Origin of the sequence: Flectobacillus rivi (assembly GCF_030056655.1) — a bacterium.
In the GTDB taxonomy this organism is placed as follows: domain Bacteria; phylum Bacteroidota; class Bacteroidia; order Cytophagales; family Spirosomataceae; genus Flectobacillus; species Flectobacillus rivi.
In genome coordinates this window covers 230,687-288,357 of record NZ_JASHIE010000008.1, presented here as the reverse complement: position 1 = coordinate 288,357, position 57,671 = coordinate 230,687, and the positions used below count along the sequence as shown (strand labels likewise).

The 57,671-nt window shown below is 37.1% G+C and carries 44 protein-coding genes and 1 tRNA gene (2 of these 45 running past the window's edge); 27 read left to right on the top strand and 18 right to left on the bottom strand.

Features of this window, described 5'->3' with window-relative positions; translation table 11 throughout:
- The 10 genes from QM481_RS12755 to QM481_RS12710 all read left to right on the top strand — a co-directional run.
- Positions 1-672 carry the 3' portion of an RluA family pseudouridine synthase gene (locus QM481_RS12755; RefSeq protein WP_095166956.1) on the top strand. 48 nt of this gene lie to the left of the window's left edge, so 672 of the gene's 720 nt are visible here — the last part of the coding sequence; its start codon lies beyond the left edge, outside the window; its stop codon occupies positions 670-672.
- A 25-nt stretch (positions 673-697) separates the two neighbouring features.
- Positions 698-769, top strand: a tRNA-Arg gene (locus QM481_RS12750).
- A gap of 216 nt (positions 770-985) precedes the next feature.
- Positions 986-1,789: a helix-turn-helix domain-containing protein gene (locus tag QM481_RS12745; protein ID WP_283382035.1), complete on the top strand. Its 804-nt coding sequence runs from the start codon at positions 986-988 to the stop codon at positions 1,787-1,789.
- A gap of 46 nt (positions 1,790-1,835) precedes the next feature.
- Complete coding sequence (locus QM481_RS12740; RefSeq protein WP_283382034.1) at positions 1,836-3,398, top strand: FAD-dependent monooxygenase; 1,563 nt, start codon at positions 1,836-1,838, stop codon at positions 3,396-3,398.
- Positions 3,399-3,582: 184 nt separating this feature from the next.
- Entirely contained in the window at positions 3,583-5,211 is a 1,629-nt protein-coding gene (locus tag QM481_RS12735) for a DNA cytosine methyltransferase (protein ID WP_283382033.1), read from the top strand.
- Complete coding sequence (locus QM481_RS12730) at positions 5,198-5,995, top strand: protein NO VEIN domain-containing protein (RefSeq protein ID WP_283382032.1); 798 nt, start codon at positions 5,198-5,200, stop codon at positions 5,993-5,995. The genes QM481_RS12735 and QM481_RS12730 overlap by 14 nt, the downstream gene beginning before the upstream one ends.
- The gene (locus tag QM481_RS12725; RefSeq protein WP_283382031.1) at positions 5,992-7,449 is read left to right on the top strand and encodes an ATP-binding protein; all 1,458 of its coding nucleotides are present in this window, start codon (positions 5,992-5,994) and stop codon (positions 7,447-7,449) included. Before QM481_RS12730 ends, QM481_RS12725 begins: the two co-directional genes overlap by 4 nt.
- Entirely contained in the window at positions 7,446-11,111 is a 3,666-nt protein-coding gene (locus QM481_RS12720) for a Z1 domain-containing protein (protein ID WP_283382030.1), read from the top strand. The genes QM481_RS12725 and QM481_RS12720 overlap by 4 nt, the downstream gene beginning before the upstream one ends.
- Positions 11,086-12,969, top strand: a complete 1,884-nt coding sequence (locus tag QM481_RS12715) for an AAA family ATPase (RefSeq protein ID WP_283382029.1) — start codon at positions 11,086-11,088, stop codon at positions 12,967-12,969. The genes QM481_RS12720 and QM481_RS12715 overlap by 26 nt, the downstream gene beginning before the upstream one ends.
- A 3-nt stretch (positions 12,970-12,972) precedes the next feature.
- The gene (locus QM481_RS12710) at positions 12,973-14,751 is read left to right on the top strand and encodes an AIPR family protein (protein ID WP_283382028.1); all 1,779 of its coding nucleotides are present in this window, start codon (positions 12,973-12,975) and stop codon (positions 14,749-14,751) included.
- 100 nt (positions 14,752-14,851) lie between these two features.
- On the opposite strand, the gene rocD is transcribed toward QM481_RS12710, so the two are convergent.
- A complete protein-coding gene (rocD, locus tag QM481_RS12705; protein WP_283382027.1) occupies positions 14,852-16,108 on the bottom strand; it encodes an ornithine--oxo-acid transaminase in 1,257 nt (418 codons plus the stop codon).
- A gap of 465 nt (positions 16,109-16,573) precedes the next feature.
- Here rocD and QM481_RS12700 point away from each other — a divergent pair, with 465 nt between their 5' ends.
- The gene (locus tag QM481_RS12700; protein WP_283382026.1) at positions 16,574-16,744 is read left to right on the top strand and encodes a C1orf53 family protein; all 171 of its coding nucleotides are present in this window, start codon (positions 16,574-16,576) and stop codon (positions 16,742-16,744) included.
- A 243-nt stretch (positions 16,745-16,987) separates the two neighbouring features.
- Here QM481_RS12700 and QM481_RS12695 read toward each other — a convergent pair whose 3' ends face one another.
- Together QM481_RS12695 and QM481_RS12690 are read right to left on the bottom strand one after the other, a co-directional pair.
- The gene (locus QM481_RS12695; RefSeq protein ID WP_283329057.1) at positions 16,988-18,163 is read right to left on the bottom strand and encodes an acetyl-CoA C-acyltransferase; all 1,176 of its coding nucleotides are present in this window, start codon (positions 18,161-18,163) and stop codon (positions 16,988-16,990) included.
- 237 nt (positions 18,164-18,400) lie between these two features.
- Entirely contained in the window at positions 18,401-20,800 is a 2,400-nt protein-coding gene (locus QM481_RS12690; protein WP_283382025.1) for a 3-hydroxyacyl-CoA dehydrogenase/enoyl-CoA hydratase family protein, read from the bottom strand.
- A 583-nt stretch (positions 20,801-21,383) separates the two neighbouring features.
- On the opposite strand from QM481_RS12690, the gene QM481_RS12685 reads away from it, so the two are divergent.
- Complete coding sequence (locus QM481_RS12685; RefSeq protein ID WP_283382024.1) at positions 21,384-22,982, top strand: glycosyltransferase family 39 protein; 1,599 nt, start codon at positions 21,384-21,386, stop codon at positions 22,980-22,982.
- A gap of 80 nt (positions 22,983-23,062) precedes the next feature.
- On the opposite strand, the gene QM481_RS12680 is transcribed toward QM481_RS12685, so the two are convergent.
- Both QM481_RS12680 and prmC read right to left on the bottom strand, forming a co-directional pair.
- The gene (locus QM481_RS12680) at positions 23,063-24,013 is read right to left on the bottom strand and encodes a glycosyltransferase family 2 protein (RefSeq protein WP_283382023.1); all 951 of its coding nucleotides are present in this window, start codon (positions 24,011-24,013) and stop codon (positions 23,063-23,065) included.
- Between the two features lie 143 nt (positions 24,014-24,156).
- On the bottom strand, positions 24,157-25,008 hold the full coding sequence (gene prmC, locus QM481_RS12675) for a peptide chain release factor N(5)-glutamine methyltransferase (protein ID WP_283382022.1): 852 nt from the start codon (positions 25,006-25,008) through the stop codon (positions 24,157-24,159).
- Positions 25,009-25,135: 127 nt separating this feature from the next.
- Here prmC and ribD point away from each other — a divergent pair, with 127 nt between their 5' ends.
- The gene (gene ribD / locus QM481_RS12670; RefSeq protein ID WP_283382021.1) at positions 25,136-26,194 is read left to right on the top strand and encodes a bifunctional diaminohydroxyphosphoribosylaminopyrimidine deaminase/5-amino-6-(5-phosphoribosylamino)uracil reductase RibD; all 1,059 of its coding nucleotides are present in this window, start codon (positions 25,136-25,138) and stop codon (positions 26,192-26,194) included.
- A 90-nt stretch (positions 26,195-26,284) separates the two neighbouring features.
- Here the strand turns inward: ribD and QM481_RS12665 are convergent, their stop codons facing one another.
- The 3 genes from QM481_RS12665 to QM481_RS12655 all read right to left on the bottom strand — a co-directional run bounded on the left by QM481_RS12665 (position 26,285) and on the right by QM481_RS12655 (position 28,741).
- Positions 26,285-27,040, bottom strand: coding sequence for a shikimate dehydrogenase family protein (locus tag QM481_RS12665; RefSeq protein ID WP_283382020.1), 756 nt, complete (start codon positions 27,038-27,040; stop codon positions 26,285-26,287).
- A gap of 108 nt (positions 27,041-27,148) precedes the next feature.
- On the bottom strand, positions 27,149-27,799 hold the full coding sequence (locus QM481_RS12660; protein ID WP_283382019.1) for a VTT domain-containing protein: 651 nt from the start codon (positions 27,797-27,799) through the stop codon (positions 27,149-27,151).
- A 177-nt stretch (positions 27,800-27,976) separates the two neighbouring features.
- Positions 27,977-28,741 carry a phosphosulfolactate synthase gene (locus QM481_RS12655; protein WP_095166936.1) on the bottom strand — a complete coding sequence of 255 codons (765 nt, stop codon included), beginning with the start codon at positions 28,739-28,741 and terminating at the stop codon, positions 27,977-27,979.
- 593 nt (positions 28,742-29,334) lie between these two features.
- Between QM481_RS12655 and QM481_RS12650 the strand changes: the two genes are divergently transcribed.
- The 9 genes from QM481_RS12650 (at position 29,335) to QM481_RS12610 (ending at position 38,583) form a co-directional block, all read left to right on the top strand.
- Positions 29,335-29,757 carry a DUF2147 domain-containing protein gene (locus QM481_RS12650; RefSeq protein WP_166549614.1) on the top strand — a complete coding sequence of 141 codons (423 nt, stop codon included), beginning with the start codon at positions 29,335-29,337 and terminating at the stop codon, positions 29,755-29,757.
- A gap of 72 nt (positions 29,758-29,829) precedes the next feature.
- Positions 29,830-30,462 carry a TetR/AcrR family transcriptional regulator gene (locus QM481_RS12645; RefSeq protein ID WP_166549615.1) on the top strand — a complete coding sequence of 211 codons (633 nt, stop codon included), beginning with the start codon at positions 29,830-29,832 and terminating at the stop codon, positions 30,460-30,462.
- Positions 30,455-30,898, top strand: coding sequence for a PaaI family thioesterase (locus QM481_RS12640; protein ID WP_166549616.1), 444 nt, complete (start codon positions 30,455-30,457; stop codon positions 30,896-30,898). The genes QM481_RS12645 and QM481_RS12640 overlap by 8 nt, the downstream gene beginning before the upstream one ends.
- A 352-nt stretch (positions 30,899-31,250) precedes the next feature.
- The gene (locus tag QM481_RS12635) at positions 31,251-32,606 is read left to right on the top strand and encodes a TolC family protein (protein ID WP_283382018.1); all 1,356 of its coding nucleotides are present in this window, start codon (positions 31,251-31,253) and stop codon (positions 32,604-32,606) included.
- 86 nt (positions 32,607-32,692) lie between these two features.
- The gene (locus QM481_RS12630; protein ID WP_283382017.1) at positions 32,693-33,742 is read left to right on the top strand and encodes an efflux RND transporter periplasmic adaptor subunit; all 1,050 of its coding nucleotides are present in this window, start codon (positions 32,693-32,695) and stop codon (positions 33,740-33,742) included.
- A gap of 83 nt (positions 33,743-33,825) precedes the next feature.
- The gene (locus QM481_RS12625; protein WP_166549619.1) at positions 33,826-36,894 is read left to right on the top strand and encodes an efflux RND transporter permease subunit; all 3,069 of its coding nucleotides are present in this window, start codon (positions 33,826-33,828) and stop codon (positions 36,892-36,894) included.
- 225 nt (positions 36,895-37,119) lie between these two features.
- Positions 37,120-37,368: an acyl carrier protein gene (locus QM481_RS12620; protein ID WP_095166922.1), complete on the top strand. Its 249-nt coding sequence runs from the start codon at positions 37,120-37,122 to the stop codon at positions 37,366-37,368.
- 128 nt (positions 37,369-37,496) lie between these two features.
- Positions 37,497-37,880, top strand: coding sequence for a RidA family protein (locus QM481_RS12615; RefSeq protein ID WP_095166920.1), 384 nt, complete (start codon positions 37,497-37,499; stop codon positions 37,878-37,880).
- 382 nt (positions 37,881-38,262) lie between these two features.
- On the top strand, positions 38,263-38,583 hold the full coding sequence (locus tag QM481_RS12610) for a hypothetical protein (RefSeq protein WP_166549620.1): 321 nt from the start codon (positions 38,263-38,265) through the stop codon (positions 38,581-38,583).
- Positions 38,584-38,854: 271 nt separating this feature from the next.
- Here the strand turns inward: QM481_RS12610 and QM481_RS12605 are convergent, their stop codons facing one another.
- A complete protein-coding gene (locus QM481_RS12605; RefSeq protein ID WP_283329040.1) occupies positions 38,855-39,835 on the bottom strand; it encodes a bifunctional heptose 7-phosphate kinase/heptose 1-phosphate adenyltransferase in 981 nt (326 codons plus the stop codon).
- Between the two features lie 94 nt (positions 39,836-39,929).
- Positions 39,930-40,913, bottom strand: a complete 984-nt coding sequence (moaA, locus tag QM481_RS12600; protein WP_283382053.1) for a GTP 3',8-cyclase MoaA — start codon at positions 40,911-40,913, stop codon at positions 39,930-39,932.
- 239 nt (positions 40,914-41,152) lie between these two features.
- Here moaA and moaD point away from each other — a divergent pair, with 239 nt between their 5' ends.
- Positions 41,153-41,395 carry a molybdopterin converting factor subunit 1 gene (gene moaD, locus QM481_RS12595; RefSeq protein ID WP_166549622.1) on the top strand — a complete coding sequence of 81 codons (243 nt, stop codon included), beginning with the start codon at positions 41,153-41,155 and terminating at the stop codon, positions 41,393-41,395.
- A gap of 167 nt (positions 41,396-41,562) precedes the next feature.
- On the opposite strand, the gene QM481_RS12590 is transcribed toward moaD, so the two are convergent.
- The 3 genes from QM481_RS12590 to QM481_RS12580 form a co-directional block, all read right to left on the bottom strand.
- Positions 41,563-42,333: an NUDIX hydrolase gene (locus tag QM481_RS12590; RefSeq protein WP_283382016.1), complete on the bottom strand. Its 771-nt coding sequence runs from the start codon at positions 42,331-42,333 to the stop codon at positions 41,563-41,565.
- A 530-nt stretch (positions 42,334-42,863) separates the two neighbouring features.
- Complete coding sequence (locus QM481_RS12585; protein WP_283382015.1) at positions 42,864-43,847, bottom strand: ribonucleoside-diphosphate reductase small subunit; 984 nt, start codon at positions 43,845-43,847, stop codon at positions 42,864-42,866.
- A 381-nt stretch (positions 43,848-44,228) separates the two neighbouring features.
- Positions 44,229-45,473: an MFS transporter gene (locus tag QM481_RS12580; protein WP_166549625.1), complete on the bottom strand. Its 1,245-nt coding sequence runs from the start codon at positions 45,471-45,473 to the stop codon at positions 44,229-44,231.
- 394 nt (positions 45,474-45,867) lie between these two features.
- On the opposite strand from QM481_RS12580, the gene QM481_RS12575 reads away from it, so the two are divergent.
- The 3 genes from QM481_RS12575 (at position 45,868) to QM481_RS12565 (ending at position 48,894) form a co-directional block, all read left to right on the top strand.
- A complete protein-coding gene (locus QM481_RS12575) occupies positions 45,868-47,376 on the top strand; it encodes a S41 family peptidase (protein WP_283382014.1) in 1,509 nt (502 codons plus the stop codon).
- Between the two features lie 310 nt (positions 47,377-47,686).
- Positions 47,687-48,250 (top strand): RNA polymerase sigma factor, encoded by a 564-nt coding sequence (locus QM481_RS12570; RefSeq protein WP_283382013.1) that lies wholly within the window; start codon positions 47,687-47,689, stop codon positions 48,248-48,250.
- Positions 48,251-48,420: 170 nt separating this feature from the next.
- A complete protein-coding gene (locus tag QM481_RS12565; RefSeq protein WP_283382012.1) occupies positions 48,421-48,894 on the top strand; it encodes a hypothetical protein in 474 nt (157 codons plus the stop codon).
- Between the two features lie 167 nt (positions 48,895-49,061).
- Here the strand turns inward: QM481_RS12565 and QM481_RS12560 are convergent, their stop codons facing one another.
- Positions 49,062-50,516, bottom strand: a complete 1,455-nt coding sequence (locus tag QM481_RS12560) for a rubredoxin (RefSeq protein ID WP_283382011.1) — start codon at positions 50,514-50,516, stop codon at positions 49,062-49,064.
- A gap of 341 nt (positions 50,517-50,857) precedes the next feature.
- Here QM481_RS12560 and QM481_RS12555 point away from each other — a divergent pair, with 341 nt between their 5' ends.
- On the top strand, positions 50,858-51,259 hold the full coding sequence (locus tag QM481_RS12555; RefSeq protein ID WP_141234883.1) for a T9SS type A sorting domain-containing protein: 402 nt from the start codon (positions 50,858-50,860) through the stop codon (positions 51,257-51,259).
- 205 nt (positions 51,260-51,464) lie between these two features.
- Here the strand turns inward: QM481_RS12555 and QM481_RS12550 are convergent, their stop codons facing one another.
- The 4 genes from QM481_RS12550 to QM481_RS12535 all read right to left on the bottom strand — a co-directional run.
- A complete protein-coding gene (locus QM481_RS12550; RefSeq protein WP_283382010.1) occupies positions 51,465-55,010 on the bottom strand; it encodes a nitrate reductase in 3,546 nt (1,181 codons plus the stop codon).
- 318 nt (positions 55,011-55,328) lie between these two features.
- Positions 55,329-56,186, bottom strand: a complete 858-nt coding sequence (locus QM481_RS12545; RefSeq protein WP_283382009.1) for an ABC transporter ATP-binding protein — start codon at positions 56,184-56,186, stop codon at positions 55,329-55,331.
- 21 nt (positions 56,187-56,207) lie between these two features.
- Positions 56,208-56,996 (bottom strand): nitrate ABC transporter permease, encoded by a 789-nt coding sequence (gene ntrB, locus QM481_RS12540; protein ID WP_166549633.1) that lies wholly within the window; start codon positions 56,994-56,996, stop codon positions 56,208-56,210.
- Between the two features lie 55 nt (positions 56,997-57,051).
- Positions 57,052-57,671: the 3' portion of a CmpA/NrtA family ABC transporter substrate-binding protein gene (locus QM481_RS12535; RefSeq protein WP_283371473.1), read on the bottom strand. Its footprint extends 592 nt past the window's final position; 620 of the gene's 1,212 nt are visible here — the last part of the coding sequence; its start codon lies off the right edge, out of view; the stop codon is at positions 57,052-57,054.

Here is a 57,671-nt window from a genome sequence, read left to right as displayed (position 1 = left end):
ATAGTTATAAATAAACCACCTTATATTTCATCTCTCGACGAGCGTCAGGCTGATAACTCACAGAGTATTTTGCGATTAGCAAAAGAATATTCTGATGATGCACAACTGGCTCACCGACTTGATAAAGAAACATCTGGTATTTTGGCTATTGCTAAAAATCCTGCGGCTTATCGTCATTTGTCAATGCAATTTGAACATCGTCAGGTTGCTAAACGCTACCATGCAGTAGCAAATGGTATTCATGATTTAGATATGATTTCGGTGTATTTGCCAATCGCTCAGAAGCGTGATGGTACACAAGTGGTGATTGACCGTCAGAAAGGTAAAGAAGCCGAGACTATTTTCAATACGATCAAAGTATATCGTAAGCATACTCTAATCGAGTGTATGCCTATTACAGGTCGTATGCACCAAATTAGGATTCACTTGGCTTGTTTGAAAGCTCCAATTGTAAGCGATCCAACGTATGGAGGCGACACGCTATATCTCTCAGATTTGAAAAGAGGTTTTAACCTTAAGAAAAATACAGACGAACTTCCTTTAATGAAACGTGTGGCATTGCATGCACATTCGTTGACTTTTAATCTGATGGATGGTGAACGTATCACTGTCGAAGCGCCATACCCTAAAGATTTCGAGGTTTTGGTGAAACAGTTAGAGAAGTTTTCTTAATTTTGCGACGCTAAAATTTTGGTAAGGCTCCGTAGTTCAATGGATAGAATGTGGGTTTCCGGTACCTAAGATGCAGGTTCGATTCCTGCCGGGGCTACAAATAAAGACGTAATCATTTGATATGAAAAGTATTGAGTGGTTACGTTTTTTTGTGAGGACGTTTGAGAAGATTAATGCTGATAACGACATCAGGAGAATGCTTTTTCGACACTCTCCCGTGCCTCCGAGTAGTGGAGCAGAACCCCTCTACACAGTAAAGTTATAAAAAGAACTTCGATATTCTACCATTTTCGAATCTTACTACTTCCGTAATATGCATCAAGAATATCTCCCTCCCGAAGAGTTACAGGATAGTATCAAATGTTTTTGGTATAACCGTAGTGAGCATGAGCTAGAGCTATCTAGTTTTGAAGTATTACCAGATGGTTATGCCGAAATCATCTTTTATTTTGGGGAGTTATATGATGCAGAGCTTAAGCCTTTACCGTCTCCTTTTATGGTTGGGCTACTCAATCAGCCTATTCGTTATGTGACCAAAAATCGGCTTGAGGTTATTGCTATTAGATGTTTCCCTTGGACTGTTTTTGATTTATTGGGCTTACACTCTAACGCCTCAAAACTAGTTGTGTTTGAGCATCCTCTTTCTACTTTACAACAGCCTTTACAAAAATGTATTCAAGAAGGTAAAATAGAGGATGCAATGGCATTGCTGAAAGCGTATTTCTTATCGATACATGCGCAAATTTCCCCTGATACGATGTTATATAAAGCAGGAATAGCCATGAGGAAAGCTAAAGGTATTATGCCTGTAGCTCAAATTGCAGAGGCCGCTCATGCAACCGTTCGTACCTTGGAGCGAAAATTTAAACACTCTTCAGGCTTTACCGTAAAAGATGTTACCAGTATCATGAGGTTTGAGCAAGTCCGAAATCAGTTGTGGCTTTACCCTGAAAGTAATATTGCGGGTTTGGCTCATGACTTAGGATATACTGACCAAGCGCATCTGATACGAGAATTTAAGCGATACAGTGGAACAACGCCTTCAGCTTTTGCCAAGAATATCAAAAAAGAAAAGCTTGCAATGAGTGATGATTTTGTCGCATTTGTACAATCCTAAGCCAATACTTTAGAGGAATTTTGTATTTCAATCATTTAATCAAACTATGAACGAAATATTTGAAATTCAGCAAAACAACTCGACATCTATACTGTACGACGTAATTATTGTAGGAGCAGGACCTGTTGGATTGTTCCTTGCTAGTGAGTTGGCTTTAGCTAATTGTTCCGTGTTGGTTTTGGAAAAAGCCGAGACCTCTTTCTCTTCCTTGAAAAAAATCCCTTTCGGAATGCGTGGACTGTCTGCTCCAAGTATTGAACTACTTTACAGAAGGGGACTATTTTCAACATTAGAATTACATAAAAAAATCAAGAATCCACATCGCTCTGCAAATACTATTCAGAATGCACCTCGTCAGGTAGGACATTTTGCGGGTCTACCTTTTTATGAAAAAGACGTTGATTCTTCACGATGGAAATATCGTTTACCTAGCTCAACAGAAACTAGCTTAATGACGGAAATGCTAGAGCTTGAAACCATTTTTACACAGCGAGCTGAAGAATTGGGCATAATAATTCAAAGAGGAGTTTCTGTAAATCATATCTCCCAAAGTTCAGATGCTGTAACGGTCTATGCCGATAATCAAGTATTTGAATCGAAATGGCTGGTGGGTTGTGATGGCGGACGGAGTATGGTAAGAAAACTAGGAGGCTTTGAGTTTGAAGGAACGGAACCCACCTTTACAGGCTATACTGCTCTTGTTGATATAGAAAATGGCAATCAACTAGGTTTTGGACGACATATTACTGATAATGGAATGTATCTACAGTCGCAACCTGGCTATATTATTTTACAAGATTTTGATGAAGGAGCTTTTCACCAATCTGGAGATTCTATTACTTTAGAGCACCTTCAAGCTGTTTTACGTCATATTTCATCAACAAATGTTACCTTGACAAAAGTACATCAGTCAACAACATGGACTGATAGAGCTCGTCAAGCAACCACCTATCGCAATAATCGACTTCTTTTAGCTGGAGATGCTGCTCATATTCATTCTCCCTTAGGAGGTCAAGGGTTAAATCTGGGATTAGGTGATGCCTTAAATTTGGGATGGAAACTTGCTGCAACTATTCAAAATAAAGCCCCAGAAGGTTTATTGGATACGTATTTTACAGAAAGATACCCTGTTGGTCAGAAGGTTTTAGATTGGTCAAGAGCACAAGTGGAAGTAATGAAACCAAGTATCCAATCTCGTGCTTTACGAACAGTTATGCAGGATTTGTTACAGACTCAAGATGGTGCGACATATATGGCTGAGCGTATCTGGGGAATTTCTTTGCACTATCCATTGGAAGGAACACACCCTTTAACAGGTTATAGCGCACCCAATTTTGCTTTTGAAGATGGCAGTACTTTGGTAGATTGGACGCATGAGGGGAAAGGATTATTACTGGATTTTGAAAATAATACCTCCTTAAAAAAGCTAGGAGCTCAATATCCATATCAATTGCGTTATATCTCTATACGAGCTACTGAGCATTTAGGATTAAAAGCCTTATTGATTCGCCCAGATGGTATAGTGGCTTGGGCAACTGAAGATGATTTTGAAGAAGAGGAAGTGAAAGGGATAATCGAGAAATGGTTTGTAAAGGGAGTTACTTTATAGAAAATAGATGCAATCACTCAGATTACTAACCAAGAGAGGTATTAAATAATATCTTTGTAATGTTATACTAAGGGTATATAACGTTAAATTTGATGAATGACGGAACCTCTGATATAATATTATCTATTCTATTATAAAATATTACTTTTTTGCATATTATACGTTTTAGAAAAAATAAATAAAATTGATACCAATAATTGACATATTTGCAGGGCCTGGGGGGCTAGGAGAGGGTTTTTCTTCACTTCTGCATGAAAATAAAGAAAGAGTATTTAAAATTAAATTATCTATAGAAAAGGATTCTCATGCTCATCAAACATTAAAACTAAGAAGCTTTTTTAGAGCTTTTAGAGTTGGTTGTGTTCCGGAAGAGTATTACAAATTCGTAAGAGGAGAAATGACTTTGGAAGATTTATATAAAACTTACCCTGAAGAAGCTGCTTCTGCAGATAAAGAAGCTTGGTGTGGTACATTAGGAAAGCCTGATAAGGAAGATAAAAATTGGCTTTCAAATGATATGATTGACTCCAAAATAAAAGAGGTTCTTAGCGGATATTCAAACTGGGTCTTGATTGGTGGGCCACCATGTCAAGCGTATTCATTAGTTGGTCGTTCCAGAAGAAAGGAAAAGATTCTTGACGAAAGGAAAGATAATCGAGTAGGATTATACAAGGAATATTTAAGAATTATAGCAGTTCATAAGCCTAGCATATTCGTAATGGAAAATGTAAAAGGTTTATTGTCCGCTCAAACAGCAGATGATAACTTATTTACTAAAATTCTAAATGACTTAACAAACCCAGTAGAGGCTTCTCTTTCAGAGGGAGATATTACAGATGGAAATATACCACGAATAAAGTATAAAATTTATTCACTTGTTACTAAAGTAAATAAATTTGATATTTTTCAAAATCCGATATTCAAACCTAGTGATTTTGTGATTCGTACTGAGGAATATGGTGTTCCGCAAAGAAGGCATAGAGTAATTTTGCTGGGAGTTAGAGAAGATATAAAAGGAACTATAGGAACACTAGAAAAGAAAAGTGAATTGTCACTTGAATCAGTTATAGGAGGTTTGCCATGTATTAGAAGTGGTATATCAAAATCTATTTCTCACACTTCAACCATTGGAGCTCAAACAGGTACGGTAAAAAAAAGAAGATTTTATGAAAAAGTAAAAGATAGCTATGAAACATGGTATTCTCATATTCAAAACTTTAACAATCAAGTAACAACGATTTTAGGTTATAGTTCAAATAATGAAAATATAGGACCTTTGTCTATAGGAAGAGAGTTTATATCAACAGAAAAATACAGTCTTTCTAATGAGCACCCACTTAGAAAATGGTATTATGACAAAAAGCTTGGAGGTTTAATACATCATGTATCAAGAACGCATCTTTTAGAGGATATAAAACGATATCATTTCGCTTGCTGCTTTGTGGAGAAATATGGCAAGTTTCCTAAATTAGATGATTTTAAAAAGGCTGGGAATGAGTTCCTTCCAGATCATGAAAATGCTGAGTCAGGAAAATTTATTGATCGATTTCGAGTACAACTGCCTAATATTCCAGCAACAACAATTACTAGTCATATTTCCAAAGATGGTCATTATTTCATTCATTACGACTCTAAACAAAGCAGGAGTTTTACTGTGAGAGAAGCAGCCCGTGTACAGACTTTCCCTGATAATTACTATTTCTGTGGCGGAAGGACTCAACAGTTTCATCAAGTGGGAAATGCTGTTCCTCCATATTTGGCATATCAAATAGCTCAAATAGTAAAAAATATCTTGCTTGATGAAAATGAATAATAACAACATTCTTGGATTATATATTGCCTTCTACTTAGCTAAATTTAATAAGGAAGCATATTTAAATCTTGGTTTTAAGAACCAAACAGAAACTCATAAAGCTATTGGGGGTATCTTGAATGTTAAGCCATCAACTATCCAAAATTGGCGTGATGAGTTCGACCCTTTGTTTGGTCATAGAGCTGGTTGGTATCAAAGAGGCTTAAGTATTAGTCGTATAAAAGTATTAGAAGCAATTGGAGATTTAGATGAATCATCCTTAAGAGGTATTGTGCAGGATATATTAGGTAAAAACAATGTAGTGGAGGATTTAGAACAACTTGTATCTGTCGTACCAGAAGAAAAAAAGAAGAAACAAAAGAGGATATATGTTCCACGGAATGTTACAGGAAGAAAGGCTGAAGAAATCTTTATAGAATGGTTCAAATCTGGTCAGGAAGAAATTCCTCAGGGGAAAAATTTTGTGGATATGAGGGACTATGGTTGTGGATATGATTTTCAGGTAGTAGTTTCTGATAAACAAATATATGCCGTAGAAGTTAAAGGCTTCTCAGAAGATGACGGAGGAGTATTAATTACTGGAAAAGAATGGGAAACAGCGGGTGTAATGAAAGCAGATTATTATCTAGTTCTTGTTAATAATATTGTTAAAGATCCGGTTATTACTGTAATCAATAATCCATATGAAAAATTATTTCCTAAGAGAAATTTACAGACCGTTATTCAGGTCAATTGGATAGTATCCGCAAAGGAAATACGACAGCTTAAAGAAATTTTATCATGATTACAGATTATTCAAAATATACGACTGTTGATGCTGCGCCTATTGCAGTTAATATGCTTGAATCATTTAGAGCCGTGGGGTACAATATGGAAGCAGCCGTAGCAGACATAATGGATAATTCAATTTCAGCAGGTGCAAAAAATATATGGATAGATTTTGACTGGAATGGAGCAGACACCACATTTTCATTGAAAGATGATGGCTGTGGTATGACGAATGATGAATTAATCAACGCTATGCGTCCAGGTTCCAGAGATCCGAATGAAGAGCGGGATGTAAATGACCTTGGTCGTTTTGGTCTGGGATTAAAAACAGCCTCTTTTTCACAGTGCAGAAAGTATACTGTTATTTCTAAAAAACAATCAGAAGAACCTGTTTTCTGGACATGGGATCTGGACTATGTGTATCATTATGCGAAAGAATGGAAACTGATAGCATCATTACCGGATGGCAACTGGAACGAACAAATTCAGAATTTATCTTCCGGAACCATAGTTATCTGGCAGGATATGGATCATTTGTTGAAAGGAATAGCTGCTAATAACCAAAAATCTTATGACAAATTTCTCCAGACAATGGAACGTGTCAAAAAACATATCGCAACTGTTTTTCATCGTTACATTGAAGGCAACAAAATAAAAATATTTTTCAGTGGTAGAGAAGTTGAGGCATGGAATCCTTTTCTGATACAGCATACAGCAACTCAGAGTTTTCCTGAAGACCCGCTACATAATGGAAAAATAAAAGTCCGGGGCTTTGTATTACCTCATAAATCCAAACTTACACCGGAAGAATTCAGGAATGCAGAAGGCGTAAGAGGATGGAATGCACAACAGGGATTTTATGTGTATAGGAATGAACGAATGCTGGTTAGCGGGGAATGGTTAGGATTATTCAGAAAAGAAGAACACTTCAAACTGGCAAGAATAATGATTGACCTGCCGAATAGTCTGGATGGAGAATGGCAGATTGATATTAAAAAATCAGTTGCAAGAGCTCCTTTTGGGTTAAAAGACAATCTGAAAGCTTATGCTTCTCTGGTAAGAGCTCAGGCTGTTGAGGTTTACAGGCACAGAGGTAAAGTAGTTCAACGGAATTCTGCAACACAGCATTTTCAGCCAGTCTGGATAGAAAAACAAAAGGATGGAAAGCGTTATTACGAAATAAACCAGGAACATCCTTTCATTGCTTCAATGGATCTGAAAGCGGTAAAACCGCTTATCAGATTGTTGGAAGAAACACTACCAGTTCCATTGATTGTTATTAATGAGTTTGAAAACCCAGATTCATTTTTCAGACCATTTGAAAAAATACCTGCTTCCAATGAATTGAAAGAATTGCTGAAAGTTGTATATAAGTCATTATTGAATAGTAACACACCGGAGCAGTCAAAGAGTAGGTTATTGCTAATTGAGCCATTTAATGAATATCCGGAATTAATTGAATGTCTATGAGTAATTATCAACAGGCAAAAACATTATGCAATGCATGGCTTTCAGAAATAGCGAAAACTGAAAGTGTAAATGCTGCACTTATTAAGGAAAAGGTTGATCTGGTTAATACACTTTTTAATTTACCAGAATCTGAGAAAGCTAAATTGATTGAAGAATTAGAAGTTTTATACTCAATCTTATCAGATCAGTATCGTATACTGGATGATGTAAAGCCACATCCATGGGTGAAAAATGCCAAATCTGAAATAAACTGGGATTTCTGGAATCGTTATAGAATGTACCTGGAACAAAAGAATTATGCACCAGATACTCTGAACAAAATGAATAACCTGACGGATGATATTCTTGACAGATTGATTCGACCAGACAGTAATATTCCTTTTGATAAAAGAGGTTTGATTGTTGGTCATGTACAATCTGGGAAAACTGGAAATTATATAGGTCTTATGTGTAAAGCTGCGGATGCTGGCTATAGATTGATTATAGTTTTAGCCGGAATTCACAACAGTTTACGTTCTCAAACCCAGCTTCGAATTGATGAAGGTTTTCTTGGATTTGATACCCAATTGGCCAGAAGTATTACACAAACTTCAGATCGTATAGGAGTTGGACGAATTAATCCAAACCTGATTGCTCATTCATTGACAACAAATGAGATTAATGGAGATTTTAACAGGAAGGCTTCTGAAACGTCAGGCATAAGTATAGGAGGTAAGGATCCCATTATATTGGTCATCAAGAAAAATGCTTCTGTAATGAAGAATCTTTTAGGGTGGCTGGCAAGTCGTGGAAAAACAATGGAGGATGGTAAAAAGCAAATCAAAAATCTGCCCTTGCTGGTGATTGATGATGAAGCCGATAATGCATCCATTAATATCAGTAAAAATTATGTTTCTGGAATCAACGCTTGTATCCGATCGATGTTAAAATTGTTTGAGCAGAGTGCTTATATTGGTTATACAGCGACACCTTATGCCAATATTTTTATTAAACAATATACAGATGATGATGCAAAAGGACTTGATTATAATGTACACAATATCCCATTATCATTGGGTAAAGATATATTTCCAAAAAATTTTATTGTCAATATACCTGCACCTTCAAACTATATAGGTCCTGAAAAATTATTTGGAATTGAATCACTTGAAAATATTGATAAAGAAATACAGCCGTTAAAACTTTTCAGAATTGTAAACGATTATGCTGAATATATTCCGGAAGGACATAAAAAAGATGAGCCTAAACCTGAAACAGTAACGGAGCTTCCTCCAAGTCTTCATGAGGCTATTAAATGTTTCTTTTTGTCGTGTGCGGCTAGGAGAGCTCGTGGCCAAGCAAATGAGCACAATTCTATGCTTATACACGTAACCCGGTTTATAGACTGGCAAGATAGAATAGCAACACTTGTTGAAAATGAAGTAAATGTTTATAGACGATTAATAGAGTTTTCTGATAGAAAGTTTCTTGGCGAGCTTGAACAGCTTTGGATAGATCGGTTTGTAGATGTGACAAAAGAAGTAATTGATAATCCTTCAGTGAATGACCCATCCATTGTAAAAATGTTGTGGGTGGATATAGAACCTCATTTGTATCCAGCAGTTGCTAAAATCGAAATCAGAGCAGTGCATGGGGATGCCAATATAAACAGGTTAAATCATAAAAACATTCGACCACTGGATTATTATGATCATCGTAAGACGGGGCTTTCTGTAATTGCTGTTGGTGGTAATAAGCTTTCCCGTGGATTAACATTGGAAGGACTGACCATTAGCTATTTTCTTCGTGCATCGAAGATGTATGATACTTTAATGCAAATGGGAAGATGGTTTGGATATCGTCCGGGATACCTTGATTTATGTAGGCTGTATACAAGTGAAGAGCTTGTAAAATGGTATCAACACATAACAGTAGCAACCGAAGAAATGAGGGCAGAGTTTGACAGAATGAAAGATCTGGATAAAACTCCAGCAGATTATGGTCTCAAAGTCAGAACTCATCCTGATTCACTCGTAATTACTGCGGCTAATAAGTTTCGTTATAAAAAAATAATGACACTAAGCCTTTCCGGTGTATTGGAAGAAACATATTCATTCAAAAAGAATGATCCAACGCATCTTGTAAATTATAATAATACATTAAAACTTATTAACGATTTAGGATTACCTGACGGAACTGTCAATACGGAATCTATTCTGCGGAATCATTTTGTATGGAGAGGTAGAAACAACGCGGACAGAATAATTGACTACCTATATGGTTATACATCAAAACAACCAACTTTTAATGTAAACCTGATAAACAGATTTATCATTGAACAACAAAAACATAGGTTAATAACGAACTGGACCGTGGTGGTAATTAATAATACAACTACGGATAAAACAGTTAAAATTAATGCTGATGTTAAGATTGGACTCACAAAACGAAGTGACTTTACTCCTGAATCCAACTATTATACGATTAATAAATCTCACATTATTGATCCGCGACATGAATTTATTGATTTGACTGATGAAGAAATAGGAATAGCCTATAGTAGAACCATAGAAGACGCAAAGAAAAACGGGAAAAATTTGTCAAATATTGATAAGCCCAGCCCGGTACGAGTAAAAGAAATCAGACCGGATGAACAAGCTCTTCTATTGATTTATTTATTGGATCCACAACCTAAAGAAGACAAAGCTCTCCTCTCATCAATTCCTATAGTGGGCTTGGCAGTTAGTTTTCCCTGGATGAAAAATGCGAAGCCTATTGAATATGCAGTGAATGAACAATTCCTGAACGAATTAGATTATTCTGATGAATTGGATGATCAGGAACTTGAAGAACCATTAATAGCAGTTGAAAAAGATAATGAACTGGAGCAATTGGAAGTTCTTGAAAATAGAATTGAAAATAAATTTAAAGAACTGGAGGGGAAAACACAAAAGTGGAAACCTACTTTCCTATATGGAACCAATAAACTGAATTATATTGAGAAGAAACCTGAAGCTATTCCTGTCATAAAGACTACAGATGTTCATCGTTATTATATTAATCCGTATGTTGATTCATGGATTGAAAATTCGGAGCGCCTATTAATAAATAAAGGACTCGTTATATCTACAGCGAAATTTCAGGCTCAGAATTTTGCTATTTCAGAAAATTCACTGGTTTTAGACGGTGAATGTCTTGCAATATGGATCCCGGAAATCCCTTCCGAATATTTATCTGCTATTCTGAACTCAGTATTTTTTACATATTATAATAGAGGTAAAGCAGGACTTGCTACAGAACAGGTAATAGAAAATTTTCCATTTATTTATTCAGAGCAGTACAGTCATGGAATTTCTGTTTTGGTAAGATGTATTTTGGCATTACAAAAAGAGCAGTCTTCCAGAGAAAGTCGTGTGATGAGTTCATTTTTTATAAGTGTCCTTGACGCAGTAATTTTTGAAGTCTATTTTCCGGAAATTTTTGCAGAAAATCGTCTGAATGTTCTTTCTGAATTACAAAGTCTTATTCCATTTGATAATGATGCGGAAAATATAAAACGCTACTATCAGTTATTGAACAAACCTCAAAGTCATGTAAAAAAAGCAATTTATGATATAACTACAATTCCTGAATTCAAACTTATTTATCAAACTCTGAATGAAAATCAAACGCATTCAAATTAGCAATTACAGAGCATTTCTGGTGAATAACGACCAGGAATCAGCCCGTTATACAATAAATTTGCCGAAGGGGGAAAACCTATTGATTTATGGAGAAAATGGAAGTGGGAAATCATCTCTTTTCCGTGCTTTGAAGGACTTTTTTAATTCTGCTTTGAATACAGGATTTCCATTTCAGAAAAATCTATTTTATATTCCTAAGCATAATGAGGAACAGCCTTTTATAAATATAACACTTGAAGATGAGAGCGAATTTTCTTTCTCTGCTGAAACAGCAAGGACAAATACGCATACCATTCCTATAATTGCAAAAGCAAGTATTGTAAAGGGATTTGTAGGATATAGAGACTTATTACAGCTTCACTTCAGGCAACATAACAGCCAACCTGATTTATTTGCTTTTTTCCTTGGAAAAACTGGATTATTTGCGGATACGATTGCTGTTCTTTCTATACAACCAGCAAATAAAGTTTCATATAAAGATTTATGGGATAAGATTCAGAACTCCAAAGCACAGGACGATATATCGGACTATAATACTAATGTTTATGCTCAGTTCCTGGAATTAGAAGATAGAGCAAATATGCTTCTTAAGTATTTTCAGAGAGAATGTAATTTGAAAATAGAGTATAACGAAATGGAATTACAAGGAGACAACTTAGTCCCCCCTTCTATCTCATTTAAAATAAAACTTTTTGAGAAAGAATTACCTGAACATGAGGAAGTATTAAACGAAGCACGTCTAACAGCATTAGCTATTTCTGTTTATTTAGCCTATGTGCTTGGTTTACCAGAAACGGATTTAAAGATTTTATTTTTGGATGATATCTTTATCGGTCTCGATATGACTAATAGAATTCCGTTATTGGAGATCCTCACAGAAGATGAATTCGACGATGGAACTTCGTTTAGAGATTTTCAGATATTTCTTACAACTTATGACAGAGAATGGTTTAATGTAGCTAAGCCATATCTTGAAGGCTGGGAAAAAACAGAATTTTATGTAGATAACCATAGCCATAATATCGAACGCCCTTTCATACGTAAATCTGATACATATAGAGATAGAGCAGAATATCATTTGACAAAAGGAGATTATCCGGCTTGTGCCAATTATTTGCGAAAGGCATTTGAAAAAGAGCTTAAGAGAATTCTTCCTGAAAATGTTTTATATCCGGGTTTTAATGGTACATCGGGAGACAATAGTGTAATTGCTTTATCAAAAAGGAATCTTTCAATTTCGGAAAATGATAATGCCTGGTTTTATAAATTAAAAGAGGAAGAAGATACAGATGTAGATACTTTCAGATTTATCTCTTTACAACAAATGATAGATCAGTTTAAAAAGTTAGTCAATCAGTATGAAATTCCATTCTTACTCATTGATGAACTTACCGGAATCAAAAACCGGCTACTCAATCCTCTTTCTCATGATGACCTGAAATCTTCAATATTTAAGGCAGAACTCATTACCGGATTTAAAATATTAGATGAACTTGAGAAAATAACTTCAAAAGTTATAATACCACTTGATAATGTCCACGCTATTCAGCTATATAGTATTAAGAATGACTATAAAAATGATTTATACTATTACAGGTTTGAGTTAATGGAGAATTTAAGAGTTTTCCAATATGGTACGTTCAGAATACTATTAAATGCCAGTATCCATTCACAGTATCGAGCAAAAGAATATAAAAGTTTAGAGGTACTTGAAAAACAATACATATCACTTAAAAAATTAAGTGAAGGAATATTCTTTCTTTCTGATGCTCCTGGAGCAGCATCGACTTTCTATGAGAATTTTATGTTCGATGAAATTTACACCATTGATGGAAAAAAAATATCTGAACTGATTTAATTTATGGCACAACAGGAACTCAATCGGTTTTATACCGATTTATTACAGGATATTCGTTCTGAGCAGCTTTCAAAGGAAGAAGGAGGTTCATTAGAACAGTTGTTTACTAAACAAGCTATTGATCTTTTGTCAGAAGGGGGAGAAACTGCTGATGTCAGGATTTCTTTTCATGAAAGTGTACTACCAAGAAATCGCCACAAGATTAATGCATACTCTATTGCTGATAATTATGAAACACTTGATCTTTTTGTAACAATATTAAAATGTACAGAAATACCTGTCCGTATTCAGAAATCAGATATTGATAATGCAGCAAAACTATTACTCTCATTTTTGAAAAAAGCTGACAACAGAGAATATGCAGATAGCCTAGAAGAATCATCAGAGATATTTGACTTTGCACATACATTAAATGCCTCGGTAGAACTGAGAGAAAACCTTGTAAGAATAAATATATTTATTTTAACCGACGGTATTTATAGCGGGGATATTCCTTCACAAAAAGAATTAAATACGATCCCTATTTTTTTTAGAGTAATTGATTTGAATTATCTTTTCAATATTTCTGAGAAAGAATATGTTCCTATTGAAATTGATTTTGAAAAGAATGGCTTTGAAGTACCATGTATTAAAGCGGATATAGATAACCCTGAATATCAGTCCTATCTAGCTTTAATCCCCGGACAGGCACTTGTCTCGGTTTATGAGCAATATGGAGCTAGACTATTAGAACAAAACGTGAGGTCTTTTCTACAATTTACTGGAAAAATAAATAAAGGGATACGAAATACAATACTGAAAGAACCACACATGTTTTTGGCTTTCAATAATGGTATTGCAGCCACTGCTGATGATTTAAAGTTCAGACAAACAGAAAAAGGATATTTGATTGAATCTGTAAAAGACCTTCAGATTGTAAACGGAGGTCAGACAACAGCATCTATATATCATACTTGGAAGAAAGATAAGGCTGATATAAAAGAAATTGTGGTTCAGGTCAAACTGAGTATCATAAAAGATAAGAATAATTTTGCGGAAATTGTGAGCCGTATTGCTGAATATGCCAATACTCAGAATAAAGTTTCTATTTCTGATTTGAGTTCTAACACTCCGTTTCACATTGAACTTGAAAAACTATCCAGAAATATATGGGCTCCCCCTGTTAGTGGTCAATCTCATCAGACAAGATGGTTTTATGAAAGAGCGAGAGGTCAATATAGAAATGCTAGGTCACGTGAAGGAACTACAAAAACTAAATTGAGAGTTTTTGATCTTAAAAACCCTAAAAAACAATTTTTTACAAAAGAAGAACTGGCAAAGTTTATAAATACTTGGGATGAGGTTTATGTGGAAGATAAGCTTGTTATCGGTCCACATATAGTTGTAAGAGGAAGCCAGAAGAATTACGCACAGTTTATTGCACATAATATTCCTGGAAATCCTGATAACAAGTATTTCGAAAATGCAATTACAAAGGCTATTCTATTCAGAACAGCAGAAAAATTGTATGGGATAAAGCCTAATTCTATTGGAGATATGAGATACATTACGGTTCCTTATACCCTTGCACTGTTGTCATTTAGGAGAGATGTTGAAATAAACTTGTCTGATATTTGGAAAAAACAGATCATATCAGAAGGATTACAGGAAATAATTTATAATCTGATGATTCAGGTGGAGCAATTTATTAAGGAAAATGCACCTGGAGCTCTATATGGTGAGTGGGCTAAGAAAGAAGATTGTTGGATGAAATTGAAGAATGAATTATTTAATATTGAATAAAAATTGATTTGGGAGGTTTAGATATTATTGATTTGTTAATATTATCTAAATCTCCCAAAGATTTTCCAAATGAAAATCTACAAGCTTAAATGTAATGGTCCTATTTCCACTCTAAAATTACGTTTTCAATAATTGAGCAAGCATCGTCCATTTGAGTTTCAGTGATGACCAATGGTGGGGCAAAACGTATTTTATTACCATGTGTTGGTTTGGCTAATAATCCTTTTTCTTTAAAAGCCATACACAAGTTCCAAGCCGTTTCGCTTTCTTCTGTATCGTTAATTTCGATGGCATTTAACAAGCCTTTTCCTCTTACTTCAGTGATTAAGTCTGGGCGTTGACTTTTGAGTTGAGTCATTCTTTCTCTGAAAAGCTGTCCCATCGCCTCAGCATTTTCGGCAAGTTTTTCATCTTTTACTACTTGTAAAGCTGCCATTGTTACGGCACATGCCAATGGATTACCACCATAAGTAGAGCCATGCTCTCCTGGCTTAATAGTCAACATGATTTCGTCACGACACAAAACCGCAGATACAGGATAGGTACCTCCCGATAGCGCTTTTCCTAATATCAAAATATCTGGTTGGAAGCCTTCATGATCACAAGCAAGACGCTTGCCTGTACGGGCAATTCCCGTTTGCACTTCATCAGCGATAAACAAAACATTATGCTCACGACATAATTCAAAGGCTTTTTTGAGGTATCCTTCTTCTGGAACAACAACACCTGCTTCGCCTTGAATAGGCTCTACCATAAAGCTAGCTACATTTGGGTCTTTGAGAGCTTCACCCAGGGCCTCTAAATCATTATAAGGAATGATTTCATAACCTGGCAATAAAGGACCGTAATCGTTATAACTCGAAGGATCAGTAGAGGCCGAGATAGCCGCAATTGTACGTCCCCAGAAATTACCTGATGCGTAAAGTGTTTTAGCCTGATTTTGAGGAATACCTTTTACTTTGTATGCCCATTTACGAGTTAATTTCAAAGCTGTTTCACCACCTTCTGCACCTGAGTTCATCATCAATACTTTGTCGTAACCGAAGTATTCACATAGATATTTTTCACAAAGTCCTAATTGGTTATTGTAAAAAGCACGAGAGGTAAGGGTTAATTTCTGTGCCTGCTCTATCATTGCCTGCACAATTTTTGGATGACAGTGCCCTTGGTTTACAGCACTATAAGCCGAAAGAAAATCAAAATACGGGCGATTTTCTACATCCCAAACAAAAACACCTTGACCACGCTCCAATACTACAGGCATTGGGTGATAGTTATGGGCACCATAATGGTCTTCAAGCGTAATAGCAAATTCGGTGGCTGTTAGTTCTTCTGAATATTTTTCTGAAATGTTCATTGTCGTAATTCTTTAAGGTAAAAAGGTTATTTGATAACAGTGTGTCTGTTAGCCTTGTCTTTTTACAAATGATTTTAAAATAAAGAAATGACAAAATCGACTACCGTTGAATCACAACATAGTCTTTTGCCTAAAGTATCAAAACTTTAGAAGAGTATTACACAGCAGAAAAAAGCCAGATGACGTAGATGAGTAACGTAGAAGACTCAAGGATTCGGTGAATTTTACAGAAATGACCATAAAGTGCGCTCGTCGTGAGAGGAGGGCACATTGCTTTTATGTTAGTTCGATATGTAAAATTGCTTGGCATGACTTTTACAAAAATACAATATTTTGAACATTTTGCTTAAACTATAGGTTGGAAAGTTGAAATCAAAAAACATGTTATTAACGAATAAATCAATAAAAAGAACCACGAAGGAAACCTATTATTGTCTTGGACGCTGTTAACTTTGACCCTTGAATATGAAAAATGAAGAAAAAATAAAGGCTAATCGAGGATTGGAACCAGAGGATTATTACTTGAATGAGCAGGGATTTATGGTATTTACAAAAGAATACCACCTAAAGCGAGGATACTGCTGTAAAAACGGCTGTAAACATTGTCCTTATGGGTTTAAGAAAAAGCCAATGTAAACAGAAACGGTATATTCCTATTCAATAGGGGTCCTCTCGAATTTTGGGATAATTTTAAATAGAAACCTCTTATGCTTTTTTTCCCAATAGGGTGCGATTTAGGTCGTACCATATTGGGGAAAAAGCACTCAAATACTAGATATTTATTGACTATTAATCAAAAGAGGTGTTCGAAAATCTGATTTCGAACACCTCTTTGATATTATCTTTTAAAAAGATTTATTTTATGCTTTCTAGCTTCTTTTACAAAAGCTCATAAATACCTGCTACACCTTGTCCACCACCAACACAAGCCGTCACCATACCATATTTCTGATTACGACGACGCATTTCATTGAATAGTTGAACTGACAAACGAGCTCCAGTTGAACCTAGTGCATGTCCTAAGGCAATCGCACCACCGTTTGGATTGAGTTTACTTGGGTCGATGTCCAAGGTACGAACTACAGCCAGTGCTTGAGCCGCAAAAGCTTCATTCAGTTCGATTTGGTCAATATCATTTAACGACAAACCAGCTTGCTTAAGGGCTTTAGGTACTGCAAATACAGGGCCGATACCCATAATACGAGGTTCGCATCCCGCAGTGGCATACGACAGCATACGAGCAATAGGCTTCAGATTAAGCTCATTCACCATTTTTTCGGACATAACCATTACAAAAGCAGCGCCATCTGAGGTCTGAGAAGAATTACCTGCCGTAACTGAACCACCTGCCGCAAAAACAGGTTTGAGTTTGCCAAGGGCTTCTACACTGGTATCTGCACGAGGTCCTTCGTCTTTATTGAAGACCGATTCTTTCGTTTTCTTTTTGCCTGAATTAGCATCAAAAAAAGTTTCTTTGATGGTAATAGGTACAATTTCAGGGTCGAATAAACCAGCCTGTTGAGCCGCAATGGCTTTTTGATGCGAGGCATAAGCAAAAGCATCTTGATCTTCACGACTGATATTATATTGATTAGCTACTTGCTCGGCTGTTAGTCCCATGCCGATGTAATAATCAGGTGTTTTTTGAGCAATATCAAAATTAAGAGCCGTTTTATAACCCATTACAGGTACCAACGACATTGATTCCACACCACCTGCAATAATACAGTCGGCCATGCCTGCTGAGATTTTAGCCGCAGCAATAGCGATAGCTTCAACACCTGAGCCACAATAGCGGTTGATAGTAAAACCTGAAACTTCTTTAGGTAATGACAATAGCGCTACATAACGCCCAATTTGCATTCCTTGTTCGGCCTCTGGTACGGCATTGCCCACAATTACGTCGTCAACACGTACAGGGTCTAATTGTGGAAGAGTTGATAAAATATGTTTGATTACCTCGGCACCAAGTTCGTCAGGACGAGTGAATCTAAGTGTACCTTTTGGAGCTTTTCCTACTGCTGTACGATAGCCCGCAACGATATATGCATTCATGGTTTGATTCTGGATTTTGAATAAGAAAAATGAAATTAGGCAATAAGCTGTAGGCATTAAGCAAAAAAGGTATTCATGATTTTTAAGAAAAACGCTTATACTTTTAGCTTATGGCATATAGCTTAATACACCTATTACGGGTAAAAATAAGTTGAATTAATTGTCGAGATAATATATTGTAAATTATGATTTTATATTCATAACTCACTACTCGCAATTCTACATTCATACTCCCTCTTAGTTTCTAAGCGGTTTTCCTCCATTAAGAAGGCTTTGGATGCGCTCCAAGGTCTTACGCTCGCCTGAGAGTGATAAAAATGCCTCACGCTCAAGATCAAGAAGGTATTGCTCCGTTACATTTTGTGGATAACTCAAGTCTCCTCCGCAAATAGCATAAGCCAATTTGTTGGCAATCTTGGCATCGTGTTCAGATATATATTTACCCATCAACATTGAGGTAATACCTGCTTTGAACAACGCGATACCTGCTTTTCCTTGAACTCTGATGTCGTTACGTTGCTTAGGTTGAGTATAACCTGCTTCTGCTAACTCTATGGCAGCTTGTTTGGCATCGGCTATCAAACGACTGCGGTTGAGCACTACCTCGTCGCCACGACGGAAGTAGTTCATGTCAAATGCTTCATAACCCGAAGTACTTACTTTGGCTGTCGCAATGTTCATGAAGGCTGATTGCAAAATATTGAGCTCTGGGTCACCAGCTTTGTAGAGGTCAGAACAGCGTAGTGCCATTTCTTTGGTACCGCCACCCGCAGGAATTAAACCTACACCCACTTCTACAAGACCAATATAAGTTTCGGCTGCTGCTACCACACGGTCAGCGTGTAAGGTAATTTCGCAACCACCACCAAGTGCAAGCGTATGAGGTGCTACTACAACAGGAATCGACGAGTAACGAACGCGCATCATGGTCTGCTGGAATTGCGCAATCATTAGGTTTACTTCGTCAAATTCTTGTTCGACAGCATACATAAACAGCATGGCTAAGTTGGCACCCGCCGAAAATGCTTCGGTACTATCGTTACCAATCACCAAACCACGGAAATCTTTTTCTGCTAGACTGATAGCTTTGTGAACGCCCTCAATAACTCCCGCTCCAAACGTATTCATTTTTGAGCGGAACTCTAAACCAAGAATTCCATCTCCTAAATCATAAATATGACTTTCTCCGTTTTTCCAAACGATACCATCTGAGAGGTTTTCAAGAATAATAAATGATTCTGTGCCTGGAATGAGTTTGTAGCTTTTGCTTGGAATATCGTAGTAAAGACGCTTACCACCTTCTTTTTTATAGAATGAGTTTACGCCACTTTCAATCATCTCATGAACCCATGAGGCTGGTTCCATGCCTTCGGCTTTCATGAGTTCTAGACCTTTTTGTAAACCTAGGGCATCCCATGTTTCGAAAATACCCATTTCCCAACCAAAACCTGCGCAAATAGCAGCATCGATGCGATATAGCTCGTCAGCAATTTCTGGAATACGATAAGTAACATATCTAAAACCATCCAAAATGGTTTTACGATAAAACTCTCCAGCTTTGCCTTTGTCTGCTAACAATACAGCAAAACGGTCTTTTAAGGCTAGAGATTTTGTTTTTTCGAAAACATCAAATTTTACCTTCTGAGAAGGTTCGTATTCAAAAGTTTGAAGGTTTAAAGCCAAAATTTCTGACTTACCACCAGCACCTTTGATTTTCTTGTAAAACCCTTGACCCGTTTTGTCACCTAGCCATTTGTTTTCCTGAAGTTTTTTAATCATTTCTGGTAAAACAAAAGCATCTCTTGACTCGTCATGCGTGAGTGCCGCATATAGGTTGTTTGAAACGTTAATCGTAGTATCCAAACCGACCAAGTCAGACAAACGAAAAGTTCCTGATTTTGGACGACCTACGACAACCGAAGTAAGTTTGTCTACCTCCTCAACCGTCAAGCCCATTTCTGCCACTACTTGCATGGTTTTCATCATGCTGTAAACACCTACACGGTTGGCAATAAAGGCAGGGGTATCTTTACACAATACGGTAGTTTTTCCTAAAAATCTATCACCATAGTGCATCAAGAAGTCCACCACAGTAGAATCCGTCTGCGGTGTTGGAATTACTTCCAATAGCTTCAAATAGCGAGGAGGATTAAAGAAGTGCGTACCGCAGAAATGTTTCTGGAAATCTTCAGAGCGACCTTCTGCCATCAAATGAATCGGAATACCCGATGTATTTGAGGTAATCAGCGTGCCAGGCTTACGAAGAGCATCTACTTTTTCGAAAAGACTCTTTTTAATGGCTAAGTTTTCTACAATGACCTCAATCACCCAATCATAATTCTTGATTTCGGCGAGATTATCATCGAAGTTGCCAAGCTTGACACGGTTAGCAAATGCCGTAGAATAGAGTGCGGCAGGATTAGCTTTGAGCGTATTCTGAAATGCCTCATTGACAATACGATTACGTACCGCAGGCGATTCTAGAGTAAGACCTTTCGCTTTTTCAGCATCGTTGGGTTCACGAGGAACGATGTCTAACAAGAGCACCTCGCATCCAATATTGGCAAAGTGGCAGGCAATACGGCTTCCCATGATGCCTGACCCTAACACAGCTACTTTCTTGATTGAACGGTTCATTGTAATATGTTTATGAGATTTTGATTCGATAGGTAAAGTTAAAGAAAAATAAAATTGTTATGCAAGCATACTATTTTATTTTTTTCTTTGAATTGTTATATTTTTATAAAAATGGCTTTTACAAGGCTGAGAAAGCTTCAATATTTAACCATAAAAAACATACTGAAGTAGGAGAGAGTGAAATACTTTTCGATAGGGGCTAAATAATTTTGTCCCTATTCTCTTTTGCTTTATGGATAATTTATAGCGATGATGTAAAATTATTGTTGTAAATCAAAGATTTGGGCATAGGTTTTGTGACATATTTTGCGGTTATTACTTCTTGATAAAACTACCCAGAATAAAGCCTCCAAAATACCTGAGTTAACACTCATAAGTAGGACTGGACAAAGGATTTTTAACTATTGCAGATTGGGGATTTCTGATTTCGGAAATAGAGTAAAATACCTTTATTTTTTACAAAATATAGACGATTATACTTCCGAAATCAAACATCTGATACCCGAAATAAGCAGTTTCTATAATCCTTCGTACTACCCTAATTGATAATTCATTATTCCCACTTAACCCAAGACTATTGTATATGAAGTTGAACCTTTTTAGTCGTCTGCTCGATACGCCCAAATTACCCATGATTTTATTTGTGGTTTATTTTATTAGTGGGCTTTTGGTTTACAAAGATTATGGTGTTTCGTACGATGAAGGCACAGAGCGTCACATCGGGATTATGAATATTATTCACGTAGCTCGGCAATTGGCACCAGGTATGGCTTCGAAGGTGATTCCACCTGATTTGAAAAATGCACCAGACATGGAGCATTATCGAGATAGAGACCATGGTGCGCTGTTTGCTTTACCGATGGTAGTATTAGAAAAAGGGTTGGGCATCGACGACGAATTAGGAGTATATCGACTTTGGCACTTATCGACTTTTTTGATTTTTGCACTATCCATTATTTTCTTGTATAAACTTCTTTCTGAAAGATTCCAGAAACAATATATCAGTTTATTGGGGTGCTTTATCTATGTATTTTCGCCCCGTTTTTTGGCAGAGTCATTCTATAACCCGAAAGATTTACCGCTGTTATCCCTCTTTGTAATTGCTGGTTATTTAGGGTTCAAAATTTTAAAAGGCGCTAATTACAAGTATGCTATTGGGCTAGGTTTGGTTATGGGATTGGCTACGGCTTTGCGTATTGTAGGCATTTTTCTCCCACTGATTTTTGGAGGAGCAATAGTCTTAAAACATTTTTTTACGCAAGAAAAAGACTTAGTTCAGAAGCTTAAAATGTTGGCAAGCATGCTTATCGTGTATTTGCTGACTTTTTACATTGCTTTCCCTTATTTGTGGACAAACCCCATCGGGCACTTTATTGAGGTATTCGAAAACCTGAGTAAATATCCATTGAATGCGCCAGTATTGTTTGAAGGTCAATATTATACCGCCCCTGATTTGCCTCGTTATTATGCCTTGATTTGGATTGTGATTACTACGCCAATTCCTTTTCTTTTGTTGGCATTGATAGGTGTTGTTGTAACCTTAAAACAATGGATAACAGAATATAGGAATCCACTTACATACATCAATTTGTTTTTTCTAGGGCTTTTTGTCGGCCCCATTTTAAGTGTTGTCGTATTAGATTCGACCTTGTATGATGGTTGGCGCCACTTGTATTTTACTTACGCAGGGTTTGTGTATCTTGCCACATTGGGAATTGTTACGATTGAAGACTTTTTGAAGGGATGGAAGCCTGCTGTAGCAGGAGGCTTTATCGGATTGAACGTATTGGTAGTGGTATATCTACTTGCTTGGATTGTAAAAAATCACCCCTATCAAAATGTGTATTTTAATGTATTAGCAGGAAATCATGTCGACAAAAAATTTGAGATGGATTATTGGGGTACTTCCTATAAGCAAGCATTAGACTATTTGAAAGCACACAGTCAGAAAGGAGCAAAAGTCAAAATTAATGGAAATATTTGTGCTTCGTATAACTTGGGGAAAAGCGAAAAAGATGTACTAAAATTTGTGAGTGACATTAATCAAGCAGACTATTTTATTACAGAATATCGTCATTTTAATTTCAATCCTGATTTTTCTGCTTATTTAGTTCCTTCAAAAGAGGTATTCAACGTAGAAGTAGATGGAAATAAAGTGATTAGTATCTATCGTTTGAAATAAATTATCATAAGCACTTCACAAAAAAGGCTGATGAATTTGTTCATCAGCCTTTTTTGTGAAATACTCACCTTTGCTTTCTATTAAAAATTTACTTTTTCGTAAATGATATATTCTGGTCTGTTTTTGATTTCTTCAAACATATTACCCAAATATTCTCCTAAAACACCTATCGTAAGCAATTGAACACCTCCAAAGAAGATAACTGCAATCACCGTTGATGCCCAACCTGGCACTAAGGTTTCTGGTCTGAAAATAAGTCCTGTAAGAACCCAAATTCCTAAAGCTAAGCCTACAATTAGACTAAGACTTCCTAAGCCTAGAGCGAGTTTGAGAGGTTTTTTACTAAAATACAACAAACTTGTAGAGGCAAATTTGAGCATTTTAGAAAGAGGGTACTTCGTTTCTCCCGCAAATCTTTCTTCGCGCACATACATGATTGGTACTTGTTTGAAACCAATCCATGAGATGAGCCCTCGGATATATTTGTTCTTTTCTGGAAAAGCTTTGAATGCTTCTATAACATGCCTATCAATTAATCTAAAATCACCAGTATCTACAGGTAAAGGAGTATCTGATAGAAAATTGATGGTACGGTAAAACATGCGTGCCGTAATTTTTTTGAAGAACGTTTCACCCTTACGTTTTTCACGCATCCCATACACCACATTGGCATTTTGCTCGAGGTGCATTTTTACCATATCTGGAAACAACTCAGGTGGGTCTTGCAAATCGGCATCAATAATAATAGCTACATCGCCTGTACAAGCTTGGATCCCTGCGGTTACGGCAGGCTGGTGACCAAAGTTTCGAGAGAAACCAATGATTTTGACGTTAGCGTCTTTCTGAGCAATTTCTTTCAGAATAGATAACGTACGATCACGACTGCCATCGTTGATAAAAATGATTTCATATCCTTTATGCCCAAAAGATTGCATGGTTTTAGACACTCGCTCATAAGTGTACATAATCACCTGCTCCTCATTAAAACAAGGAATGATAATCGAAACAGTAAGGTTGTAATGTTCAGACATAAATCTTTAATGTTCAAGTTGTGTGATAGGTAAAATACAGGGCAATGTTTTCGTTAAAGATGGTATGATATGTTATTAATAAATGTACAATAAAGACGAGAATTAACCCATTTGAGTAATCAGAAAATGGAAAAATGTCGACGCTATTGTTTTCTTCCTTTGATAAACCTTTCTCTGCCAAACATATCCTTGATAATTTCTATCTCTACAAATCCTTTTTCTTCAAACACTTCGGCAGTTTCTGTGCCTAAGTACTGATTGATTTCTACTATAAAAAAACCATTGTTTACCAGATTCAAAGAGGCATAATTGGCAATAGCTTTATAAAAAACCAAAGGATTGTCATTTTCTACAAAAAGGGCTAAATGTGGTTCATAGTCAAGTACATTAGCCTCCATTTCACCTTTTTCCCGATGTGTCACATAAGGCGGATTGCTTACAATTATATCAAAAAGTTGCTCTGATTTTTCGTATTGATAAGTCAAAATATCCTTCTGAACAAATTGAACACCTGCTTGGTGGCGTTCATTATTTTGCTTGGCAACGCTCAGTGCTTCTTCCGAAATATCATAAGCAATAACAGCGCCATTTTGTATTTCACAAGCAATAGTAATGGCAATACATCCTGTCCCTGTACCTATATCAAGTATAGTTGCTGAGTGCCCTAAACTTTTGGCAAAGGTAATGATAGGTTCGATAAGTTCCTCAGTTTCGGGTCGAGGAATAAGAGTTGATTTACTAACTTGGAAAAGTCTTCCATAAAAATCACCAACGCCTAGCACATACTGTATTGGCTCGAAGGACTTAACACGAGCTACAAGGGGGGCAAAATCTATATTATTGCCTATAGGCTTGTCGACAAGTATGTCTGTTTTTGAAAGACCCACAAGCGTATCAAGCAAAAGATAGACCATACTTTTTGCTTCGTTTTCTGAGTAAACTGCCGTAATTTCGGCTACCAAATCCGCAAATAGTTGCTTAGATGATTGAGTCATGGAAAATATTAAGTTTTAAGCTATCGGATATAGGCTTTTTGTTTTAGATAAAAGCAAAGATGTTTTTATGTCGTTAGTCTAAACGAGTGCTTTTCTTTTTCACTGATGAATATACAAAATTACAGAAATGTCGAAGAATAATCATGTTTTGAGCGATACTCAAATAAAAGCATTCATGCAACGTGCCCTTGACCTAGCCCAATTGGGAGCAGGAAATGTATCTCCGAATCCCATGGTAGGATGTGTAATTGTACATCAAGGAAAAATAATTGGCGAAGGTTGGCATCAACGCTATGGGCATTGGCATGCCGAAGTCAATGCGGTAGCAGATGTAAAAGATCAAAGCCTTTTGCCCGAATCCGATGTGTTTGTGACGCTCGAACCTTGTTCTCATTTTGGTAAAACACCTCCTTGTGCTGATTTATTGGTCAAACATCAAGTGCGTCGAGTGTATATCTGTAACGATGACCCCAACCCTTTGGTAGCAGGAAAAGGTATTCAGAAATTGAGAGATGCAGGAATTGAAGTCATATCGAGTGTTTTAGAAGAAAAAGGACGTGTGTTGAATCGCCGTTTTTTTACTTTTTTTGAAAAAAAACGACCTTATATTATTCTCAAATGGGCAGAATCGACCGATGGTAAAATCGCCTTACCCAATTTTCAAGCGGTTCAAATTTCCAATGCTTTATCAAGACGTTGGACACATCAATTGCGCTCAGAGGAGGATGCTATTATGGTGGGCACACGAACGGCACAATATGATAACCCTTCACTGAATACACGTTTTTGGACGGGTAAAAATCCGACAAGAGTATTGATTGATAAACATTTACAAGTAGCGAAGGATTCGGCTATTTATGCAGGGACAACGCCTACAATTTGCTATAATTCTATTAAGTCAGAACAAAAAGGGCATATTTCTTATGTCCAAATGGAGGCAGAAAACTCTTGGCTTCCGATGATTTTAGATGATTTATACCAACGAAAAATTCAGTCGGTCATCGTCGAAGGAGGCACAGCTTTACTACAATCCTGTATCGATGCTGGACTATGGGATGAAGCATATCGCTGGATTAGTCCACAAGCAATAGGAGAGGGCATCACGGCACCAACACTAACAGAAGGCTTAATAGATAGAAAAGAAATAGGGGATAATAGTTTGTGGAGGTATTCGATTGAGCAATAAAATTGATTTCGAATGTGGGATTTTTGATTTCGGATTGAATTGTATAAAAGTTTAAATCTGAAATCAAAAATTCCCAATCTGAAATCGTATCTAGCTGTTCCAAATCTCCCAAGCTTTTTCGGCTTGTCCATGTAGCATTTCTAGTCCGAAGTGAACACCACGCACGCCAGCTTCAGTACCTTTTTTCAAAAACAATGTTTCGAGTGGGTTATACACAATATCGTATAGTAAATGCTTTCCACTCAATAATTCGTAAGGAATAGCTGGGCAATTCTCTACTTTTGGATACATTCCTAGCGGTGTAGTATTAACAATGAACAAGTGCTCAGACATTACCTCTGGCGTAAGTTCTTCGTAGGTGATAGTATCGCTTTCTTTGGTACGAGAAACCAATTGTACTTCTAAACCCAAATCTTCTAAGGCTACGATAATGGCTTTAGCTGCGCCACCTTTACCAAGTACTAATGCTTTTTTAGGAGCAATTTCATTGAAAGCATCCCATTTTTCAAGCGTCCATCTAAAGCCCCAATAGTCGGTATTAAAGCCCTTGATTTTTCCATTCTCCAAAAACTTGATAGTATTTACTGCACCGATTTTACTAGCCGCTGGATCTATTTCATCAAGATAGGCCATCACGTTTTGTTTGTGAGGAATCGTCACATTCAACCCTTTTAGTTCACCTGCATGTGACTGAAGTAAGGCTGGAAAATCTTCAATATTTTCGAGCTCAAATTTCTCATACGCATGTGTCTGAGAAAGACCAATTTTTTCAAATTTCTCTGTAAAATATCCTTTCGAGAACGAATGCCCCAAAGGAAAACCAATAAGACCAAATAAATTTTTCATAGCGTAAAAATAAACAAAGAGGCAATAGTACGAAAACTTTTGCCTCTTTGATGAAATAATACTTTATATGATTGATACGAAGAAAACAAGTGTGCCTTCTTCAATACCTTACTTTTTACTAAATTGACTTTTTACAAAACCAATAACCATTGGCAATACTGAAATACCAACGATACCTAGTACTACTTTTTCGAAGTTATGTTTTACCCACTCGTTGTTACCCAAGAAGTATCCCAACAAAGTAATAGAAGTTACCCATACAATAGCACCAATTACACAGAACGTAATGTATTTGCCATATTTCATACTACCTGCACCCGCTACAAATGGCGCTACAGTACGTACGATTGGTACAAAACGAGCCATAATTACAGTTTGACCACCATTTTTTTCGTAAAACTCCTCTGTTTTAACAATGTGCTCACGTTTTAAGAAGAGAATTTTATCTTTTGATTTAACGAAGTCACTCAAATATTTCCCTACAAAATAATTCACATTATCGCCCAAAAGCGCTGCACCAATCAACAATGGAATAACGAAAGTAATATCGATTTTACCACCTGTTGCAGGAGCTGCCAATACGCCAATCGCAAATAAAAGCGAATCACCTGGTAATAAAGGCATAACTACCAAACCCGTTTCGGCAAATACGATTAGGAACAGCAAACCATAAGTAAGTGTACCGTTGTCGGTGATAAACTGCGTAAGTGCAGTTAAAGGATCTTTGAGAAGTTGTAATACAAATTGAATGATTTCCATTGTTTGGGAAGATTTACAATGTCCAAATGAGGCTTGGAGTAAATAGTGAAAGTAAACTACAAAAGTATAGAAGAGTAACCTTTGTACGGTATGATAGTGAGAATCTTAATCAAAAATTAAAAAAGAATGATTGAGCGAATGTTGTTTTCACCCAATCATTCTTTTTAGAAATACTAATTATTTTTTGTCCAAGAAGTGAGAGAAAGTATCGCCTCTCAAGCCCAAACGGATCGTTTCTAATGAAATAACTTCATGAGGAGCAATGTTACCAACGTTTACGTTAGCACCAACCAACTTCACAAACCAAACTTGTTGAGATTTTTGAGGAGCTTCCCAAATGATTTTTTCTTCAGGAATTTCTGTCAAAATTTCTTCTACCAAGCCCTGACGAACCTCGCCTGATGCACGGAACAAACCTACGTTTCCACCTTCACGAGCTTCACCGATTACTTTCCAAGCACCCGCTTCCAACTCCGCTTTCATCAATTTAATCCATTTGTATGGAGGAATGATTTTGGCTTCGTCTTTAGAACCTACTTCCGAAAGAACAGTTACTTGTTTAGCCAAAGTTTGGATATATCCGCATTTGTCATCTTGCTCCATTTCCAAAGAGCCATCCGAAACCTCTGCGTATTCCATGCCATATTGGTCCAAAACACGACGGTATTCGTCAAATTGACCTCTTACCACAAATGCCTCAAACAAAGTACCCCCAAAATACACAGGGATGCCTGCCGATTTATACAAAGCCAATTTATCTTTTAGGTTTGGAGTCACAAAAGAGGTTGCCCAACCCAACTTCACTATATCGGTATATCCAGAGCCAAGCTCCAAGAAATCTTCAACTTGTCTGAGACTAAGCCCTTTGTCCATTACCATTGTCAAACCTTTTTGACGTGGCTTTTCAGTTCTCTCAGGAATCTGGTTAAGTGGGTAATTCATATTTTTTGAAATTTCTGGGATTAAATATTTGGTTTTCAGAACAACAATGTTGTGCTTGTTGCACTTATTCAGAATAAGTAATTCTTTTTGATTGAATAATGAGGTATTTCGAACGTGCAATTTTGCAAAATTAGAAATATCTTCCAAATGGCACAAACTACTATTTTACTAGATTGTCTTTAAATAATAATTGCTTTTATTTAATTTGCTGTAAATCAATTGTTTAATTTTTTTGAAAAAATGATTTTTCATAGATTTTTCAAAAAATAATGTCAAAAATTTGTTTACTAAACACTGTTTAGTAATTTTACATCGTTATAAAAATGAAAGACGATAAAATATTAATCTTTAAAGCATATTTATAACTCTGAGAATAACTAGAACTAGCTTACCCTAAATCGTTTAGGAAATAATAGTACTCAAATTATCCTAAACTTAGTATCTTGATTACTTAAATGTCATCTCAAATTTGATTAAAAATACAATAAGTATTTTTATCCTATAGTTTTAGTAGAACTTAATACAAAGATTACAAAATCTTCCGAATCTCAAACCTTGAAAACAAAACCTTTTAATAATAATCATCCAAACTCATGAAAAAGTTATTGTTTATTCTTGCCACCCTGTTATCAACTATACAAATCGTACAAGCTCAAAACCCTACAAAAGACGCAGTGTTAGGGGAGTGGCTGTCGGAAAGTAAAGATGGAAAAGTACTTATATTCAAACAAGGAGATAAATACTTTGGGAAACTTTCTTGGATAAAAGATGCTGCCAAAAAAGATGTAAATAATCCAGATGCATCTTTGCGTAATCAACCGTTGTTAGGTTTGGTGATTCTAAAAAACTTTGAGTTTACAGGAAAAGCTTGGGAAGAAGGAAGTATTTATGATCCTAAAAATGGCAAAAGTTATTCATGCAATATGAAACTAAAGAAAGCTGATGAATTAGAAATCAGAGGTTTTGTTGGCGTTTCGTTGCTGGGACGAACTACCGTGTGGACAAAAGTGAAATAAGCCAGCTACCTGTTGGGAATGCCTGTACACTTTGCTTAAATTTGTCTACATACTAAGATTGGTTTATAAGAAATGGGTATTTTAGAGAGAAAAGAACGCGAAAAACTAGAATTAAAGCAGCGAATTTTAGAAGCTGCCAAGGAAATCTTTATCAAAGAAGGCTTTGATAAGGCTTCTATTCGAGCTATTGCGGACAAAATAGAGTATAGTCCAGCTACAATTTATCTGCATTATAAAGATAAAGATGAATTGTTTTATGCGGTACATGAATTAGGATTTGATAAATTATCAGAAATGACGCGTTCCGTTGAAAATATCGAAGATGGTTTTCAACAACTACGTGCGAGAGGATTGATTTACTTGAAATTTGCTTTTGAGAATCCTGAGTTATACGATTTGATGTTTATCAAAGAAGCTCCAATGCATGCACTCAAAAAGCAAGAAGCTGGCTGGGATTGTGGAATGCACAATTTTGTGGCACTACAAAAAAACTTGGCACTATGTATTGAACAAGGCTCTATTTTGCCTGCCAATATCGATGTATTGTCTATGTCGATATGGTCTTACGTGCACGGGTTGGTGTCTTTAAATATTAGAGGGCGATTTGAGCCATTCTGTGAACTAAATCCAGAAATACAGCTAGAAAAGCTACTAGGAGAGTCTCTGGACTTTATGTTGAATCTTATTAAAAAGAAAAATGAGTAATAAACACGCATTAGAGGTTTTTAAGGAATATATTGGTACTCGTGTAGCCGAAAAGAGTATTTCGCCAGTGGCCAAATTTCTAGACGGTGTTTTGGTAGGGGTTCACGACCATGGTATCGAAATAGAATACCAAGTCAAAGAAGAAATGGTAAATCCTGCTCGTATCTTGCATGGCGGTATTGCCGCAACAATGTTGGACGATATTATCGGTATGACTGTTTTTATGATGGGCAATGGTGTTTTTTATAGCACTGTCAACCTTTCGGTAGACTACCTTTTTAGCGCACGACTAGGCGAGACCGTTCGTGTGAAATCAAAGATTGTAAGAATGGGAAAGAAAATCGCTCATGCAGAAGGCGAAATTCGTAACCAAGATGATATTTTAATTGCAAAATGTACAACCAATTTGGTTGCAACAAGCAATACTATTAAATAGTTTTAGTTACTTTGTCTTTGAATCTTTGAAAGACCAGTAACTAACTGATTTTAAGGATTTACAAAGTGAATTAAGCAGTAAAGATTTAACAGTTTGCTTAAGCTGAAAAAATCTAAAAATCCCCTAGAAAGACCTGTGGGCAGTAAAATCTCCCACAGGTCTGACTTATGACAGCTTTCTGAAGTCAGCTTTGAGCAGTCGGCTCATATTGGTGTACTTTATAACAAGTGCTGATACCTAAAACCCGATAGCTCGAAGCTCATTCGGCATTGATTCCTCATGAATTAATGCTTTTTATTTACTCTTTTACTGAACAGTGTTTATAAAATTATAAATGTTTAATATGAAACCTATGAAGTATTATCTCTCCTTGGTGTGCTGTTGGCTCGCTTATGGAACTATGGCTCAATCAGAAGTACTCAATCAGTATGTACAAGAAGGACTACAAAATAGTCAAACGCTCAAGCAGCAACGTTTTCAGCTACAAAAAGCCATTTGGGCTTTGGATGAAGCCAAAAGTTTGTTCAAACCCTCGGTGAATTTCAATACGACTGTATCCTCTGCATTAGGTGGTCGTACAATTGATATTCCCGTGGGAGATTTAGTAAATCCTGTATATGCCACGCTCAATCGCTTGACAAATTCTAATGCTTTTCCACAAATCTCAAACGTGAGTGAGCAGCTGATTCCAAAGGATTTTTATGACATGCGATTCAAAACTTCGATGCCTTTGATTAATGCTGAACTTAAGTATAATCAAAGCATCAAAAAGGAACTGATTGGTTTGCAGCAATCCGAAACCAATGTCTATAAACGTGAATTGGTCAAAGATATCAAAATGGCTTATTTCAACTATCTAAAAGCTACTGAGGCATTGAGTATTTACGAAAATGCGTTACGTCTGCTCCGTGAAAGTGAACGTGTCAACCAAGCTTTGATTCAAAATGGAATGGCTAATCCGACGGTTTCTGTTCGTACCAAAAACGAAATTGCTAGTATAGAATCTGAAGTTGAAGCTGCCAAAGGAACACAGAAAAACGCGGCAGCGTATTTTAATTTCTTGTTAAACCGTGAGTTTACGCAGGAAATCAAAGTTGATTCAAGTTTCAAGAATGTTGTGATTCCTACTAAAATAGACTTAGCTCACCGTGAAGAAATCGACAAGCTCGAAACTAATTTGAGTATCAATAAGCAAATCTTAAAACTTAGCCAGTCTTACAATCAACCCAAGATAGGAGCTTCTTTGGATTTAGGCTCACAAGGGCGTTTTGCTCAAATCGCTTCGGCTGACAAGAATTTTATTTCTCCCAATGCCTTTTTCTTGGTCGGAGTATCGATTGACTTGCCTGTATATTCTTCAGGAAGAAATCAATTGAAAGTAAAACAAGCCGAAATGGACGTTGCCACCGCAGATACGCAACTACAGCAAGTCAAAAACCAGCTTGATTTACAAAATACCATGGCTCAAAATGCCTTGACGGCTGCCAAGGAAATTCATCAATCCAAAGCCAATCAGATAAGTTCGGCACAGCGCTATTATCGTGACATGATGCGCCGTTACAAAGAAGGTAATCTTAGTTTTATCGAGTTGCTGGATGCCCAAACACAATTGACTCGTACACAATTACAGCAAGTGATAGCTCAATATGATGTTTGGCTCAAATGGGTAGAACTCGAACGCAGTGCTGCCGCTTTTGACTTAAAGTAAAAAGACGTAATGCTTGAGTGAATTGAAGCATAAATAAAAATCTAAAAATCTCTTTAGCCTTGGGCTAATCAAAATCCTCTTGAAATATGTTGACTTCCTTTAAAAATAGCCTCATTCTAGGTCTAATCATAACGACAGTGTTTGCCTGTGGCAAAAAGAAAACTGATAAAAAAACAATTGCAGACAACGAAACAGTAGCTGTAAAATTAGTGGATGTTTCAAATGCTAATTCTACCGAACCCATCAAAGCTTCTGGTCTAATAAGCTCTTTACATGAAGCTCGTCTTTCTTTTAAAACGGGTGGAATAATCGAAAAAATCTTTGTAAAAGAAGGACAAAATATTGTTAAAGGTCAATTATTAGCAACGCTCAATTTGACCGAAATCAATGCACAAGTGCAACAATCACAAGAGAATGTAAGCAAAATCGAAAGGGACTTAAAGCGTATCAATGCACTATATCGTGATTCGGTAGCTACACTCGAACAAGTCCAAAATCTAACAACAGCCTTGAGCGTAGCAAAACAAGGTTTACAAATAGCCCAATACAACCAAGGATATTCCAAAATTTATGCACCAACCAATGGTGTTGTTGTCAAAAGAATGATGAACGAAGGTGAATTGGCATCGTCTGGAAGTCCTGTGTTTTTTGTGAATGCCGCAGGTGCTAATGATTGGGTAGTAAAAGTAGGTATTACAGACAAAGATTGGACTCGTCTCAAACTAGGCGATAAAGCCGAAATCAGCCTCGACGCATTTCCTGATATGAAGTTTTTGGCAAATGTCACAACCCTCTCTCAAGGTGCAGACCAAGCTTCAGGCCTCTATCAAGCAGAATTAAAAATTAGTACTCAAGGCAAAAAAATGGCGACTGGCCTATTTGCCAAGGCTTTGATTTACCCTTCTATCAAATACCAATATGCGTCTGTTCCTGTTGATGCCATTATTGAAGGTAATGGTGACCAAGCTTTTGTATATGTGATAGAAAACGGAAAAGCCAAAAGAGTTTCTTTGTCGATTGCTTACGTCAACGGTCAACAAGCATTTATTCGTGAGGGTTTGTCGGGAATAAACCAAGTAGTAACAGATGGTTCGGCCTATCTGGTAGAAGGTACAAAAGTAAAAGTGGTGCAATAAACTTTTACAACTAATCAATTTTACATAGACCTAAACGAGCATAACGTCACTGTAAAGCGACTGATGCCGACAACTCATCATATATGAAAATCGCAGAATTTTCCGTAAAAAATTACCAGTTTACCTTAGTGGTATTTCTGGCGGTATTATCAATCGGGCTATATTCCTTGTTGAACATGCCTCGTGGCGAAGACCCAGAGTTTGAATCTCCCCAATTTGGCGTTACGATTATCTATCCCGGAGCTACTCCCAACGATATGGAAGAGTTAGTAGCAGACCCTTTTGAAAAAAGAATTAACGAGCTAGACAACATTCAGCGCATAAGTACGGTCATACTAGATGGAGCGGCTGTATTTCAGATAGAGTATGATTTTGAACAAGATCCAGAAGAAAAATATCAGGAGGTTGTACGAGAAGTAAATGCCATCAGAAAAGACCTCCCTGCTGAGATTCTGGATATTCGAGTACAAAAGTTTAGACCAACCGACGTAAATATTTATCAGTTTGCCCTCGTAAGTGAAAATGTGCCTTACGCCAAGCTGAAGGAATATGCAGATGATTTGGAAAAACAACTCGAAAAGGTAAAACCTCTGACTAATATCAAATCATGGGGTTTTCCAGCTCGTAAAGTAGCAGTTGAATTGAATTTGGAAAAAATGGCACATGACCATATTCCTGTCAATCAGGTGTTGGGAGCAATTCAATCTGAGAATGTCAATATCCCTGGAGGTAGTATCAATGTTTCTAGTAAAAAACTAAATGTTAAAACATCAGGTGCATATAACGACCTCGACGAAATTCAGAATACGATTGTGTACACCAACGGTACTAAAATCGTGTATCTCAAAGATATTGCTCAAGTAAAATTTGCTTACGAAGACGAAACACATATTACTAGTCTCAATGGTCACCGTTGTGTTTTTGTCACAGCATGCCAAAAGCAAGGACAGAATATTATTGCAATTCGCAAAATAGTTGAACCAATAGTTGAAAAATACAAAGCACAACTTCCTCCAAGTGTCGATGTTGTAAAAGTATTTGACCAAGCCGAATCTGTAGATAATCGTCTTACGCGTTTTGCTAAAGATTTCGGAATCGCGATTTTGCTAGTATTGATTACGCTATTGCCTTTAGGTACACGTGCAAGTATTGTCGTAATGATTTCAATCCCACTCTCGTTGGCGATAGGTCTAACATTACTCAATGTATTTGGTTATACCATCAACCAGCTGTCTATTGTAGGGATGATTGTAGCTTTGGGGATTTTGGTGGACGACTCTATCGTAGTGGTCGAAAACATCGAACGCTTCATGCGAATGGGCATCAAACGTAAGCAGGCGGCTATCGATGCTACAAAACAAATCGGATTAGCAGTAGTAGGATGTACTGTATTGTTGTGTTTTGCTTTTTTACCAATTGCCAACTTGCCAGAGGCAGCAGGTGAATTTATTCGAAGTTTACCAATGGCTGTGATGTTTACAGTATTGGCTTCGATGATTGTGTCATTGACGATTGTACCATTTTTATCATCAGTGTTATTGACCGAAAATCATAATCCTGAAGGGAATATGATTTTGAGAGGAATGAAAAAAATCATTTCGGCTACTTATGGGCGCTTGATGGATTGGTGTCTTAAACACCCCAAAACAACTTTGGCAGGGGCACTAGGAATATTTGTAGGTGTGATGATGATGGCTAAGTTATTCTTAGGTTTTTCTCTTTTCCCAACTTCCGAAAAACCGATGTTTTTAGTAAATATCGAAACGCCAGTTGGAACGAATATGGCTGCCACAACCAAAGTAGTGAAGTATGTGGAGGAAAAATTGAAGAAAGTACCTGAGATTAAAAACTTTGCTTCAAATGTAGGGCGTGTTAATCCTCGTATCTATTACAACACAGTAGAAAGAGGGCAGTCAGAGAACCGAGCACAAATATTTGTCTTGCTCGAAGATATGGAAACATCTGAGAAAAAGGCTTTAATTGATGATTTGCGTGGCAATATGGGTGTGTATCCAAATGCCAAAATTGAGGTAAAAGATTTTGAACAAGGACCACCATTAGAAGCGCCGATTGCCTATCGAATCTTTGGAGAAAATTTGGATACCTTGAGAAATGTAGCGTTCAGAATTGAGAAGATTTTAGCTAATCATCCTGGAGCTATCTATGTGAATAATCCATTGAAAGTCCAACCAACAGATATTCGTGTAGTAGTCAATAAAGAAAAAGCTGGCTTGATGAGTGTGAGCTCAGCCGAAATCGACCGAGTGGTACGTTTAGGAATAGCAGGATTAAATGTGGGTACCTATCGTGAAGATGGCGAAAAAGATGGTTATAACATCAACGTGTCGATTCCGAGAACGGGTGTACAACAAGATTTAGACGTCTTTAATCGTTTGTATGTCAACAATGCTTTAGGGACTGCTATTCCGCTTAAACAATTGGTGGATATTAAGTTAGAAACCTCTCAGAATCAGATTTTGCACTTTGACAAAGAACGATATGTGACAGTTTCGACCTTTTTAAAATCAGGCTATAATACAGCACAAGTAAACCAAGAATTAATAAAGCAATTAAATGCTTTTAAGTTTCCAAAAGGATTTTCGTACAGAGTAGCAGGAGAGGCCGAAAATGCAGAAAAATCTTTCGGAGGAATAGGGGTGATAGTTTTGATAACTGTCTTCGGAATGATAGCCATCCTAATTTTGGAGTTCCGCAATTTCAAATCTACCCTGATTGTATTGTCAGTAATTCCATTGGGTATTGTTGGAGCTATCTTGATGCTATTACTTTGGGGCGAAACTTTATCATTTACGGCTGTTATTGGTTTTATCGCACTGGTGGGAATTGAAGTCAAGAACTCTTTACTATTGGTAGATTTTACCAACCAACTTCGAGAGGAAGGGTTTGGACTTGAGGAGGCAATTCGAGAAGCAGGCGAAGTGAGATTTGTTCCTATTGTGCTAACATCACTTACAGCGATAGGGGGCTTAGTACCACTAGTAATCGAATATTCAGAGCTGTACTCTCCATTAGCCTTGGTGCTTATAGGTGGAATTATCAGTTCAACATTACTTGCTCGTTTGGTTACACCTGTTATGTATAAGTTACTTCCACCAACAATTATTCCGGTCAAAGAAACGATACAAAACTAGGTTTTAGAAGAGCAAATTACCTGAAAATAGTTTTTAATATTTTTTAATAAATCATGAGAGGAATCTTTAAATAGTTCAAGAATACTCTGTAAGCATAATATTTAAGAATTTTTATAGATTTTTCTCATTTTTTCTAAAAAAAACTTAAAATTCGGGCACTATTATTCAAAAAAGCTCGTTAACCTAGCATAACAATCGTCAAAATATATATAAATCAAGAAACCGATGAGATTCAGCACAGAAACATTGACAAAGTTCTTATCTCGGAATTTTTATATTAGCCCGAGGTTGATAGCTCCTCAAAAACGCTTTTATGCCGATTTGGGAATGAACTCATTAGAGTTCCTAGAAGTAGTAGCTTATTTAGAAAATACGTATGGTATTACATTACCAGATCAGGAGATAGATAGAGTACAGACTGTAGAAGAATTGGCTTCTTTGATGGAAGCTAATTTAGTAGCTGTACGTGCGTAAAGGCAACGATTTTTGGTATGTTAAAGGTTCAAACACATTAGTTTGAGCCTTTTTTTATGCCTTTTTGAGTAAATATCCCTCGGCTTTTATCTTATCTTTGTATCGTAACCAAAAAACAATTATTAAGTATGTCTAGACAAAATATCTTAACGGGCTCGCCGTGGGAAGACAAAATGGGCTATTGCCGTGCCGTAAGAATCGGAAACATTGTAGAAGTATCAGGAACTGTAGCAATCGTTGATGGTGAAAAAGTAAAAGCGGACGATGCTTATGCACAAACGTTGAATATCTTAGAACGTATCGCAAAAGTGTTAGAAGAGGCTGGTGTTTCAACAAAAGATGTAGTGAGAACTCGTATTTTCACAACAGATATTACCAAATTTGATGATATAGCTCGTGCTCATGGCGCTTATTTCGGCGAAATCAAACCAACAACAGGTATCTATGAGATTTCTAAATTAGTATCTCCAGATTATTTGGTTGAAATTGAATTTACAGCAATTGCTCAATAAAAATATTAGCGTAAGAAGAAAGAATCATAAAGTGTCCAATATACGCTTAGAAGAGAAAGTCAGTGGATTTGTTCACTGGCTTTTTTTGTTGGAATAGCTCCATGATAAAGGCTAAAACCTTAAAAATTAAAAAGCCTTGCTAGGAATACTAACAAGGCTTTTTTGTGATTGATATTAGTAAAACGCCAGAGGAGGCAAAATAGTTTACAGCTTGAAAAATAGTTAAATTATTTTTCATATTTATTTTATTTTTTTCAAATTAGAAAAAATAATAGCAAAATCAGCTCGCTAGGGGCTTTTTGAGATTGAGAAAATCAGGAAAAAGACACCTCACGAATCTATTCCTAATAACAGATTAACAAGTAACCAATAGCGTTTCAATATGAAACAACAAACCATCTACGAAGTAGCTGTCATCTCGATTGGCTCGCTCAATACAGTTCGAACAAAAGAACCTGTATTAAATTATTTTTCGAACCTTCAAAAATGCCTCGATCATTTGTTGGGAGCTTTGGCTGTGCATGGTTGGGAAAGTAAAATGAATTATACTGCCGTGTATCGGAATCTAAAAGCAAAAGGAAAATACGTTGCAGAATTTAGCTTTGCAGGAAATAAAATTTTTAAAATTGTAATCACAGCCCGAACAATCAATCCTTCAATAAGCACTTTGGGAATAGAGGATAAGCCTGATAGTAAGAAGTAGAAAACAGTGCGGAAACACTCAAATGAATATAAAATAAAAAAGCCTTGCTATGTTGGTAGCAAGGCTTTTTTGTGGTTGATAATAGATAAACGTCTATTAAGGTCAAATAGTTTGCGTATTGAAAAATAGTTAAATTATTTTTCAAAAAATATAGAATTTATTTTCAGAGCGTAATTTTCTTAAAATTTAGCTAAAAAAATGCCCCTCTTAACAATTTAAGAGGGGCATTTTGCCTAATGCCTAGAGCTAATAGCCTAAAGCCTATTAATACTTAATTATAGTTTTGTTGGGCTTCTGCCAACAGTCTTTCTTTGTTGATTGGGACAACGCCAACAGATTCACATACAAGTCCACCACCTAAATTTGATAGACCTGCTACCAATTCTGGAGATAAATTGAGTGCAACGCAACATGCTGCAATTGAAATAACAGTATCACCTGCACCCGAAACGTCTGCAATTTGTCGAATATGGGCAGGGATATGTTTTTCTTCGTCTTTGAAATTGATAAATACGCCTTGTTCTGAAAGTGTAACAAAGGCACCTTTCACTTCAAGAGTTTCGATAAGCATATTGACCGCCATTGCTAGTTCAACTGGGTCTTTTGAGTCAAATTGAATATTGAGACCTTCTTTGAGTTCTTTCAAGTTTGGCTTGAATAAGGTAGCATTTTGGTAGTTTAGAAAGTTACGTTTCTTGGGGTCTACCACAGTTGGAATATGGTGTTCTTGGGCAAAATCAATTACTTCGGCAATGAGTTCTTTTGATAAAACGCCTTTGTCATAATCTTCAAAAATAATCACTTGCGCATCTAATGCCAAAGCTTTGATTTTGTCTAAGAGCAAAGTGCGTTCATTTTCAGAAATCAATTTATCAGTTTCGGTATCTACACGAACAATCTGCTGTGTGCCTGCGATAATTCGTTCTTTTACCGTAGTAATGCGCTCTTCAGACTGTAGAATACCTTCGGTAGATAACTCTTTTTCTGCTAATAAATCCAATAGGGCATTGCCATACGAATCTTTTCCGATGACCGAACAAATAATAGCTTTAGCGCCAAGTGCCTGAACGTTCATCACTACATTGCCAGCACCACCCAAACGCATTTCTCTTTGTTTTACATTTACTACTGGTACTGGAGCTTCAGGAGAGATACGTTCTACTTTACCCCAGGTATAAGCATCAATCATCAAATCGCCTATGATAAGAACTTTTAGTTGATTGAAACCTTCAAAAATTTGCTCAATTGTCATCGTCTATATAAAATATGTCCCCTGTCAGCCCAGTCCAAAATATTATTGGGTTGACAGGGGATTAAATGAATTGCAAAATTAAGATTTTTATGGATTATCCTCCAATGGTTGTCATGGATTCAGTAACAAGCTTTGTTCTGCGACTCTCGGCTTCGAAGCCATCTTTGGCTCTTTGTTGAAAAGTATTGATAAAAATGCCTTTCAACTCTTCGTTGCTAATTCCCGAACGAATCAAATCTCGAATACTTAGTACGCCTTCATCATACAAGCAGGTTTTTAATTCGCCTTGTGCAGTCATTCTGATACGATTGCAAGTTCCACAGAAGGTTCTTGAAAACGCTGCAATAACGCCAATATTGCCCTTGAAACCTGGGACATGGTAGTTATACGAAGTAGAATGTGGAGCATCTTTGATTTTACTTAAACTCGGATATGCTGCACGTATGGTATCCAAAATTCGATTGATATTCCAATGAAGCACAGGATAATGCGAGCCTTCTCCATTAAAAGGCATTTCCTCTATAAAGCGAACTGCCACAGGGTAGTGCTCGGTTAGGGCGACTAAAGGTAAAATATCATCTGTATTTTTCCCATCCATTACTACAGCATTGATTTTGACTTCAAAACCTGCGTCTAATAAATCAAAAAGCGTTTGATATACCTTCGAAAATTCGTCACGACGGGTAATTTCAAAAAAACGTTGCGAATCCAAAGTATCCAAACTCAAATTGACAGAACGAATCCCAATTTCTTTCATCTGTTTGAGATACTGTCCCGTCAAAATGCCATTGGTAGTAATATTCAGCTCATCGATTCCGTGAATGTCGGCGAGGCGATACAAAAAATCGATAAGATTATTACGTACAAAGGGTTCTCCACCTGTAATACGTACTTTGTGTACTCCCAATTCGGCTAATACGCTAACTATACGAAGCATTTCTTCGTAACTAAGCAATTTGGATTTATGAAGATACTTGATGCCTTCTTCGGGCATGCAATAAAAGCAACGCAAATTGCATCGGTCAGTGACAGCCAGCCTCAAATAAGTAATCGGTCGACCGTGATTGTCATAAATCACTGGACGATTATCGGGAGTTGTTATGGATGGATTAGTTGTCACAGATACGAATGATATAGTAGTATTTTGGGTAAATCTCCATTTGAAGTCCTCAAATTATAGATTTACTTCGTTATATTAGCAATCAAAATATAGGAAAAATTGTTCAAAAACTAACGCCTATATTTATCGCTAATGGTATATCGGCAAGCAATAAAAACAAATATACTATTGAATCCTAGAATCAAAAATTTAACCTAATGAAATATACAATTGCTTTGTTTGGAATCACCAAAGAAATTGTTGGCAATAGCTCGACGACTTTGGAGGTATCAGATACCCTCACAACCGATGGTTTATTGACTTTGCTAAGAGCAGAATATCCTCAGTTGGCAGCTATTCGCTCGCTATTGCTGGCAGTAAACAACGAATATGCCGAACAGGATTTAGTATTATCAGAAAGAGACGAAATTGCGCTAATTCCACCCGTGAGTGGAGGGTAGTTTATGCACTAAAATCAGTAGAGCATGAGCAAATGCCTCGATGGCAGATTTGAGATTTTTGATTTCGGATTTATCAGAAATGTTCAGCATTATTTTCCGAAATCAAAATTCTAACTTTATATACGACTATCGAAGGCTTAGTCCATGGCTGGATGATTACCTTTTATTTATTCCTCAAACTGGTTAGAAAACTTGTTAGCTTCTGCTTTTTGAGAATCAAATCTATACAAATACGGCGCCTTATGGGCTCCACCTCCCCATTTTTTATCTAGTCTTTCTAGTATTCCCAAACTCAACATTTTACGTTGGAAGTTAGCTCTCAGTAATTTTTTATTTAAAATCGTTTCATAAAGGCTTTGTAATTCACCCATAGTAAAAGTTTCGGGCATCAGGTTGAATACTGCCAATTTGTGATCCAGTAGCAATCGAAGTGAATTGAGTGCTTTGGTAAGAATATCACGATGGTCGAAAGCGATTGTTTCTGGTAAGTCATAAATGTCAAACCAGCCACTTTCTTCATGATTTAAATATGAGTGTGGTTGAATCTTAGTGAAATCTACAAGAGCATAATAACCTACCGTAATGTGTCGATTAAACAAAAAGTGGTCACTAGGTAAATCAATGCCATTTTTTTGCATAATCCACCTATGTTCCTCTGGATTAACACGTTTGGGGTCGCCAAAAATATAAAATTGCTCTAAATAGGTATCTTCAATGCCCGTACGGTGATCTAAAATACGATTAGCAGCTTCATCTAAGCTTTCTTCTTTATAGATAAATCCTCCAGGAAGAGAATATATTTGAGTATTGCCAAATTTGATTAATAAAACCTTCAATTGATTTTCATGAAAACCAAATATTACACAGTCAATCGAGATGCCTGGTAAGAAATCTTGGTTTTGGTTGACGAGGTCTTTATATTCTGTTGTATGTTCCATAAAATAAATTTTGTTCAAATTTAAAAAAGAATTGTAATATTAAAACAAAACAATTAATATTGTATCGTTGTGATACAATAAATCATGTATCATCTAACCATTTCAGCTAGGCGAATAACTGACGAGTTTGCATTCTCATTTGAAGAAAGCTTTACAATTCTGTCTATTTCGAATGGATTTTAAATTGTGGTGTAAAAGGATGAAAGTTAAACACAATGTTTCAATGTTGAGCTTTAAACAAAAGCTGATTGAACTGTAATGAAAAGATAGTTTTTGGTAAATAATCGGATTAAAAATTACTGAAAAAAGCCAAATACACAAAATCTTTAGTTAAAAGCTTGTCACATTATCTATCCAATTTATATTAATACATACCCCACTAGTAGCTGTTGAGACGTGGTGGGGTTTTTTCCGAAAACAAACTCAGTACAACTTAAAATAGACACAGGGTATTTACTCTATCATAAAAGAAAACGGCTCGTAGCAAATACTGCTACGAGCCGTTTTCTTTTATGATTATTACTTATTGTCTAGAAATCTTCATCAAGAGAGAAAGACATCGTTTCTTTCTCTGACATTACACCCGCTTTTTGATATTCAGCTACACGTTTTTCGAAGAAGTTTGTTTTGCCTTGTAACGAAATCATTTCCATGAAATCGAATGGGTTTGTTGCGTTGTAAACTTTTGGACAACCCAAAGCAACTAGCAAACGGTCAGCTACAAACTCGATATACTGGCACATTAAATTGGCGTTCATACCAATTAATGATACAGGAAGAGAATCTGTTACAAATTCTTTTTCGATTGTTACTGCATCTGTAATGATGGCAGTCACTCTTGATTGTGGTAACTGATTCTTGATATGGTCTGCGTAAAGCAAACACGCAAAATCGCAGTGTAAACCTTCGTCGCGAGAAATAAGCTCGTTTGAGAATGAAAGACCAGGCATCAAACCACGTTTTTTCAGCCAGAAGATAGAACAGAAACTACCTGAGAAGAAAATACCCTCTACTGCTGCAAAAGCAATCAAACGTTCTACAAAATTTTCACTGCCAATCCAACGCAAAGCCCATTCTGCTTTTTTCTGAACGCAATCGATAGTTTCGATGGCACGAAGCATACGGTCTTTTTCAATAGGATTTTTAATATAAGTATCAATCAACAAAGAGTATGTTTCTGAGTGGATATTTTCCATCATTACTTGGAAACCATAGAAACATTTAGCCTCTGCATATTGAACCTCCGAAAGGAAGTTAACAGCGAGGTTTTCGTTTACGATACCATCCGATGCCGCAAAGAAGGCCAATACATGCGAAATGAAGTGCTTTTCATCGGCTGTAAGCTTGTTTTCCCAGTCATTTAGGTCTTGAGAAAGGTCAATTTCTTCAGCTGTCCAGAAAGAAGCTTCCGCTTTTTTATAAAATTGCCAAATGTCATTGTGTTTAATGGGAAATAACACAAAACGGTTTGGGTCTTCTTGAAGTAAGGGTTCAATAATTGCTGCCTGTGACATGGTCGTATGGTATAAGTTGCTAGTTATCTAAAAATAAAGGGATTATTCAAATTTGGGCCTAAGGCATAATTTTAAAGCGCGCTTGCCTAGGATAAATTTAAACGTTTTTGGCTTAGGAATCATTAAAGTTGACAAAAATAAACTTTGCTATTTTTTTACCTATCTCTTTAGTCTCGATAGTGAAAATATATTCCTTTGAGACTACAATTTGTTAGCTAAAATTGTTTCTTGTTCTTCCGAAATTCTTTCCAAAGATAGGGATAGTTTGGCAGAAAATGCAGTTGTTTTTTATCATGTTTTTTTGAAATTAAACATTCGTTTGGTTGTAACTATTTGATTTTTAAATATTTGAAACGAAAGTTTTAGCGATATTTTTTTTGACTATTCTGATTGAACGGATACTTGGTGAGTAGCATCAATTTTTAGCCAAAGTATAGATCCAAGTATCAATAAACCGCCAATCATAAGTACAGGAAAGTAGTACCCGAAAGTCGTTGCCAGATACCCAAAAGATACAGTATTGATATAGGCTCCAATCAAACCTGCTGAGTTCATAGCCCCCGAAACGGTCCCGCTTTGTTTGCCTCCTATATCCATGGCTACTGCCCATGCTACTGGTGCGTTGACGTCCATGGTGGCAAGCCCTAACGACAAAAGTACAACTGCCAAAGTATCATTTTGACTGAGTGATGCCGTAATGAGACAGATACCTGAAAGACCAAGCCCAATCATTGGGACAATGCGACGACCCCATTTTTTGCCATATTTTTTGACAGTGTAATCACTCAAAATTCCCCCTAAAAAACATCCGACAGCTCCCAAAATAAAAGGAGCAGAAGCCATAAATTTCATATTTTCTTCCGAGATTCCACGGCCTTGTTGGAGATATTTAGGCATCCAACTTTGGAAAAAATAAGCGCCTGCAGCATAACAGTAATACATCAAAAAGAGAATCCAAAGGTTAGGATGGTTAAGTATTTTCCATACCGATTGTTTCGGAGAGTGGTCGCTTAGTTGTCTATTTTCTAAGATAAAATTCAATTCTTCCTTCGAAATATCCTTAGCTTCGGAAGGCTCTTCTTTGTACCAGAAAATCCAAAAAATTACCCAAAGTAAACCAACTCCTCCGAGGATATAGAAGGACATTTGCCAGCCATACTTTTGTTGAATAGGAATGACTAAAATAGGAGTCAGACCTGCACCAATTCTTGACGCTGCCCAAATAAGTGCTTGCCCTTTTCCTCTTTCGAAGGCTGGTAACCACTTGCTCAAAGCTATCGAAATATTGGGATATGCTCCAGCTTCGCCAATACCAAATAAGAATCGTACTGCAAGAAGCATGACAAAACCTGTCGAAAAGCCTGTGAGTACTGTAAAAAATGACCACCACAATACTACTCGAATAAGAAGGCGTTTGGCACCGAGTCGGTCACCCAATAATCCTGTGGGAATTTCAAAAAGTCCATAGGCAAGGGTAAACATCCCCAATACCCAGCCCCATTGGACAGGACTTAGCCCCAAATCTTTTGAAATACGTTCGCCTGCTGTAGAGATAGCAATGCGGTCGAGAAAGGTAACAGTGGAAAGAATTGATAGTACGAGTAATACTTGATAACGTTTTTTCATCTATATGTTTAAAGTTTATTCCATAATTAATAGAAATGCAATTTACCGAAATCTCCCCCAAATGAGAACCGAAAAACCAGATAAGTAAGTGAATATGTACACAAAGAGATAGCGTAATAAAAAAGAATATCGTTATTCTCAATGAACTATTCTCGATGCTAAGATGTAAAAGGTAAGGTAGAAAAGAGAAGAAATCTACCCTAACAATTTGATTTTTTGTAGTTTGCCGAAAAAGTTATTAATACAACATGCCACTTGCTAGATTTAGCGCTGGTCTATAGGCGAATTCATTTGGTTTTTCTTCTATTTGGTAATATTATGAGTAATTTTGCCTTTTATATTGCTGAGTATATAATTTTCTGTTTTTTTCTTAATTTTTTGTCCACGTCAGAGCATGAGGTTGTTATGTGTTGTTATACTGTCTGTTACGTTATTCTGTTGGTCACAGGATGTAAAAGGACAAGGTGCTGCTTCGCCGATCAGCTATGAGCGAAAGTTCTCGAAGGTAGAGTTGAGAGCAGATTTTAGATATTTGAGAAGTATTTTAGAACAAGAGCATCCAGGTGTTAATTGGTACACTTCAAAAGAATCTATGAACATAGCTTTTGAAGATGCCTATAAAAAGATAGCTGATGAAATGACCGAAAAGGACTTTGGGTTATTGCTCAAGCCTTTGGTCGCTAAAATTCGTTGTGGACATACAGACTTGCGTTTTTCGCCCGAAACTCGCAAATGGGAGCGTGCCAAAAATCGTAGTTTCGTGCTTCCGCTTGGCTTTTTTATCCAAGGCGACCGTCTTTTTATTGCTCGCAATGAAAGCAATGATGCCTCGCTAGTACTTGGTTCGGAGGTGTTGGAAATAGAAGGAAATACTGCTGGTAAAATTCTTCGAACATTAAGAAAATATTTGCCTGCTGATGGCTACGGCGAAGCTTTTAAGGATGCTACACTAGAGGCTGGTTTTTTTGACGAATACTATTTGAGTGTTTTTGGAGGAAAAGAAAAATATCAATTTTCCATCAAAAATGTACAAGGAGAAGTAAAATCACAGATACTAGAATTTAAACCAAGAGTTCCTACTGGCAATAGACCGCCTCGGTTATCTAAGGAGGACGAAACACAACGTCGTTTGACTCGTTTGCGTGGCTTAAGTTTCCCGAAAGAAGTTGCATCAACGGCTCTGTTGCGTATTTCTAGTTTTTCCTATGATGACTATGAGTCGTTTTTGATGACTCACGAAAGGTTTTTCCAAGAAATAGAACAAAATCACGCTGCGAACCTTATCATTGATTTACGCCAAAATTCAGGAGGAAATCATGAAATTGCCCTTGACCTGATGAAGTATTTGATGGATAGTACTTTTGTGCTAACCTCACATGCGGAGGCGCCCGTGATGATTCCATCTTTTATACTTAATAATGATGTAGAAGAACAAGATGCTAGTCGTGCTTTTTCGGAAAGAATCGTTAAAAAGTGTGGTGAAGGGACTTACTGCTTGAATGTCCCGTCGGTTGGAAAACATAAGCCTTACGAACAATACCGTTTTAAAGGCAACTTATATATCTTGATTGGTGAACAAACTTTTTCAGCTGCATCGAGTTTTGTGGCAAGTTTGAAAGAACAGCGTAAATCAACCTTAGTGGGTCGTGAGACGGGTGGGGGCGAAGCTGGTTGCAATGGAGGTATCATTTCTACGGTTGTTTTACCTGCTACTAAACTACGTTTGCAGTTTCCACATTTTAGAATTACAACAGCGGTTAAAGCTCCCAATATTGGTCGTGGAGTAATACCCAATGTCAATGTTGAATACACTATCCAAGAAAGACTTAATAAGGCTGATTTGGAACTAGAAAAAACCTACGAACTCATTCGAAGTGCCGAGATTAGTAAATTAGGGCATTGATTGTTTGATTTGAAAATGAGAGAATAGGTGATTATATTAAAAATTGTATTCTATCAGTAGTGACAAAATGCTTTGCGTCTTAAGCCGAGCCAGATGTAGCATAGGAATATCAAAAAAGGCGTTCGAAATTAATTTTTCGAACGCCTTTTTTGATACTAAATTTCAGAATGACACTTCTTTAGACGCAAAGCATTGCGTCTCTACGGGTAAAATTCAATTACCTTATTGCATCTCTTTTTATTTTTTTGAAAAAAAGAGTAAATTCCTGTAACCTTTCTAAACCAACTTGCATCCTATTGCCGTGAAAACGTTGGAATCAGACATATCTATTATTGAAAGAATCTTGGCAGGCGATAAAGCTGGGTATCGGGATTTGGCAAATCGTCATAAGGATTATGCCTTTACGGTAGCCTACAAAATCGTGGGTACACGCGAAGATGCTGAAGAGGTGGCTCAGGATGCCTTTATTCAGGCATTTCAGGCATTGCCACAGTTCAATAAGGAATCTAAATTTACGACATGGTTTTACAGAATTGTGTTTAATACAGCTTTGATGTTTAAACGCAAAAATCGCATACAAACCGACGACATTGAGGCTTCTCAATCGGCGCAAGCAGCTTCAGCGGATACTTCAGATGGAATGAAAAGTGCTGAACAGAAAAGATATATTCAAACGGCACTCAATCATCTTTCGCCCGACGACGTAACGATGATTACCTTGTTTTATTTAAAAGAACAGAGTTTAGAAGAAATCGCCCAAATCGTTGGGATTAGTGCTGATACGGCAAAAGTTAAACTTTGTCGTGCCCGAAAGCGTTTGGCTGAAGAGATGAAACGACTATTGGGCAATGAGTTACACAGTTTGGTATATTAACTTGGCTTTGAGCAGTCGGCTAGGAGCTTAATGATAAAATAGGTAGAAAATACTTTGTTGAGAGCTAAACTAAAGTTTATAATATGATTAGGTCTTGACCAACAATTCCACTTAGTGGGTGAATTTATTCACCTGAGACGAAAAAGTTTAACAGCTTCAATTTTAATACAATGAATATCACAGACGAAGAAATATTTGACATCCTCGATGGTATCGCCTCTGAGGAGCTTTTGCAAAGGCATGAGCGTCTGTTGCAAGAGGACGAAGAATACCAATTGCTATTTAAGGAATATGCTGCTACGCATGCCCTGTTGGGGGATTTGCCGATGGAGAAAACAGCAGTAAACTTTACGGATAAATTAATAGATCAATGGGAGCTTGCTCAAGAGCCTGAAGTAGTACTAAAACCTAAAAGCCATTTGCATCTATACTTCTTGGCAGTGATGTGTGCTTTGATTGTCCTGGTGGTTGCTTTGAGTTCGGGAATGCCTTCGGTGCAGTCAGTAAAAGTACCTTTAGATTTTAGTGTACTTACTAATATGATACATCAAAAAGAGCTTATCAACTTTATGTTAATGGCTAATGCTTTGCTTGCGGTATTTATTCTCGACAAAAAGGTGTTTAAACCTTATTTTAGAATGTAAGGTAAGTATTAGTGCTGTACGAAGGATTTTAAACAATTTTAGATTTGGGATTTCTGATTTCGGAAATAAGGTAAAATACCTTTATTTTCTGCAAAATATAGAAGATTACACTTCCGAAATCCGATATCCGAAATAAATAGTTTTATAATCCTTCGTACACGACTAACTCACAACTGATAAGTTGTTTCTACCGTTTTTACTTCAAAATTTTCCTTTTCTGAATCACAAACAGGGCAGCAATAATTATCTGGCAATTCTTCAAACTTCGTTCCTGCCTTGATTCCTTGCTGACTATCGCCCAATTTTTCGTCATAAATGGTCATACATACCTTGCATTGATGCACCTGATGCGTACTTGTGGAGTTCGCTTGAGGTTGTGCAGGCTTTTCTGTGATCGAAGCGGTACTTCTATGATAGTATCGTTTGGTAAGTCGTTGAAGAATTTCGGCAATATGTGTTTTATGAAGTCCTTTTTCAAATAAAACCAATTGACGGGAATTTGGATTGAAGTCTACCGTATGATACACATCATATACTTGTGTTAACCCTGCCAGTATTTTTCGTTTTTTGATTACTACCGAACCAAATACTTCTGACTTTGAGCGAGTCTGAATGGCAAAACACAAACCAAATGTACGAATATCCTCTTGGTCGAATTCACGGATAATGGTGTTTTTGAGTGCTAATCCTTCTCGACAATGATCTTCTACTTGCCAATTCAGCTCATTGGCTGCATGACGCACGTTGATACCATATTTTCCTAAGAGTTTGTCCCACGATGCTCTATCTTGGTTTTCTATACCTTTAATAATAAGCGATTTCCAAGGAGTTGTACAAATTTGTCCCACTTTGGTATCTAAACAGATTTTACAAACATCTAATAAAAAAGCCACCTCAAAAGTCTCATGACGACGATAGATACCTAACCAAGTTTTGTTGCCATAACGATTGAAACCTTCGTAATAAGGCAGCATAAATTGCGGTAGCACTAAATCTTCCTGTACAAGCTGTGAAATGATTTCGCCTTGGGCAATCATTTTTTCATAAATTTCCTCTTCTGATAAATCAGTTCCTGATAGCAGAATACCCTCTAATCGTTTTGAAACTTTAGAGATTTCGAGTGTATAAATCAATAAGGGAAACCTAAAAATAGTATTGGATTGCTTTTGACGAATATATAAATACCAAAAGTTCGGAATCGATGAGGCAATAAAGTTTAAGTTTCCCGTAAAAAAGGGCGTGAATGACTGTTGATAGTCTGATATATTGATTTTGAGTTGAGGTTGAAAATCAAAACCATCTAATACGTCACGATAAATACCTTCCGATAGCCATTGTCCCGTTTGGAACACCTCTTGGGCACAATAAGACGAAATAATGTTGGGGTATTGATGGGTATCAATTTCAAAATCAATTTGCATTGCTTCGAGGCTTTCACGTAGGCTAGGTAAGCCCGAACCACGCTGAGTATCAGCCTTTACCCACATCAATAATTGCTGACGAGCACCGATACTTACTTCTTTAACACCTGCTTTTTGTGCCATCAAAAGAATTCCTTCGAGCATCCCTGGTGAAGCAATGCCACCAGTCAGATTTATTTTAACTAAAGAGTAGTCTCGCATGATTTTAGTAATTTATACTTAACAATTTGATAATCAACTCTATATCACTTTTCCAATATAAAGTATAATTGCATTTCTTAAAATATAACTTTTTTGAGAAATATAATTTTATTTAGAAGAACTTTCTTGATTTTGTTCAAATTTTTTACCCTAATCCATTGCTATTCGAAAATAAGATTATAACTTTAAATCGTCAAACAAATGACACAAGTACAGTTTCTTAGTTTTAGACAGTCCAAAACAGGATAGCATTTAAGAAATTTTCTCAAAAATGAACCTTTTTTAGTAGATATGACTTTTCTAAGAAATTTGATGTTTCACTCTCATAAATAATGAATACCATGAAAAACAACAATGTAATCAAAGCTATGTTCGTAGCAGCTGCTATGACTTGTTTGTCAAACGTAAGTGCAATCGCTAACTCAAATGATGAAGAAGCATTTGTAAAGTCTAAAATCGCTCCAGTTACTAACAGCCTTAGCTTCAACGTTTGGGTAGAAAAACCAAACAACAAAAAAGTTACTGTAGTAGTAGTTGACAAAGACAACAACGAAGTACACCGTGAGTACGTTGACGCTAAATCAGGTAAATTTGCAAAAACTTTTGATTTCTCTAACTTGAGCGATGGTAAATACACTATCCAAGTTCTTAGCTCAAACATCGACGTTATCGACGCTAAAACTTTCGAAATCAAAACTAACTTTGTTACTACTCGTGATTTAGTAGTGGCTCGTCAGAAATAATTAATGACGACCTATGACGATGACATGTTTTAACCTCAGAAATATAGGTTCTTTGGAATTGAATTACTGGAATTTAGAAGCTCGTTTCTAATTCCAGTAATTTGATTCCGGAGCCTAAAAGGTTAAAAATCATCTTTTCCAGTACACTTCAGAAAAACCTTCCTTTCTCGTTTTTCCTTTTCTATTCCAACCTTCTTTCTGGTAACTACTTCTCTGCTAAAGCATCTTCTTTTTTGCTTAGCGATTCTAATATTGCTTTTACTTCTGGTCTGCAACTTCCACAGCCTGTTCCAGCGCCTGTTTGCGAACACAATTGTGTAAAATCTTTACAACCTCCAGCAATTGCATTTTTGAGGTTGCCTTCTCCCACATTATTACACGAGCATACCAATTTTCCCATTACAGGATCTGCTTTTTTGCCCGAACGCAACAATTCCATTCGTTTGTCTGAAAGCTCAATTTTATTCCCAATCAAATCTTTAAACTCCAAGAATTCTGATTTATCACCAATCAAAATAGCACCTACCAATTTGTCTCGGTGAACAATACATTTTTTGTAATAACGCTTGGCTTTATCGATAAAGATAATTTCCTCATATTCAGGATTATTCGTAGGCGCATCAATCATGCCCAATGAGCATAATTGTACTCCTTGGATTTTCATGATATTCATCGAAAGCGAACCTTGGTAATAACTTGCCCAGTCACCCGCAATATATTTAGCAATAATTTCGGCTTGATGCTCGGCAGCAGCCGTGATACCCCACATTTCGCCACGCCATTGTGCCATTTCGCCAGCGGCAAAAATAGAAGGATCAGACGTTTGCAAATAATCATTGACCACCACTCCACGTTTTACTTCCAATCCTGCGGCTTTGGCAATTTCGGTGTTAGGCGTAGTCCCAATTGCAAATACAGCAACTTGCGCATCGATTCGTCGTCCTGATTTAAGACGAACTCCTTCTAATTGGTCGGTTCCATAAATAGACGAAACCTCATCATTATAAAATACTTCAATGCCCAAGTCTACGATTTCATGATGGAGCATTTCTGAGCCAAGCTTGTCGAGCTGGCGGTCCATAAAACGACCACTTCGCTGAATTACAGTAACTTCGATATTCATTTCTCGAAGAGAAGCCGCTAATTCCAAGCCTAACAAACCGCCCCCTACAATCACAGCATGGGGATTAGGTTGTTGTAAAAAAGGCATTAAACTATCGGCATCGATACGAGAACGCATATTGAAAATACCAGGAATCTTAGGAACGCTCGGAGGCATAAAGGCTCTTGATCCCATACCCAACATTAATCTGTCGTAGGTGTGTTCTTGACCCAAAGAATCAGTTAAAACTTTGTTGGCACGGTCAATATGCACAATTTCTACGCCTTTATGTACGTGGATATTTGCCTCCGCAAATTGGTCTTCACGAAGCTTGACCAACTGTTCCCAATTTTGTGCTCCTGAGATATAGTCAGGAAGCATTACTCTATTATAAAAGGGATAGATTTCTTTTGAAAAAACATGAATCTCATCTTGTTGATTGAGTTCACGATAGGCTTTGATAAAACCCAATCCTGCCGAACCTGCACCAATAAGTACAATTTTTTCAACAGGTTTTTGATAAGGTAAAACCTGTACCGCAGAATACTTAAAATCTGGCTCTTTTGAGCGTGGATCAACCAAGGTATTGGTTAGGTTATTGGTGCGACCAAAAGTTTTTTCTTGGATTTTTCCAAAGTGCATCGGCATAAAACATACGCCCTGTTTGATGTCGGTTGTAATTTTTGCCTTAATGCGAGCCTCGCCACGGATAGTTTTTACCTCTACAATTTGATTTTCGGTGATACCTCTCTCGGCAGCATCCTTTGGATGTATTTCGATAAAAGGCTGTGAAATATGTTGATTTAGTTTATTCACCTTACCCGTTTTGGTCATGGTATGCCATTGGTCACGAATACGACCCGTGGTAAGGATTAGGGGAAATTCTTTACTCAAAGCCTCAGACTGATTTTGGTCTGGGACAGCATGAATTTTGGCACGACGATTTGCGGTATAAAATTGGTTATCCGTAAAAAGTCGTTTAGTACCCACATAATCAGGGTCTTGAATAGCCTTTTCTTGTGGATATGGCCATTGTACAGAGCGTTTTTGTTGTAAAACTTCATAGCTCAAACCCGAAATGTCAATGTTAGTTCCGACTGTCGAACGACAATGTTCGGCGTAGACTTCGGCTGTATTTTGATAATCAAAAGCCTTTTCGAAGCCCATTTTCTGAGCAAACTCTACAATGATTTGTGTATCGTCTTTGGCTTCGCCAGGAGCGTTAATTAATTTGGGTAAAAAGGTAATACGGCGTTCGGAGTTGGTGAAAACGGAGTTTTTTTCCGCCCATGATGCCGCAGGTAATACGACATCGGCATATTTAACAGTATCCGAACGGTTCGAAATATCTTGTACTACGACATATTTAGCGTTTTGTAAACCTTTTTCAACGGCGTTGATATTGGGTAAGCTCACCATCGGGTTGGTACAAACAATCCAGATAGCTTTCATGCGACCATCCGCCAAGGCTTCGAACATTTCGGTAGCGGTAAAACCTGGCTTATCAGAGATTTTGGTTCCACCCCAAAAAGCTTGAACTTCTTCTCTATGGGCTGGATTAAGCAAATCTCTATGCGCTGGTAGCATATTAGCCAAACCACCTACCTCACGTCCGCCCATGGCATTGGGCTGTCCTGTAAGCGAGAAAGGACCATTTCCCTCTTTCCCAATTTTACCAGTAATCAAATGCAAATCAATGAGAGATAGGTTTTTGTTTACGCCAATAACCGACTGATTAAGTCCCATTGTCCACATCGACATAAAGCCTTTGGCTTCATGAATATAGCGAGCGGCTAAATAAATTTCTTCAGAAGATATACCGCAAATTTCGGCAGCCTCTGATATACTTCTCTGCATAACTTGGTCTTTGTAAGCTTCAAAGCCATCTGCATGAGATACAATAAAATCAGTATCAATCCAGTCGTTTTCAATCAAAGCCCTTCCGATGGCGTTAGTGAGTGTAACATCGGTGCCTGGCGTAATTTGCAAGTGCAAATCAGCTTGTGAGGCCGTTTGAGTACGACGTGGGTCTACTACAATAATTTTGATATGAGGATTGGCTTGTTTGTGCGCTTCGACTCTTCGCCAGATAATTGGGTGTGCCCAAGCAGGATTGGCACCTGTTACCAAGAAAGTATCAGCTAGTTCGATGTCATCATAACAAACAGGCACTGAGTCTTCGCCGAGGGTAAGTTTGTAACCTACTACCGCCGACGACATACACAAGCGAGAGTTGGTATCGATATTATTAGAACCAATAAAACCCTTGATGAGCTTATTGATAACGTAATATTCTTCGGTAGAGCATTGTCCTGAAACGTAGAATCCGACAGCATCGGGACCGTATTTTTTGATAATAGCTTTAAAAACAGCCGCTGTGCGGTCAAGTGCTTGGTCCCACGATACACGCTGTAGAGGCATATCACGGTTGTAGCGCATGGTCGGATACAACAAACGGTCGGAAGTGTCCATCACTGTGTAGTGAAGATTCATACCTTTTGAACAGAGCATACCTTTGCTTGAAGGATGTGACTTGTCTCCTTCAAGGGTCAACTTTCCTTTGCCGTGGTCGGTTAGCACTACACCGCAGCCCACGCCACAATAAGAGCAGGTTGACTTTACTTGTTTCTTGTTGGACAGAATACTCATATACAAAGTGTTTTATTTTGTTTCAAAAGTGTTTCATCCCGAATTTTCCGCAAATATGGCATGGTTTATGATAAATGCTAAGAAGATTATTCCTTCAATAATCGCCCTACTTTTGCATAAATTGATATGAGAATTGCGGAATTCATAAATTCTTGAAACCCTAATTCGGTATGATCATCGGCCGCTACTGATGTCATTGGTTTTTGACACCGCTATGTTGGAAACTATCAGCTCGATTAGACCAGTTTGAGACTTTTCATATCAATGAAAAGTAAGAGTCTTGCCCGAAATCTGTGATTTCGGGCTTTTTTATACCTATTAGTCTTCAATAGAAAACTTATCAAACAACAATCCTAATAGCTCATCATGAATTCGGATGTATTCGGGGTCGTGAGCAATTGCTTTTTTATTACGGGGTCTTTCTAGATTAACATCTACAATCTTTTTGATAGTAGCTGCTGGGCCATTATTCATTACCACTACTTTATCTGATAAGAAAATCGCCTCCTCTATGTCGTGGGTTACCATCACGATAGTTTTGTTACGATTATCTAGGTTCCACAATTTCAATAATTCAATGTGCATCGAACCTTTGGTAAGAGCATCCAATGCCCCGAATGGCTCGTCCAATAACAAAATGCTTGGGTTGATGGCAAATGCACGAGCAATGGCTACTCGTTGTTTCATCCCACCCGACAACTGACTTGGCAATTTGTCTTTGTGTGAGGTAAGATTTACCATTTCGATATAATGGTTGACAATAGCGTGTTTTTCGTCAGTAGATTTATGCTTAAACACCGAATCTACAGCGACAAATATATTTTTGTACACCGACATCCACGGCAACAACGAGTAGTTTTGAAATACGATACCACGATCAGGACCTGGTCCTTTTACCACTTTATCGTTGGCGATTACTTCGCCTGAAGTAGGCAATACCATACCTGAAATAGTATTCATCAAAGTTGATTTTCCACAACCAGAGTGACCGATTAGGGAAATAATTTCGCCTCTTTTGATGTCGAGAGATATATCCTTTACGGCTGTAAACTTTCCTTTAGGTGTTGAGAAAGATACCTCAACGTTGTTGATACTGATAGCCGTTTCACGACTATTAATTTTATGAAAATCATTGGCCGAATCGACCAAATTGAGTGATTTATTGCTAGTATTCATTTGTGGCAAAGGGTTTAGGTTTTACTTTTGGTTATAAGAAAAAGCATTTTGTAAGGCATTGAAGCCTTTATCCAACAAAAGTCCTACGGTACCGATAATCAAAATCGCTACGAGGATACGCTCCAATGAAAGGGCATTCCAACTATCCCAAACAAAGAACCCAATACCAACGCCACCAGAAAGCATTTCGCCTGCTACGATTACCATCCACGCTACGCCAATCGAGAGACGCAAGCCTGTAATGATATGTGGAATAGAATAAGGCAACATGATTTTGGTAATGTATTTCCAAGTAGAAAAACCAAAAGCTTTACCTACATTTTTATGGTCATCAGGAATACTCGCCACACCAAAAGCTGTGTTAATAAGCGTTGGCCATAATGAAGTAATCATGATGATAAAAATAGTAGCTCCTTCTGCCGCTTTGAAAGCCAACAAGCCTAATGGAAACCAAGCCAAAGGCGACACAGGGCGTAAAATCTGAACAATAGGGTTGAGGAGTTTCATCCCAGTTTTAGAAGACCCCATCAACAAGCCAAGAGGAATAGCTACGATACTTCCAGCTCCAAAACCACTAAAAACACGGATTAATGAACTTACCAATTGGTTGCCGATACCTTTATCGTTGGGACCACGGTCATAAAATGGTTCACTCATGAGTTCCATAAATACTTGCCACGTGGCTACAGGTCCAGGAATTTCGTTTTTAGTTAAAATTGTTACCAACTGCCACAAGCCTATCAGCACCAACATACTTCCGATAAAGTAAAGCGCATTACTAATCGAATTTTTGAGAGAAAATGAATTCATGATATGGTATGTTTGGGTACTTCCTTGCTTGTCACAAGGAAGTACTGTGGAAATCTTATTTACGAGTTGCTTTCAAATAATCGTCGATATTGGCTGGATCGAAGTTTACGTCATACGTAGTTTTGAAAGGCTTCATATCTGGTTGCATAGGTACTGCCATTTCTTTTGCTACTTCTTGGTACAAATCATCCAAAATCAATTTTTCGACAATCGCTTTATAATTTGGCTCAGCCTTTAGATAACCAAAACGGACATACTGTGCCAAAAACCACATTGCGTGAGATTTGCGAGGCATATTCACGACACCATTGTTATAAAAAGTCATGTAGTCGTCCTTGTATTTTTGAACACCCAAGTCGCAACCCAAATCGTTTGAACCTAACAAGCGAGCTTCAATCACTGGCAATGCAGCATTTACATAATAGGGTTTTGTTAACCATGAAGCTGCTTTTTTACGATTACCCATATTGTCTAACCAGCGACAAGCTTCAATGATAGCTTTCATCACTTTTTTCAAATCTTCTTTATCTTCTGCGGCAAATTTGCTGTTGACAACCAAAGCTTTTTCTGGGTGATGTTTCCAAATATCTTGTGATGCAATATGTGTAAATCCTACGTTTTGAGTAGCGGCAACACCATTCCAAGGTTCACCTACGCAATAGCCTTCCATATTGT

Bases quoted from the DNA above. Each gene is read 5' to 3' on its own strand.
- QM481_RS12745 (WP_283382035.1), top strand. From the start codon at position 986: ATGCATCAAGAATATCTCCCTCCCGAAGAGTTACAGGATAGTATCAAA.
- QM481_RS12740 (WP_283382034.1), top strand. From the start codon at position 1,836: ATGAACGAAATATTTGAAATTCAGCAAAACAACTCGACATCTATACTG.
- QM481_RS12730 (WP_283382032.1), top strand. From the start codon at position 5,198: ATGAAAATGAATAATAACAACATTCTTGGATTATATATTGCCTTCTAC.
- QM481_RS12725 (WP_283382031.1), top strand. From the start codon at position 5,992: ATGATTACAGATTATTCAAAATATACGACTGTTGATGCTGCGCCTATT.
- QM481_RS12720 (WP_283382030.1), top strand. From the start codon at position 7,446: ATGAGTAATTATCAACAGGCAAAAACATTATGCAATGCATGGCTTTCA.
- QM481_RS12715 (WP_283382029.1), top strand. From the start codon at position 11,086: ATGAAAATCAAACGCATTCAAATTAGCAATTACAGAGCATTTCTGGTG.
- QM481_RS12710 (WP_283382028.1), top strand. From the start codon at position 12,973: ATGGCACAACAGGAACTCAATCGGTTTTATACCGATTTATTACAGGAT.
- rocD (WP_283382027.1), bottom strand. From the start codon at position 16,108: ATGAACATTTCAGAAAAATATTCAGAAGAACTAACAGCCACCGAATTT.
- QM481_RS12700 (WP_283382026.1), top strand. From the start codon at position 16,574: ATGAAAAATGAAGAAAAAATAAAGGCTAATCGAGGATTGGAACCAGAG.
- QM481_RS12695 (WP_283329057.1), bottom strand. From the start codon at position 18,163: ATGAATGCATATATCGTTGCGGGCTATCGTACAGCAGTAGGAAAAGCT.
- QM481_RS12690 (WP_283382025.1), bottom strand. From the start codon at position 20,800: ATGAACCGTTCAATCAAGAAAGTAGCTGTGTTAGGGTCAGGCATCATG.
- QM481_RS12685 (WP_283382024.1), top strand. From the start codon at position 21,384: ATGAAGTTGAACCTTTTTAGTCGTCTGCTCGATACGCCCAAATTACCC.
- QM481_RS12680 (WP_283382023.1), bottom strand. From the start codon at position 24,013: ATGTCTGAACATTACAACCTTACTGTTTCGATTATCATTCCTTGTTTT.
- prmC (WP_283382022.1), bottom strand. From the start codon at position 25,008: ATGACTCAATCATCTAAGCAACTATTTGCGGATTTGGTAGCCGAAATT.
- ribD (WP_283382021.1), top strand. From the start codon at position 25,136: ATGTCGAAGAATAATCATGTTTTGAGCGATACTCAAATAAAAGCATTC.
- QM481_RS12665 (WP_283382020.1), bottom strand. From the start codon at position 27,040: ATGAAAAATTTATTTGGTCTTATTGGTTTTCCTTTGGGGCATTCGTTC.
- QM481_RS12660 (WP_283382019.1), bottom strand. From the start codon at position 27,799: ATGGAAATCATTCAATTTGTATTACAACTTCTCAAAGATCCTTTAACT.
- QM481_RS12655 (WP_095166936.1), bottom strand. From the start codon at position 28,741: ATGAATTACCCACTTAACCAGATTCCTGAGAGAACTGAAAAGCCACGT.
- QM481_RS12650 (WP_166549614.1), top strand. From the start codon at position 29,335: ATGAAAAAGTTATTGTTTATTCTTGCCACCCTGTTATCAACTATACAA.
- QM481_RS12645 (WP_166549615.1), top strand. From the start codon at position 29,830: ATGGGTATTTTAGAGAGAAAAGAACGCGAAAAACTAGAATTAAAGCAG.
- QM481_RS12640 (WP_166549616.1), top strand. From the start codon at position 30,455: ATGAGTAATAAACACGCATTAGAGGTTTTTAAGGAATATATTGGTACT.
- QM481_RS12635 (WP_283382018.1), top strand. From the start codon at position 31,251: ATGAAGTATTATCTCTCCTTGGTGTGCTGTTGGCTCGCTTATGGAACT.
- QM481_RS12630 (WP_283382017.1), top strand. From the start codon at position 32,693: ATGTTGACTTCCTTTAAAAATAGCCTCATTCTAGGTCTAATCATAACG.
- QM481_RS12625 (WP_166549619.1), top strand. From the start codon at position 33,826: ATGAAAATCGCAGAATTTTCCGTAAAAAATTACCAGTTTACCTTAGTG.
- QM481_RS12620 (WP_095166922.1), top strand. From the start codon at position 37,120: ATGAGATTCAGCACAGAAACATTGACAAAGTTCTTATCTCGGAATTTT.
- QM481_RS12615 (WP_095166920.1), top strand. From the start codon at position 37,497: ATGTCTAGACAAAATATCTTAACGGGCTCGCCGTGGGAAGACAAAATG.
- QM481_RS12610 (WP_166549620.1), top strand. From the start codon at position 38,263: ATGAAACAACAAACCATCTACGAAGTAGCTGTCATCTCGATTGGCTCG.
- QM481_RS12605 (WP_283329040.1), bottom strand. From the start codon at position 39,835: ATGACAATTGAGCAAATTTTTGAAGGTTTCAATCAACTAAAAGTTCTT.
- moaD (WP_166549622.1), top strand. From the start codon at position 41,153: ATGAAATATACAATTGCTTTGTTTGGAATCACCAAAGAAATTGTTGGC.
- QM481_RS12590 (WP_283382016.1), bottom strand. From the start codon at position 42,333: ATGGAACATACAACAGAATATAAAGACCTCGTCAACCAAAACCAAGAT.
- QM481_RS12585 (WP_283382015.1), bottom strand. From the start codon at position 43,847: ATGTCACAGGCAGCAATTATTGAACCCTTACTTCAAGAAGACCCAAAC.
- QM481_RS12580 (WP_166549625.1), bottom strand. From the start codon at position 45,473: ATGAAAAAACGTTATCAAGTATTACTCGTACTATCAATTCTTTCCACT.
- QM481_RS12575 (WP_283382014.1), top strand. From the start codon at position 45,868: ATGAGGTTGTTATGTGTTGTTATACTGTCTGTTACGTTATTCTGTTGG.
- QM481_RS12565 (WP_283382012.1), top strand. From the start codon at position 48,421: ATGAATATCACAGACGAAGAAATATTTGACATCCTCGATGGTATCGCC.
- QM481_RS12560 (WP_283382011.1), bottom strand. From the start codon at position 50,516: ATGCGAGACTACTCTTTAGTTAAAATAAATCTGACTGGTGGCATTGCT.
- QM481_RS12555 (WP_141234883.1), top strand. From the start codon at position 50,858: ATGAAAAACAACAATGTAATCAAAGCTATGTTCGTAGCAGCTGCTATG.
- QM481_RS12550 (WP_283382010.1), bottom strand. From the start codon at position 55,010: ATGAGTATTCTGTCCAACAAGAAACAAGTAAAGTCAACCTGCTCTTAT.
- QM481_RS12545 (WP_283382009.1), bottom strand. From the start codon at position 56,186: ATGAATACTAGCAATAAATCACTCAATTTGGTCGATTCGGCCAATGAT.
- ntrB (WP_166549633.1), bottom strand. From the start codon at position 56,996: ATGAATTCATTTTCTCTCAAAAATTCGATTAGTAATGCGCTTTACTTT.